The following is a 57,671-nucleotide window of genomic DNA, read 5'->3' on the forward strand; positions in this document are numbered from 1 at the left end:
GGGGCAGTGCACCCGACGCGGCACTGTACTGGTTCTGCCGAATGCTCGACGGCGGCTGTGATCCTTTATATGTGGCTCGGCGCGTGGTGCGTATGGCCAGTGAAGACATCGGCAATGCCGACCCTCGCGCCCTGACAATCAGCCTAGATGCCTGGCAGGTACAGGAACGTCTTGGCAGCCCTGAGGGCGAGTTGGCTGTCGCCCAGGCCATTGTCTATCTATCCTGCGCTGCCAAAAGCAATGCAGTGTATAACGCCTATAACGTGGCGCGCAGCGAGATCGGCGCCGGCGAGAGCGAGGAGGTGCCGCTGCACCTGCGCAACGCCCCCACCAACCTGATGAAAGACATGGATTACGGTGCGGAGTATCGCTACGCCCACGATGAGGAGGGCGGCTATGCCGCGGGGGAGAATTACTTCCCTGAGTCTCTGCGCGATCGCCAGTATTATTTCCCTGTTGATCGGGGCCTGGAAAAGAAAATTCAGGAAAAACTAGACTACCTGCGCGCGCGAGACAAAAGCAGTACAATACGCCGCTACGATTAAGCCACTCCGCCTGATCTCATGAAATACCTGCTGTTTATTGCCCTCGGCGGCGCTGCCGGTGCCGTGTCACGCTATCTGCTTGCAGGCTGGATTCACCAGCTGTGGGAAGGCCGCTGGCCCGTGGGAACGCTGCTGGTCAATATGGCAGGCTCCTTCGCTATCGGGGTTGTATTTGTCCTCGTCGAGCGACAGGTGGTTCACCCGGATTGGCGCGGAGTGCTTATGGTGGGCTTTCTGGGAGCGTTTACGACGTTCTCGACGTTCTCCCTAGAAACCATAGCCATGTTCGAGAACGGACACACGGCGCACGCCCTAGGTTATATGGCTGCCAGCTCCGTTTTGTGCGTTCTGATGGCTGGAATATCGATTCAATTGACGCGGGCGATTGTCTGAACCCGCTGACTGGTTAGTTTAGGAAACACATTATGTTGGATATCAAGGTCGTTCGGCAGGACCCACAAGCGGTTGCCGACGCACTGAAGAAACGCGGATTTGAATTTGACGTGGCCGGGTTTGTTGCCCTGGACGCGCGTCGCAAGCAGGCCGACGTGGAATCCCAGAATCTGTTGGCAGAGCGCAAGGCTGCATCGAAGCAGATTGGTGCGTTAATCGGCCAGGGTATGAGCGTAGATGACGCCAAGGCCCAGGTGAACGAAACACTGGAGAAAATTGCTGCCCAGATCGACGATCTGACCGGCGAAGCCAAGCAGGTACAGGCCGAGCTGGAAGACCTGTTGCTGGCCGTGCCCAATATCCCTGCAGACGAGGTTCCCGAGGGAGCCTCGGAAGACGACAACGTAGAGGTCGCCAGCTGGGGAGAACCTACTGCACTGGCGTTCGAAGCCAAAGATCATGTGGAGCTCGGTGAAGCACTGGGCGAGATGGACTTTGAGACGGCGGGCAAAATCACCGGCTCACGTTTCAACGTGATGTACGGCAATGTCGCCCGCATGCATCGCGCGCTCATTCAGTTCATGCTCAACCTGCACACCGGCGAGCATGGTTATAGCGAGATCTACGTCCCCTACATTGTGAATCGCGATTCCCTGCGTGGCACCGGACAGCTGCCCAAGTTTGAAGAGGACCTGTTCAAGCTAGAGACGGATCAGGGCTATTACCTGATCCCCACGGCCGAGGTGCCTGTGACCAATGTGGGCCGCGATCGTATATTTGACGATGCGGAACTGGGTGAGCAGGGCGTAAAGTTCGCTTGCCACACGCCGTGTTTTCGCAGCGAAGCCGGCAGCTATGGACGTGACACCCGCGGTATCATTCGCCAGCACCAGTTTGAAAAGGTCGAACTCGTGCAGTTTGTACGCCCAACCCAGTCTGACGACGCCCTCGAACAGCTCACCGGTCACGCGGAGAAGGTGCTGCAACGGCTGAACCTGCCGTACCGCAAGGTGATTCTGTGTGGCGGTGACATCGGTTTCTCCGCCCGCAAAACCTACGACCTGGAAGTGTGGCTGCCGGCGCAGAACACCTACCGTGAGATTTCCTCCTGCTCCAACTTCGGTGATTACCAGGCCCGCCGCATGCAGGCGCGCTGGCGCAACCCGGAAACGGGCAAGCCGGAGTTGCTGCACACCCTCAATGGCTCTGGCCTGGCTGTAGGCCGCACACTGGTCGCGATTATGGAGAACTATCAGCGCGACGACGGCAGCATCGAAGTGCCCGAGGCACTGCGACCCTACATGGGTGGCATCGAGGTGCTCATCGCCTGATGCAATACCTACCGGTCTGCTTCCGCCTTAGGGACGCGCCAGTTGTATTAGTGGGCGGCGGCACCGTCGGCACCCGCAAGGCGCGTCTGCTGCTCAGGGCTGGTGCAAATCTGACGGTGGTTGCCCCCGAGGTCAGCGATGAACTCGAGGGCCTGCTCGCAGAGCACGGCGGTATCTGGCAGCGCGCGGAGTACACAGAGACCGATTTGCATCACAAGCGGCTGGTGGTGGCCGCTACGCCCAATCGCGCTGTGAACGAGCAGATTCACGCCGACGCAACGGCTCTGAACCTGCCGGTGAATGTGGTCGATTCGCCGGATTTGTGCACGTTTATCTTTCCCTCCATCGTCGACCGCGATCCGCTTATCATCGCCATTAGTAGTAGCGGCCGCAGCCCGGTGCTGGCGCGTCAACTGCGCCGCAAGATCGAGGCCATGGTGCCCGGCGCCTACGGCGCATTGGCAGAATTTGCAGGTCGCTATCGCGATCGAGTGAAGCAGGCCATCCCTGAGGAGACGCCACGGCGCTTGTTCTGGGAGCAGGTGATGGAGGGCACAGTTGCGGAACAGGTCATGGGCGGCCGTGAAAGCCGCGCCGAGGAGCTCCTGGAAGAGCAACTGGCTAACACTGAAGCTCATTATGTCGGTGAGGTATATCTCATCGGTGCAGGCCCGGGCGATCCGGACCTGATGACATTCAAGGCCGCGCGCCTGTTACAGACGGCCGACGTGGTGCTCTACGACCGCCTGGTATCGGAACCGATTCTGGAAATGGCGCGCCGCGATGCGGAACGCATTTACGTTGGCAAGCGCCGCGATGATCACGCGGTGCCACAAAACGAGATCAACCAATTGCTGGTAGACCTGGCGAAAGAGGGCAAGCGGGTAGTGCGCCTCAAGGGTGGCGACCCCTTTGTATTTGGCCGCGGCGGCGAAGAAATCGAACTTCTGGCCCAGCACCAGATACCTTTCCAGGTCGTGCCCGGCATTACCGCCGGCAACGGCGCGGCCTGCTACTCGGGCATACCGCTAACCCATCGCGACCACGCTCAGTCGGTGCGTTTTGCCACAGGGCATCTCAGGGATGGCAGCATCAATCTGGACTGGGAGCAGTTTCAGTCAGAGACGGAGACGCTGGTGTTCTACATGGGACTGGTGGGTCTGCCGGTCATCTGCGAACAACTTGTGGCCCATGGTCGACGAGCCGATACGCCGATCGCACTGATTGAACGGGCGACGACCAAAGAGCAGCGCGTGCTGACTGGTACCTTGTCGACGATTGTAGAGATCGTTGAGCGTGAAAAGCCTCGAGCTCCTACGCTGATCATTGTAGGCAGTGTGGTCTTGTTGCACGATGATCTTGCCTGGTTTCGCGGGCGTTAGGTTTTCTCTAGAGCTCACCCGACAGAGGTGCGGCTAGATATTGTCGGCGCTATTCGTTTTTATCTATGTGTGCCTGTTTGATGTCACTGCACGATGGTTCCGCTTGGTTCCGTGGTCAATGGGCCTGTTCTGAATAGCCGGCACAGGCACCGCATTAGCCCTTCCGGGACCAATTCATGCCCATCCACGGGACGCCAAAGCGACCCACGGATGTGCTTGTAGCGGTTTCCGAGAAGCTTCAGGCAGGCCCGGGCCGGTCAGCCAGAATAAAACCTACAGACACAAAAAAGGCGAGCCGAAGCCCGCCTTTTCAGTACCGAACAGGAAGCTTACATGTTCGGGTAGTTCGGACCGCCGAAACCTTCTGGGGTCACCCAGGTGATGTTCTGGGAGGGGTCCTTGATGTCACAGGTCTTACAGTGAACACAGTTCTGGCCGTTGATCTGGAAACGCTTGCTGCCATCTTCCTCTTCAACAATCTCGTAAACACCTGCGGGGCAGTAGCGCTGCGCCGGCTCATCCCACTTCGGATAGTTCACATCCATTGGAATGGAAGCGTCCTTCAGGGTGAGGTGGCAGGGCTGATCTTCCTCGTGGTTGGTGTTCGAGAGGAATACCGAGGAGAGACGGTCGAAGCTGATCTTGTTGTCCGGCTTGGGGTACTCGATCTGCTTGGCTTCAGCCGCGGGCTTCATGGTCGCGTAGTCAGGCTTGTCGTCATTCAGGGTGAAGGGCAGTTTGCCGCCGAAGATGTTCTGGTCGAGCCAGACCATGGCGGAGCCAATCAAGAAACCGAACTTGTGCATGAAGCCGGAGAAGTTACGGGTGGTGTACAGCTCTTCGTAGGCCCAGGAGGCTTCGAAGGCCGTTGCAAAGCTGTCCAGGTCAGATTTGCGTTCTTCGCCCTGGCCAATCGCTTCGACTACGGCTTCAGCCGCAACCATACCGCTCTTCATGGCAGTGTGGTTACCCTTGATCTTCACTGAGTTCAGGGTGCCGGCATCACAGCCAATGATCAGGCCGCCTGGAAAGTGCATCTTGGGTAGCGAGTTGTAGCCGCCCTTGGTGATGGCGCGGGCGCCGTAGGTGAGGCGAGTACCGCCTTCGATCACCTTGCTCACGGTGGGGTGGTGCTTCCAGCGCTGGAATTCCTCGAAGGGACTCAGGTGCGGGTTGGAATAGTTCAGATCGGTGATCAGGCCCAGGAATACCTGGTTGTTCTCGGCGTGGTACAGGAAGCCGCCGCCGGTGGCGCTGTTTTCGGACAGGGGCCAGCCCAGGCCGTGTTCTACGGTGCCTTCATCGTGCTTGGCGGGGTCGATTTCCCAGATTTCCTTGATGCCGATGCCGTAATGCTGGGGGTCTTTGCCCGCATCCAGGCCGAACTTCTCGATCAGCTGCTTGCCCAGGTGGCCGCGGCAGCCTTCGGCGAACAGCGTGTATTTGGCGTGCAGTTCCATGCCGGGCATGTAGGAGTCCTTGTGGCTGCCGTCTTCGGCAATGCCCATATCGCCGGTGGCGATACCTTTGACGCTGCCATCTTCGTTGAACAGCACTTCAGAGGCGGCAAAGCCCGGGTAGACCTCAACACCCAGTCCTTCGGCCTGCTCGGCGAGCCAGCGGCAGACATTACCCATGGAGACGATGTAGTTACCGTCGTTGTGGGTGGGCTTGGGAATAAAGAAGTTGGGCAGGGTGATAGCGCCGGTAGCGCTGGTATAGAAGTAGAACTTGTCACCTTTCACCTTGGTGTTGAGTGGGGCACCCAGTTCCTCCCAGTTGGGGAACAACTCGTTCAGGGCGCGGGGCTCTAATACAGCACCAGACAGGGTGTGAGCTCCGACCTCGGAGCCTTTTTCCACGACGCAGACAGTGATTTCCTGCTCTTTATCCTGAGCCAGCTGCATGATGCGACAAGCGGCGGACAGGCCAGCGGGGCCGGCGCCGACGATGACGACATCAAATTCCATCGATTCTCTTTCCACGGTGTGTTCCTCGTAATGTGTGGCGCCTGCCCGGGGAGCTGCCAGCCCCGGGAGATGCTTTCGTGTGTGGCAGCGGGCTTCTTGTAAGTTCGAGCCCGTCTCCTCAAAGGGACGCAAGTATATAATTTTTAGGGATAAATGACTATAAATCAGGGTGATGGCGAGAATCATCAATATGGCACATTTAGTCTACTTTCGTGTCGTTTATCGCCCTTGACCCGAGGGGGCAATATGGGCAAGATACCCCGCCGAAACACCATGTACCGGGCGCTTTTTGATCGCCCTGGCACCGCAAACCCACCCTTAACAATCGTATTGGAGAATCCATGAAGGTTCTTGTCGCCGTTAAACGCGTCGTTGACTACAACGTCAAAGTGCGCGCCAAAGCCGATGGTAGTGATGTTGACCTGAATAACGTCAAGATGGCTATCAACCCCTTCTGTGAAATCGCTGTAGAAGAGGCTGTACGCCTCAAGGAAGCGGGCACAGCAACCGAAGTTGTTGCCGTATCTATCGGCGACAAGTCTTGCCAGGAGCAGATCCGCACCGCACTCGCACTGGGCGCCGATCGCGGCATCCAGGTTGAGACTGAAGGCTCTGTAGAGCCCCTCGTAGTAGCCAAGCTGCTCAAGGGTGTCGTAGATAAAGAAGAGCCCCAGCTGGTCATCCTGGGCAAGCAGTCCATCGATGGTGACAACAACCAGACTGGGCAGATGCTGGGCGCCCTCGCGGGCATGCCCCAGGGTACTTTCGCTTCTGAAGTCGTTCTTGACGGCGACAAAGTGAACGTAACCCGTGAAGTTGACGGCGGTCTGCAAACAGTTGCATTGAACCTGCCTGCCATCGTCACTACTGACCTGCGTCTGAACGAGCCGCGCTACGCTTCTCTGCCTAACATCATGAAGGCNAAGAAGAAGCCGCTGGNCGTCATGNCTCCCGCCGATCTCGGCGTAGCAGTCACTTCCCACCTGGCTCAGGTGAGCGTTGAGCCGCCCGCCGAGCGTCAGGCCGGTATTAAGGTTGAAGATGTTGATCAGCTGATGGATAAACTGAAGAACGAGGCGAAGGTGATCTCATGAGCACTCTGGTAATTGCAGAACACGACAATGGCTCCCTGAAGGGCGCTACTCTGAACGCGGTAACTGCTGCCCAGGCGCTGGGTGGCGACATCGACATCCTGGTAGCAGGTGCTGGTTGTGATGGCGCAGCCCAGGCTGCTGCCGCTGTTGCTGGCGTTTCCAAGGTACTGGTAGCTGACAACGCTGCCTACGAGCACCAGCTGGCAGAGAACGTCAGCCTGCTGATCGCTGAAGTCGGTGCTGGCTACGACAACGTCGTTGCTCCGGCCACCGCCAACGCCAAGAACACCATGCCCCGCGTTGCGGCGCTGCTGGACGTGGCCCAGATCTCCGAAATCATCTCGGTAGAATCTGCTGACACTTTCAAGCGTCCTATCTATGCCGGTAACGTGATCGCTACTGTTAAGAGCAGCGATGCGAAGAAAGTCATCACCGTACGTACCACAGCATTTGACGCTGCTCCCGCCGAAGGCGGTTCTGCGGCTGTTGAAGCTGTAGGCGCAGCTCACGAGGCAGGCATCTCTGCCTTCGTTAGTGAAGAGGTGGCTGTTTCTGATCGTCCCGAACTGACTTCTGCTCCCATCGTTATCTCCGGTGGTCGCGGCATGCAGAACGGCGAAAACTTCAAGCTGCTGGAAGGCATTGCCGACAAATTGGGTGCCGCTATCGGCGCATCTCGCGCAGCGGTTGACGCGGGCTTCGTGCCCAACGACATGCAGGTTGGTCAGACAGGTAAAATTGTCGCTCCTGACCTCTACATCGCCGTGGGCATTTCCGGCGCGATCCAGCACCTTGCTGGTATGAAGGACTCTAAAGTCATTGTTGCTATCAACAAGGACGAAGACGCTCCGATCTTCCAGGTTGCCGACTACGGCCTCGTAGCTGACCTGTTTGACGCGCTGCCTGAGTTCGAAAGTACGCTGTAATTCAGCTACTTTTTGAATCTGCGAAGAACCGGCCCTTGTGGCCGGTTTTTTGTTTCTGGCAGGTCTATCCGGTGCGGTATCGCCAGTCATTCTTCTGAGACCGCTGCGAGGGTATCCATGGCGCGCTTCGGCGCACGCCATCTAAGGCTCCCGACGATCTCAGAAGAATGACTGGCGATCTCGACCCTTGTTCGGTCGCGTACGTTGAGAATCTAACGGAAGTGGTTGGGCGTGTCCTTGATCGTTCCGGCTAGCCAGAGTCGTACCTAGTCCCGCCGCAAGCGATCAGAAATAGCAATCGGCGTCGGGTAGTTGAGCACCACGATATAACTAGACGCAAGCAGGGTGATAATCGTTGTTGCCTGGATCAACAGTGAGGCCTGTACGCTGATCAGTGCAGCGCCGACTGACACGTAGGCAATGAGTAGCGAGAACTCCGAGGCTTGGCCCAACCGAAAGCCCAGGTCCCACGCCAATACGCGCTTTTCGCTGACGCCCTGGAGCAAAAAGCGATAGACCACAGGCTTGAGCCCCAGAACCAGTACAGCCAGCACCAGCGCCGGTATCCACACCGTTTGCAGCATGGCCAAGTCAAAGCGGGCGCCCACCGAGAAGAAGAACAGGATCAGGAAAAAGTCGCGCAGCGGTTTGAGATTGACTGCGATGTACTGCGAGATCGGACTGGTCGCAATAGTGATGCCTGCGATGAAGGCCCCGATTTCCTCGGATAAACCCAAGGCTTTGGCGGCTTCAGCCATGCCCAGACACCAGCCCAGGGCGAGCAGGAAGATGTACTCGTGAAAGCGATCGAAGCGGGCGATGAGTGGGAGTAAGACATAGCGTACGCAGAGCAGGGCGAGGCCGCCCAGTACCGGCAAACCCAGTAGCGATATCGCCAGGGTCTGGCCCATGCTTTCGCCGCCGTCGCCGGCGGCCGCACTGAACAGCACCATTAGCACGATGATGGCCAGCAAATCCTGAATGAGCAGCAGGCCGATCATCAACTCGCCGATGTGGCGATGGTGTAACACCGTGGTCGGCAACAGTTTGATACCGATAATGGTAGAGGAGAACATCATGGCCGCGCCGACGACCAGGGCGTCTGTGGTGGCGTAGCCGAAGGCATAGGCAACGCCAAAGCCCATGGCCAGGAAAATCGCCGAGCTGAACAGCGCCACCACTGTGGACTTTCTGAGCGTGGCCCATAACGCCTGGGGCTGCATATCCAGGCCGAGCAGGAATAGCAGGAAGATAATGCCAATATGGCCGATGTCGGCAAGGAGTTTGGTGTCGGTGACCAATGACAGTCCGTAAGGACCGATGAAGGCGCCCAACGCAATGTAGGCGATGATCAGTGGTTGACGAGTGGCCAGTGCTAGCGAAGCGAAGATTGCCGCGCCGCTAAAAATCAGGAAGAATGAAAAGGTGATTGAGACATCCATTCAGGCAGTGTAATCAAGCCGCCCGTGGATAGGAAATAGTTTTATAAACAGTGGCTTGCTGGCGGAATATGGCGCTGCTCCGCGGGCGGGAGCAGCGCCAGGATGTTCAGGCGCGGCGACGGAACAGCGGATCGGCCTGATTTGCCGAGGCCTGGTAGTACTCGCTGAAATCGGCCAGGCTGGCCAGCGAGGGTTCCAGCAGGCTTTCGTCGTCGAACTGGAAAGCGTCAAAACCGCAGCGGCCGAGGTAGGTCAGCTGGTCGCGGATGAAGTGACCCACCGCACGGATTTCGCCGGTATAGCCACGATCGCGCAGCTCGCGAGCGTAGGAGAAACCGCGGCCGTCCATGAACGTCGGGAAGTTCACCATTACCAGCGGGATCTCATCGATGTGATCGATCAGCGGTGCCAGGATTTCACCTGGCTCCAGGATCACAGCGCGGCTGGCGCGCTCTTCACATTCCAGCCACTGCTCCAGGTCCAGCACTTCGGGGCTGGTGTCTTCGACAATAGCGCCGTTCTTGATCAGCTTAGGCATAAACTTTCTCCTTGAAGGGGGCGATGCCTACACGGCGGTAGGTGTCGAGGAAGTTTTCCTCTTCGGTGCGCAGGTCGACATAGGTGCCGAGGATTTTCTCCATCACATCCGCCATGTCTTCCTGTTTGAAGGACGGGCCGAGGATTTTGCCGATGGAGGCATCCTTGGACTGGCTGCCGCCGAGGCAGACCTGGTAGAACTCTTCGCCTTTTTTGTCGACGCCGAGAATACCGATGTGACCAATGTGGTGGTGGCCGCAGGCGTTCATGCAGCCGCTGATGTTCAGTTCCAGTGGGCCCAGGTCGTAAACATAGTCCATGTCGTCGAAGCGGGCCTGGATGGATTCGGCCACGGGAATCGACTTGGCGTTCGCCAGGGCGCAGTAGTCGCCGCCGGGGCAGCAGATCATGTCGGTGAGGTAGCCAATGTTCGCGGTGGCCAGGCCCGATTTTTGCAGTGTTTGCCAGAGCTCGTAGAGGTCCGCCATGGGCACGTCTGCCAGCACCAGGTTCTGCTGGTGGGTGCTGCGCAGTTCGCCGAAGGAGAAACGGTCGGCCAGATCGGCAACGAGTTCCAGTTGTTGATCGGTAATATCGCCCGGCGCATAGCCTGTGGCTTTGAGGGAGATATTGACGATGCGGTAGCCATCAACGCGGTGAGCGACAGTATTGCGCTTCACCCAGTTAGCGAAGATAGGATCGCTTGCGCCTTGCTCGGCGAGGGCGACTTCCGCTGCTGCAGCGTCGATCTGGGCGTACTCCGGTTCAGTGAAGAAGGAGCTGGCGCGCTCGATCTCGGCGTCAGTCAGCGTGGTGGGGCCATCTTTCAGGTGTGCCCATTCCGCTTCAACCGCCTCACGGAAGGCGTCGATACCCATGGCTTTTACCAGGATCTTGATCCGCGCCTTGTACTTGTTGTCGCGGCGGCCGTGCTGGTTGTATACCCGCAGGATGGCTTCCAGGTAGCTGAGCAGGTGCTGCTTTTCGAGGTAGTCGCAAATCTCTACGCCGATAACCGGGGTACGGCCGAGGCCGCCGCCCACGAGTACTTTATAGCCAACTTCGCCGGCGGCGTTTTTGACCAGTTCAATGCCGATATCGTGAGCACGAACCGCGGCACGATCTTCTTCGGTACCGCAGACAGCGATTTTGAACTTGCGAGGCAGGAAAGCAAATTCCGGGTGCAGGGTAGACCACTGACGGATAATTTCGCAGTAGGGGCGGGGGTCGACGAGCTCGTCGCGAGCGACGCCGGCAAACTGGTCGGTGGTGGTGTTGCGAATACAGTTACCCGAAGTCTGGATGGCATGCATCTGAACCTTGGCCAGCTCCGCGAGCATGTCAGGCACTTCGGCGAGCTCCGGCCAGTTGAACTGAATGTTCTGGCGGGTGCTGATATGCACATAGCCCTTGTCAAAGTCGCGCGACAGGCGGGCTATGGTGCGCAGCTGGGTGCTGTTCATTAGGCCGTAGGGCACGGCCACACGCAGCATCGGAGCAAGACGCTGTACATACAAGCCGTTCTGCAATCGCAGTGGCAGGAATTCCTCTTCGCTGAGGTCGCCGGCCAGGTAACGCTCGGTCTGGCCGCGGTACTGGGCCACCCGTTCGTCGAGAATTTTCTGGTCGTACTGATCGTAAACGTACATCTAGTGTTTCCCGTGTGGATTATCGGACTTTTCGCCGCTTGCAAAAGGACAGCGAGCTTAGCAGATATCGCAGCGTCTTGCCGCTCTGCAAATAGTAAGAATATTCATAAGGTTAGAAAGGTTTAATCAGCTGCTTCCCATACCCTTGGGATTGTCTGAACTGCTGCTATAATGGCTCGCAATCAGGACCAACATAAGGAGCAAAACATGTCCGAAGAGACACCATCAAAAGACGCAGGTGACGGCGCAGCCGACGCGGTTGCAGCCACTGCCGTTATTTCCATCGTGGTACTGTTCATGTACCTGTGGCTGTCAGGAATGCCTTCCTAAGCCATCGATGAATGGGGCGGGTGGTGGTTTAGCCCGCTCCTTTCAGCACTAGCTGCACAATCGCAATCATTACCGCGATGAACAACAACGTAAAAATGATGCCTGCAGCGATAAATGTTCCCGCCCGACCCTGTTGGAAGTCCCGTTCCCGGTTCTTGCTGCTTTGAACGCCTAGCCCGGCGGCAAACACACTCGATACTACCTGCCACGGTTTCAGGGATTCCTTTTCGCCTGACGTATCATCGGGTTGCTCTGTCATCGGCGTTCAGTTCCTCAGTAGCTCAGGTTAGGGCGCAGCCAGCGCTCCATGGTCTCCACTGATTCTCCCTTGCGAGCTGCAATGTTTTCAACCTGGTCTTTGCCAATTTTTCCCACGGCAAAGTAGCGCGCCTCAGGGTGAGCGTAGTAAAAACCGCTGACCGAAGAGGCAGGCGTCATCGCATAGCTTTCGGACAGGCCCACCCCAGTGTTGTTCTCCGCATCCAGAATCTCGAACAGCGTGGCCTTCTCAGTGTGGTCCGGGCAGGCCGGGTAGCCCGGGGCGGGGCGAATGCCCTGGTAGCGCTCGCGGATCAGCTCTTCGTTGCTCAGCTGCTCTTCAGGGGCGTAGCCCCAGAATTCGGTGCGCACCTTGCGGTGCATGTACTCGGCGAAAGACTCCGCCAGACGGTCGGCCAGCGCCTTGAGGAGAATGCTGTTGTAGTCGTCGTGATCGGCTTCATACTGCGCCGCCAGTTCGTCCACGCCGAGACCGGTGGTGACACAGAAGCCGCCCACGTAGTCTTCGACGCCGCTGCCCTCGGGGGCGACATAGTCGGCCAGGCTCAGATTGGGCTTGGCGCCGGGCTTTTCGGTCTGCTGGCGCAGGTGGTGCAGGGTAGTCAGCACTTCGCTGCGCGCTTCATCGCGGTATAGGGTGATGTCGTCCGCACCGTTGCGCTGCGCCGGCCAGAAGCCGATCACTGCACGGGCGGTGAGCAACTTCTCGTCGCCAATACGCTTGAGCATGGCCTGGGCATCGCGGAACAAATCGCTGGCCTGTTCACCGACTATCTCATCTTCCAGAATGGCCGGGAATTTACCGGCCAGTTCCCAGGTGATGAAGAAGGGCGTCCAATCGATGGTGTCGACTAGTTCATCCAGCGGGAAGTCGTCGAATACGCGCACACCCGTAAAAGCAGGTTTCGGTGGCTTGTAGCTGTCCCAATCCAGCTGTGGTGCGCGCGCAATGGCAGCGTCGTAGCTTAGTTGCTTGCTGCGTGGCTCGCGATTGGCAATACGTTCGCGCACCTTCTCATAGTTGGCGCGACGCTCTTCGGTAAAGGCGGCCTTGGCTTCACCCATTAATTGCGTTGCAACCGACACACTGCGCGATGCGTCCGGAACATAGGCGACAATATCGCGGTCGTAGTTCGGCTCGATTTTGACCGCGGTATGGGCGTTGGAGGTAGTGGCACCACCGATCAGCAGCGGCACATTAAAGTCCTGGCGCTGCATTTCAGAGGCGACATGCACCATTTCATCCAGTGAGGGTGTGATCAGGCCGCTCAGGCCAATAATGTCGACGTTTTCGTCGTTGGCCACTCGCAAGATTTCCTCGCAGGGCACCATCACGCCGAGGTCGATAACCTCAAAATTGTTGCACTGCAGAACAACGCCGACAATGTTTTTGCCGATATCGTGGACATCGCCTTTTACCGTCGCCATGAGAATTTTGCCGTTACTGCTGGCGGCACCGTCTTTCTCGTCTTCGATGTAGGGTTGCAGATAGGCAACGGCCTGTTTCATGACGCGGGCGCTTTTTACCACTTGAGGCAGGAACATCTTGCCTTCACCAAAGAGGTCGCCAACCACGTTCATGCCGTCCATAAGCGGCCCTTCGATCACCTGGATCGGGCGGTCGAAAGCCTGGCGCGCGGCTTCGGCATCTTCTTCAATATAGGTGTTAATGCCTTTCACAAGCGCATATTCGAGGCGCTTGGCCACGTCCTGCTCACGCCAGCTGAGGTCTTCGGTGCGGGCGCCGCTGCCACCGCTGTCGCGGTATTGCTCGGCAATGTCCAGCAGGCGCTCAGTGCCATCGTCGCGACGGTTAAGTACCACGTCTTCGACGGCTTCTCGCAAATCTTCGGGCAGTTCATCGTAAACCGCGAGCTGACCCGCGTTGACGATGCCCATGTCCATTCCAGCGCGAATGGCGTGGTAGAGGAACACGGAGTGAATCGCTTCACGTACCGGGTTGTTACCGCGGAACGAGAAAGACACGTTAGAGACGCCGCCGGAAACGAGTGCACCGGGCAGTGATTCCTTGATGTAGCGGGTTGCTTCAATGAAATCGACAGCGTAGTTGTTGTGCTCTTCAATGCCGGTAGCAACCGCGAAAATGTTGGGGTCGAAAATAATGTCCTGGGGCGGAAAGCCTACTTCTTCGACCAGCAGGTCATAGGAGCGTTTACAGATTTCCTTGCGGCGCTCGAGATTGTCGGCCTGACCCTGTTCGTCAAAGGCCATAACTACAACAGCAGCGCCATACTTCAGGCACAGGCGGGCTTGCTCGAGGAACTCATCTTCACCGGCTTTCAGGCTGATAGAGTTCACGACCGCTTTGCCCGCAATACATTGCAGGCCGGCCTCGATGACGTCCCACTTGGAGGAGTCCACCATGATAGGAACCCGGGCGATGTCAGGTTCGGAGGCCACCAGGTTGAGGAAGGTCACCATGGCTTCCTTGGCATCGAGCATGCCTTCATCCATGTTGATGTCGATGATCTGCGCGCCATCTTCCACCTGGGTGCGGGCAACGTCGAGGGCGGTTTCGTAGTCACCTTCCAGAATCAGGCGTTTAAAACGGGCGGAGCCGGTCACGTTGCAGCGTTCACCCACATTAACGAACAAGCTGTCTGCCGTGATGTTAAAGGGTTCCAGGCCAGACAGACGGGCGGCGCGTTCGCGCTGGGGAATGACCCTCGGTGCCCTGCCGTCCACTGCGCGACCAATGGCGTTAATGTGTTCAGGCGTGGTACCGCAGCAGCCGCCAGCAAGGTTCAGGAAACCGCGTTCGGCAAAGTCAGCGAAGTCATCGTGCATGATTTCGGGCGTTTCATCGAACTCGCCGAATGCGTTGGGCAGGCCGGCATTCAGGTGGGCGCTGAAATAGCACTCTGCCGCATTCGCCAGTTCTTCCAGGAAGGGGCGGATCTCCTTGTAGCGACGTCCACAGTTACTGCCAATAATCAGCGGCTTGGCGTGTGCCACCGCATTGTAGAACGCTTCCGAGTTGTGTCCGGACAGTACCCGGCCACTGACGTCAGGGAAGGTCACCGAAATCATAATGGGCAGTTCAATGCCGCTCTGGGCAAACGCATCCTTAACCGCGAATACAGCAGCTTTTGCGTTCAATGTATCGAAAATGGTTTCAATGAGGATAATGTCGACATCACCCTCAATCAGCGCCAGCGCCGCCTCAAAATAGCTCTCGCGCAGTTGCTCGAAGGTAATGCTGCGGGCGCCGGGGTCGTTGACGTCGGGAGAGATAGAAGCGGTTTTGGGGGTAGGGCCGAGCACGCCGGCCACGAAGCGGGGCTTGTCCGGAGTCTCTGTGGTCACCTCGTCAGCGACTTTGCGGGCCACCTGTGCCGCGGCAAGGTTAAGCTCATAGGCAATGCTGCTCAGGTCGTAGTCTTCCTGGCCGACCGATGTGGCGTTGAAATTGTTGGTCTCGATAATGTCAGCACCGGCCTGCAGGTAGGCGCGGTGGATCTTGCCGACCACCTCGGGGCGGGTCATGCACAGAATATCGTTATTGCCCTTCAGATCGGTGTCGTGGTCGGCAAAGCGCTCTCCGCGGTAATCGTGCTCCTCGAGGCCTTCGCCCTGGATCATGGTGCCCATGGCACCGTCAATCACCAGAATGCGCTGCTGGAGTGCCTTGAGGAGGGTTTCTTTGCGGGTACAGCTCATGATCAACCTGACAATTGTCAAAAAAGGGCGCATCCTAGCAGGTCTTGATAGCTATATCAAAATAATTTGATATAGATTGAGAGCTTGAATGTTAGCCTCCGGGCCCCAATTCACATAACATACCCGACTGAATTACTCTGGATTGTTGTAAATGATCACCATTACCGAAGCCGCTCAGGATTATCTCGCTGAATTGCTCTCCAAGCAGGAAGACGCCCTCGGCGTTCGCGTGTTTATCAATCAGCCGGGCACCCCCCGCGCTGAGACCTGTATTGCCTACTGCCGCGATGGCGACGTCAAGGAAGAAGATGAAGAGCGCAAGTACGACAAGTTCACAGCTTACTTCGAGGGTCGCTCGCTGCCGTTCCTGGAAGACGCTCTGGTGGATTACAACAAGGATCGTATGGGCGGCCAGCTCACGATCAAGGCACCCAATGCCAAGATGCCGCGTGTCAACGAGGATAGCCCGCTGGAAGATCGCATTAACTATGTGCTCTACAACGAGGTAAACCCCGCACTTGCAGCCCACGGTGGCGAAGTGAGCCTGGTCGAAATTACCGATGATATGTTCGCGGTGTTGCAGTTTGGCGGCGGTTGCCAGGGGTGTTCTGCGGTGGACCAGACGCTTAAGGGTGGCGTTGAGAAAACGCTGCTCGAGCAACTGCCGGAGCTGTCGGGGGTTCGCGATACGACGGATCACTCTGATCGCTCTCAGGCCTATTACTGATTTAGACGATCGAGGGATTCTGGAGCCGGGCAATGTCCCGGCTTTTTTGTGGCTTAGTTCTCGAAGAGCCGGTTCGGGAGTGCCACACACTGCCAATTGATGCCCGACCCAGGCTCAGGGATAGCTCAGGTGGTTTCAAGATCGTCGGGCGGCATGGATGCCGGACGCCGAAGCGACCCCATGGACGGGCTCGTAGCGGTCTTGAAACCACCTGAGTTATCTTTGTGCCGGCGTGTTGAGCAGCGCAGACAAAAAAGCCGGGACAATGCCCGGCTTCTTTGCAGAAAGATCAGACCGTCAGCCAGCCTGTCGCTCCTTAAGAGCATCCTTAACCGTATCGCGCAGCTTGCGCAGAGTCGCTTCGGTAGTCTCCCAGTCAATACAGCCATCGGTCACAGAAACACCGTACTGCAGGTCGTCGAGGTTGTCGGGGATAGACTGGTTGCCCGCATTGATGTTGGATTCAATCATCAGGCCCAGAATGGAGTCGTTGCCTTCCACCACCTGGTTGCCCACATTCTCAATCACCAGCGGCTGCAACTCAGGCTGCTTGTTGGAGTTGGCGTGTGAGCAGTCGACCATGATGTTGGTGGCCAGGTTGGCTTTTTCCAGTGCCTCTTCGCACAGGCGAATATGGACTGAATCGTAGTTCGGGCCGGCGCTACCACCGCGCAGTACGATATGGCCGTAGGCATTGCCCTTGGTGGTGAACACTGATACCTGTCCCTGGCGGTTAATACCCAGGAAGCGGTGCGGCTTGGAAACCGAGTTCAGTGCGTTGGTGGCTACCGTCAAGCCGCCATCGGTGCCGTTTTTGAAGCCCACAGCAGAGGAGAGGCCGGAGGCCATTTCGCGGTGGGTCTGGGATTCTGTGGTGCGGGCGCCAATGGCGCTCCAACTTATCAGGTCCTGCAGGTACTGGGGTGAAATCGGGTCCAGTGCCTCGGTGGAGGTCGGTAGGCCCAGCTCAAGTATGTCCAGCAACAGCTTGCGGCCAATGTGCAGGCCTTCCTCGATTTTAAACGAGTCGTCCAGATGCGGGTCGTTAATGAGACCTTTCCAGCCCACCGTGGTGCGGGGCTTTTCGAAATACACACGCATAACGATGTACAGGGTATCGTCGAGTTCGTCTGCCAGCGCCTTGAGACGGCGGGCATAGTCCATAGCGGCTTCGGTGTCGTGGATAGAGCAGGGGCCCACAACCACAAACAGGCGGTGGTCCTTGCGGTCGAGAATATCCCAGATGACCTGGCGGCTGTCGGCCACGGTCTGGCGCACTGCGTCAGACATAGGCAGTGCTTCCCACAGTTGCTCCGGTGTGATCAGAACGCCCTGCGAGTCGACGTTAATATTGTGTACTTCGTTGTTGCTCATGGATGTTACCTGATAGAGTAAAACGCTTTCCCTGCCGCAAAAAATAGCGCCACGGCGGCGCGCCATTCTATAGTAGCGAGGCAGGTTTGGATAGGCGCTCTTCAAGGGCGAGCAGGAGGCAACGTTGCCGCAGCAGGCACATCCCGGCACTTACGATTTAACCGTTCTTGCGCCCATACTGGAGCGGGGCGGCGTCATTCTCACCCCTAACCTGCGACTTGGCCGTCGTATTATCGCCGCATGGAACGCGCATCAGGTACAGAGCGGCCTGCAGAGCTGGCCACAGGCACGGGTCTACTCTCTGGAATCCTATCTGGATCGTCGCTGGCGCGCTGCGGTGGCAGGCGGGGAAGTGGCCCCACGCAGATTGTTGTCGGCGATACAACTCAGGCAAATCTGGCAGCGGGTCATTGATAGGGACCAGGCTGGCCACGGCGACTACCACTTGCTGCAAACTGAAGGCGCTGTGGCCCTGGCCCAACAGGCAAGAGAGAATTTGCTGCGGACGAGGGTGAATGTGAAGGACAGCGCGGTCCGCTCCCAGTTTCGTCTGGATCCCGACTGCAGCTGCTATCTGCGGTGGCTGGATGCCTTTGACGGCGAGCTGCAGCAGATGTGTGCAGGGACGCTATCCGACGCTTTGATAGACGTGTTATCGGCGCCAACCATTGCGGCGCAAGACGATATCACGCTGCTGGATTTCGACGATGTGACGCGCCTGTACCGGGACGTTCTGGAGCGGCTGAGCTTTCGCTGCGAGGAAGCGCACAGTGATGCAGCGCCGGTGATGCCCCGGGTTTTTGCCTATCCAGATCGTCGCAGTGAACTCGATGCGGTCGCGGAGCGGGCGCTGGCCCAGTATCGCGCAGCCCCGGATATGACCCTGGGTATTGTGCTGTCGGATATGCAGGGCGACAGGGCGGCAATGGAGTATGCGCTGCGCCGTGCGTTTGACTGTCTCGGCGATAACTACACTTCGCTGCCGGTTAATTTTTCCACGGGTATCCCGCTCGATCGTGCGCCAGTGGTCAGAGATGCGCTCGGCTTGCTCGATATCAATCGCGGCGAACTCCCTTACGACGACCTCCTGATGCTGGTCCGTTCCCGCTTTATCGCTCCCAGTGATATGCGCGGGGAGAACCTTGTGAGCCTGTTGCGCCGTATTGCCGACGATGGCGCTGCGGCCATTGACCTCGGGCGCTTGCGCTACCTTGCCCAGCAGGTCCAGGTGGAGGAAGAGCGGGGCACGGCCTTCGGAGAGGCACTGCGTCGCACAGATAAGCTGCGCCTGCGCCACCTGCGCCAGTTACCCTCTGCGTGGGTGCAGAGCTTTTCAGACGTTCTTGCCTGCTGGCAATGGCCCGGCAGCGGTCCGCTGGATTCACTTGAGTATCAGCAGGTAGAGCACTGGTATCGGCTGCTGGAAGAATTTGCGGGCTTTGACGATGTCTGCGGCGAGCTTTCTCTCACCGCGGCACTAAGCCTGTTGCGCGATTGTTGTCGCAACCAGATCTCACAACCCCAGACCGCAGATAGCGTGATCCAGGTATTGGGGCCACTGGAGGCGGCGGGTCTGCAATTCGACACCTTATGTCTGTGTGGGTTTCAAGGCACTCGCTGGCCGGCACCGGCGCGACCAAACCCCTTTGTACCGGTCGCCCTGCAGCGCCAGCACCAGATGCCACACTCGAGTGCCGAACGCGAATGGCAGTACGCGGCTGACCTGATGCGCCTGTATCGCGCCACCTGTCGCGAGATGGTGATTTCTTACGCGGAGGAAATTGACGGGGTGCCGGAGTTGCCCAGTGCGTTGCTGGAGCCGTTCACCACTGAATCACTGCCGCCCACCAATCCCGTAGACTCCGACTGGACAGCTCGCCAGAATGCGGCCATTCGAGAGTCCGTCGATGACCATAACGGACCGGCGCCGCAGGCAGCGGAATTGACCCAGCTCTCCGGCGGGAGCAGCATCTTGCAGAACCAGGCCGCATGTCCATTTCGCGCTTTCGCCCGCAATCGCTTGCGCCTCGAACCCCTGGCCGAGCCGGTAATGGGTTTATCAGCCGCTGATCGCGGTACCTTGCTACATAACGCGTTGTTCATTTTGTGGGGAGAAATAAATGATAGCACCACGCTCGCGGGCATGGATAAAACGGCGCGCGAGCTGGCGGCCGAACGCGCCAGTGCTGCCGCAGTCACCGAGGTGCCACAGGCCACCCGGGAAGTCGCCGGGCTGCACTGTCTCGATCTCGAGAAGCAGCGATTGGCAGGGCTGTTGCAGGAGTGGCTCGACATAGAGTCGCAGCGAGCGCCGTTTACCGTCAGCGAAAGAGAATCCTCCATAGCACTCGAACTCGCGGGTATTCCGCTGAATTTACGCGTGGATCGAATCGACACACTGGAGGGCGGTGGGCAGTTGGTGCTGGATTATAAATCCGGTCGTAACGGTCTGGCCGACTGGCTGGGTGAGCGTATTGCGCAGCCCCAGTTGCCCCTTTATGGACTCGCCACCGGCGTCAATGCCGTGAGTTTTGCGCAGATCAGGGCCCGAGACTGCAAATTCACCGGTATCGGCGAGATTGACGGTGTGCCGGGCATAAAGAGTGATGTTGGCACCGCGATAAAACGCTGGCAGCCTGAGATCGAGGATTGGCCGGCGCTCGTCGCGCATTGGCGGGAGCAATTGTCGGCGCTGGCGGAAGCCTTTGTTGCGGGAGAGGCGGCCGTCGATCCCACGCCAACGGCGTGTAACTTCTGTGGACTTCAATCGCTGTGCCGTATCTCAGTGCAGGAGGCCTCGTTATGAGCATTGTCGATGCCACTGAGCGCCACGAGGCATTGGACGTCACCCAAAGCTTTTGCGTGTCGGCACCAGCCGGTTCAGGTAAAACAGAACTGTTGATACAACGTTTTCTGGCGCTGCTGGGTCGTGTACAACGCCCTGAACAGGTATTGGCCATTACGTTTACGCGTAAGGCGGCCGCGGAAATGCGTGAGCGTGTGGTACAGGCTATGGCCGACGCACTCCACGGCGTTCCCTGTCAGGGAGATCACGAGCAGGCGACCCGGGCGCTGGCATTGGCTGCCCTGGCACGCAGTGACGAACTCGGCTGGCACCTCACGCGCGACAATTCACGACTGAATATCAAGACCATCGACTCGTTCTGTGCAGGCTTGACGCGCCAGCTGCCGATTCTGAGCCAGTTCGGCGGTTCGGCCCAGGCGGTGGATGATGCAGTGCCTCTGTATCGCGAGGCGGTATCCGAGCTGTTTTTGCTGCTGGAGAGCGCAAGGCCGGAAGCGGAAGACCTGCGCCGGTTGCTGCTGCACTTCGACAATAACTGGGAGCGCCTTGCGGATCTGCTGATGGCCATGCTCGCCAAGCGCGATCAGTGGCATGAACACATGGGCGTGCGGGCCTCACCGGCCGAATCTGAACAACGTTTGCACTCACTGGTGGCAGCATTGGTCGACGAAAAGCTCGCGGAGCTGGCGGCGGTATTGGCACCGTTTGAAGATGAGCTGTTCGACTTGTTCTGCTACGCGCAGGGCAATCTGGGGGAGCCGGTACCGGATAACTTCCCCACGCCTGTGAGTGACAACCTGGCGCAATGGCGTGCCCTGGTGCAATTGTTGCTTACCCAGGACGGCAAGTACCGACGCTCTGTGAACGTCCGCAATGGCTTCCCTGCCGGCAAGGGTGAGGCCCAGGAGCACAAGGACCATCTCAAGCACCTGCTGGGTCGTATGGGAGAGGTTGCCGAATTGTTATCCGCCCTGAGGGCGGTGACGACGCTCCCTGATATGGGAGGGCATGCCGCTTCCTGGCAACTGGTAGTTCACCTGGCCCATGTGCTGCCTCTGGTCGCAGCGTGCCTGCTGCTGGTGTTCGAGCGGCGCGGCGAGGTGGACCATACCCAGGTGGCGCTGTCGGCACTGGATGCACTGGGAGACGACGAGCAGCCCACCGAGCTGGCGCTGCGGCTCGACTACAGTATTGAGCACATTCTTGTCGATGAATTTCAGGACACCGCCATCAACCAGTATCGCCTGCTGGGGCGGCTGACCCGTGGCTGGGGCGAGCACAATCGCCTGAATGTGCAGGCCCCGCGGACCATTTTTATTGTCGGCGATGGCATGCAGTCGATTTACGGATTCCGCAATGCCAATGTGGGCCTGTTCCTGCGCGCTCGACAATCCGGTTTCAATGGTGTGATCCCGGTGGCCATCGACCTGAAAAGCAATTTTCGGTCGAGCGCTTCGGTGGTCGACTGGGTGAATGCAACCTTCGAGGAAGCCTTCCCGCCAGAGGACGATGTGCGTCGCTCACGAGTGAGCTATACGCCTGCGGTAGCGGTGAAACCGCCGTCGTGTGAGCCTGCAGTAGAGCTGCACGGTTTTCGCGGCGAGAGCGCCGCAGTGCAGGAGGCGCGGTATCTTGTTGATCAGATCGTGGCCGGTCTCGACGACGAGCAGTTTGAGTCAATCGCATTGCTGGCGCGTTCGAGGGGGCAGTTGGCGGCCATTATCGAAGAATTGCGACTGCGTAACGTGGGTTTTGCCGCCGAAGATATGGATCCCCTGGCGGGTTCCCCGGCCATTGTTGACCTGCTCACCCTGTGCCGTGCGCTGGCCAACCCGGCTGATCGGGTCGCCTGGTATGGCGTGTTACGTGCGCCCTGGGCAGGCCTCGATCTGCAGGATTTGCATTGCCTGGCCAGCGCAGCTGCAGATGCACGCTGGCAGAATCTACCTGCGTTACTGCGCGCCAGACAATGGCCTGAAGCCTTCTCCGAGCGAGGACAGACTGTGCTCGAGCGCCTCGCCGCTTGCTTCGACTGGGCGTGGCACAAGCGTGACCGGCTTGCGCTGCGGATTTGGCTAGAGCAGCTGTGGTTGCGGCTCGGCGGACCACAGTCCCTCGCCAATCCGGCCTACCTGGAAGATGCGCAGCGCTTTTTCGAGCTCTTGCAGGAGTGCGGCGAGGTCTGTGGCCGTCTGGACATCGCCTGGTTGGAGCAGCGCATCGCGAGGCTCTACGCCTCCGGCGAAGGCGGCAGTGCAACATTAAAAGTGATGACACTGCACAAATCCAAGGGGCTGGAATTTGATTGGGTCATCATTCCGGCGCTGGGGCGGGGCACACGGGGTGATAGTCGCGATATCCTGCTTTGGGATGACTATATCAGTCCCACGGGAGAACGCGGCTTCCTGTTGGCCGCCGATGACCACGGCGATACCAAAGCCCCGAGCCTGTACAACTTCCTGAAATCTCAACGCAGCGAAAAATCGAGGCTGGAATCCACGCGCTTGCTCTATGTTGGTGCCACTCGCGCCGTGAAGAAATTGACGCTGACGTCGGCTTTGAAAGAATCTGCACAGGCCTCGCCGGGAGAGTCCGCAGAGATCAAGCCACCCTCTGAAGGATCGTTGCTGAGTTGTATATGGCCCACCTTTGCCAGTCAGATGCAGATTCATGAAGCGGTAGAGGAGGCCGCCTTAGGCCCTATGATCTCGGTAGCATTGCAGCGTGTCACTACGTTGCCTGTACCGTCCACGCCGCCTCTGGCAGAGCGAGAAGACGGCCCCAATATTCCGGAACCCGCCTTTAACCGCGTTGATCGCCATGTGGGGACAGTGATTCACGAGCAGCTGGAATATCTCAGTGCCGCACAGGACCTGCCTGAACAGCTCGGATCAGAAAATATAGAGCGAATGGCCCTGCGCCTGCGTGAACTCGGGGTAGGCGGACAACTGCTGGAGGATGCGCTGCACAGAGCGACACAGGCCGTTAACACGACGCTTGCAGACAGTGATACTGGCCGATGGGTACTGAGCTCTGCCCACAATGACGCGGCCAGTGAATTGGAGGTGGTCGTTGTAGATGCTGAGGGTATAACGGCAGAACTGGTGATCGACCGGACCTTTGTCGACAGCCGTAGCGGCGTACGCTGGATTATCGATTACAAAAGCAGTGTGCCGTCCGCCGAGGAAAGCCTCGATGCCTTCCTCGAACACGAGGCAGAGCGCTACCGCCCACAGTTGTTGCGCTACCGCCAGTGTTTCAGTGAACTAGCTGCTGAACAGGTCAAATGTGCACTGTATTTCACTGGCCTCGGGCGGCTGCAATTGGTTGAGGTTGAAGCGGTTAGCTGAACTGGCTGATCACGTCGTCCGCGAAGCGCTTAATGCTGTCCACCTTGTGTTCCAGTGCTTCGCTGTTACCGTGATAAAACGGCCAGGGCATGGTCATGATATGAGTGACGCCGGCATCTTCAAGGCGCCGGTAGCCATCGGCATCCCAGGCATCGTTAGGGGTCGCCATCACCTCGAAAGCTTCATTGCCGCGGCCGAACTCACTGCGCCATTGTTGAATTTTTGCAATCGACTCGATGATGTCTTCGCTGCTCTGTAAGTCGGTCACCCAGCCATCACCAAGACGGGCAGCACGCTTCATAGCGGGATTGGAGATGCCGCCTATCCACAGCGGAATGCGCTCAGTCGGCGCGGGGTTCATTTCCATCGGTGCAAACTGGTAGTGCTGACCTTCGTAGCTGACCATCTCGCCGCTCCAGAGTAAGCGCATAATCTCGATCATCTCATCAGCGCGCTTGCCGCGGGTGGTAAAATCCTGCCCCATTAACTCAAATTCATCCCGCGACCATCCGACGCCAAAGGCGGGTGTGATTCGATTATTGGAAATAATCGCCGCCGTGCTGATGGCTTTGGCCACCAGGTAGGGGTTGCGCATCGGTAGCACAAACACATTGTTGGTAAAGCGCAAGTTCTCGGTAATGGCAGCGAGAGCACCAATCATTACCCAGGGGTCAGGCCAGTCGGTAAAGGGTGCCCAGCGCCTGCTACCGTCCTCGGTATAGGGGTAGGGAGTGTTGATCGTTTCCGGGTTCACCACGTGATCGGAGAATGACATGGCGTGCCAGCCATGGGTGTCTGCGACAGGCGCAAGAGAAGTGAGGTGAGAGACGGAACTAAATGAGGTCGAAAGTACAAACTTCACTGGCGGAATGCCCCTATCGCTGAGTTATTATCTTGCGCTCACTTTAGCCGCTGTGAAGGTTGCTGTCCCTTGAGTCATTCAACTTGTCGCCGATTCGACCACATTGTCATACTGAGCGGAGCGGGGCTGTCCGCCGAGTCCGGTGTGGCGACCTTTCGCGACCCCGAGGGCATCTGGCAGCAATACGACCCTATGGATTTGGCGACGCCCGAGGCCTTTGCCCGCAACCCGTCGCTGGTGTACGAGTTTTATAACGCGCGGCGCAAGCAACTCGACGACGTTGCCCCCAACGCTGCACATTGTGCCCTGGCGCGACTTTGCCGTGAATATCAGGGGCGGGTTTTTCTGGTGACCCAGAATGTCGATGATTTATTGGAGCAGGCCGGATGCTCTGAGGTTTGCCACATGCACGGCGAGCTGCAGGTTGCGCTGTGCACCCATTGCGGTGAGCGTTCCATTGCAGCGACGGCTTTCGACGGCGACAGCCAGTGCGTTCACTGTAGCGAGGCGGGTGGGTTGCGTCCGGATATCGTCTGGTTCGGTGAAACGCCGTATCACATGGCGGCCATTGAGCGTGAGTTGAGCACGGCAGATTTGTTTGTGGCGATCGGGACCTCCGGTACGGTATACCCTGCAGCAGGTTTTGTGCAGGAGGCGCGCTGGTGTGGCGCCCATACGCTGGAAATTAATCTGGAGTCCAGTGAACGAGCCGATGTGTTCGATGAGCACCGGTTTGGGCCCGCGACGGAGCAAGTCACCCAGTGGGTAGAGGAAATACTCGCCGGTCAGTGACCGGCGAAGCAGGGGTGAGCGTGTGTTATTTCGCCTCTATATCGGCGCTAACCATGTCCAGTGAAAGAGCAACCGCTTCGCGGTAGATCACTACGATAGTCTGGCCCAGCTCTACGCCGGACATTTTTTCCGGTTCCACATCTTCAATGAGATGAGCGCGGCCATTGGCATCGAGCAGCGTGACCGTCCCCAGCAGTCGGTTCATGCCTTCTATGGTGCAAACCGCGCGGATTAGACGGGCGCCGCCGGCCACCGGCTCGCCATCAACCACACCTTCGCCGCCATCTTCAATCACAACCCAGGGGTTGGCCATTTCTTCTTCCGTGGGCTCGCGAATTTCACCTTCAAGGGCGGCCAGATAGGCCAAACGCAGCTTGTCGCCAACGGTGACATCCTCCAGGCTGACCAGTTCTTCTCTGGCGTGCACAGTAAAGCTGTTACCGAGGGGGCCCTTGAGCGTCACCAGACGGTGCTCGAGATCGATTTCGGTGATCACGGCCTCGACTTCTACCGCGGTGGCCCGCACGTTGGCTTCCTGTGCAGTTGATTCTGCTTCCTGGGCGATGGCTGGGAGACAAAACGCCGCGAGAGCGATAACAAGCCCGCGCGAGGCGCGGCTGAGGATATTATTCATTTATGCGTTCCTTGTATGAGAGGTATCAAGAGTGCGTACAACGCGTGTCGGCGGCACACTGTTACAACATAGCCGCGCTACGCGGATCAGGCAACTGACTCAGCCTGCCAGATTCTGAACTTGCGGTTCTCGGCAAGAATGGCGGTATTCCGAAAATGCGCGTTGAGTAGCCGGGCGTAAGGAAGATGACGATTGGCCACCAGCACCAGAACGCCGTTTTCACTCAGTCTTTCCCGAGACTGCATTAATAGCCTGCGTCCCGCAAAGTCGTCGACACTGTGGCCCAGGTGGAAGGGGGGATTGCAGAGGATTAAGTCGAATTTTGTCTCGCTGTTTAACAACCCGTCGCCATGGAGAAAGTGTGCGGTCTCCCCGGGGTACAGGGCTTGCCAGTTGGCGCGAGCAGAAGCCACTGCCATGGCAGATTCATCAAAGAAGTGTACCTCGCTTGCAAGGCCCAACTGTTTTGCGCAAAGGCCCAGCACGCCATTGCCACAGGCGAGGTCGGCCACGCGATGCGCAGGATTGAGTGCGGGCAGGTTTTCAATCAGAAAGCGGGAGCCGATATCCAGGCTCGAGGCACTGAACACATTTGGTGAGCCCGTGAGTTCACAATCCAGAGGAGGGCAGTAGTAGCTTGGGTTGAGTGGCGGCTCAATGGTGCTGCCTGCCTCGCGTATGGCGGTAAAAACTCGCGCCTTACGGGCTCCCCGATGGCGCTCGACATGGCCAAAATAGCGGGCAATGGTGGCGGCGGTGGCGGGAGAAAGATGCTTATCCATGCCAGCGCAGATGAGTTCAGCGCCCACCGGCATAACATCGTGTAAGGTGGCCAGTTGGTGCTCGAAGTAGGCGCTTTGCTTTGGAACCCGTAGCACTACCGGCCCCTCTGCACAGCTGGGTGCTTGAGTGCTCCAGATAACGGCGACCGGAGAGCAGCTATTGGCCTGCAGATTGGCGGCGGTCGCCAGGGCCGCCAGCGCTGAGTCAGTCCAGAGTTGCTGCGGTTGCAGGGCCACGCACAGCGCGCCATGTTCGTCATTGACGACCAGGGACGGTGCCGCGCCGCGTTCGAGGGCGGCATCCATGAGTAACAAATCGGCGCCGCACCAGGCCTGTAGTTGTTCGCCGGCGCGTTGCGGGTAGCGATGGAGCTGCCAGCTGCCATGGGCGGTTTCCAGGCGACTGGCGGCGGCCATGTTAATCAACCACCACTGACATACAAGGTGAGCTTTTGACCGGGCTGCAGGTAGGCGTTCGGGTCGAGGGAGTTCCAGGCAATGATATCGTGCACCGACACCTTGAACTTACCGGCTATCCTGTACAGCGAATCGCCGCGGCGAACGCGGTAGCCACGCTTGGTAGGCGAAATGCGTGAGCGGTCGGCCATGGCCAGGCTGGTGGCCCAATCGCTGCCCTGGGGAATCATGAGTGTGTCGCCGGCGCGAATCATGCTACCACGTATATCGTTGACCTGGCGTAGCAGCTCCACCTCGGTGTCGAATTTCCGGGCGATGCGGATCAGGTTGTCGCCGTTCTGGATGCGGTAGTGTTCCCAGCGCACCCGGTCAGCGTCGGTTAGCTGGGCAATGCCGCTGTGGAAGGCATCAGCGGTGCCGGTGGGAAGAAGCAGTTCCTGGGCAGTTTCCGGTGATGTGGCCCATCGCAGTTGACCGGGGTTCAGGGCCTGGATCATGCTCAAATCGACGCCTGCCAGTGATGCCGCCCGTGCCAATTCTATCTGTCCGCCAGTGTTGCCCACGTCGAAAGCCGGTGAGTTTGGCACGGGGGGGATCTGCACGTCAAAGGCTTCGGGGAAGGCAATGATCTGGCTCAGGGCTAGAAGCCGGGGCACGTAATGACGTGTCTCCCGGGGCAATTTCAATGACCAGTAATCCGTGCCCAGGCCCTGCTTGGTATTGGCCCGTTGTGCGCGACCGACGCGTCCCTTACCGGCGTTATAGGCGGCAAGGGCGAGCATCCAATCCTCGTCGAACTCCTTGTGCAGAGATTCGAGGTAGTCCAGGGCGATCCGCGTGGATTCGCGCAGATCGCGACGACCGTCGTACCACCAGTCGCTGTGCACGCCCAGCCAACGGCCAGTGGCAGGCATGATTTGCCAAAGTCCGGCGGCTCGCTCCGAGGACACTGCAAAAGGATTGAGAGTGCTTTCCACCAGCGGCAACAACGCCAGTTCGATGGGAATATCGCGCTTTTCCACTTCTTCGACAATGTAATACAGGTACAGAGAGGCGCGCTCAGATACGACAGGCAGATAGCTGGGTTGCCGCAGGTAGTGGTCGCGAGCATGGCCTACCTGTTCGTTGTGAATCTTTTGCCAGGTCATCTGGCGGCGGATTCGCTCCCACAGATCGGCCGGTGGTTTGTGGGGAGTGGCCTCGGTGTCGCCAGCGAACATTTCTGTGGGGCTGGGTTCGGTATAGGTTTCCCGCTCACCGGAATGCGTCGTATCGGTGGGGTTGTGTTGGCATGCCGCCAGTGCAGCGGACATCGAAAAGGCCGCAATAAGTCTTCGTAACATTATGAAATATAGATCAAATTAGTTTTTATTTTCTGGGTCCAAAAAGCCCCGCTACAAGCGAATTGTGGCCCGTCTGGGACGTATGATGCCAGTGAATAATTGTCAAAAGTTGTCCTTCCAGCCCCGTACTGCGGCAAACACTTCTGCCCCTGTAGTGCCGGACAGCTTGCCATGGCGACGCATGGCGTCGACCAACTCGGGGGCTTCGCAGCGCATGAAGGGGTTGGTGGCCGTCTCCAGCGCCAGGGTCGAGGGGACGGTGGGCAGCCCCGCCGAGCGAGTCGACTTCGCCGTGGTAATTCGCTCGGCGAGGGCCTGATTGTCGGGTTCTACAGTGCTGGCAAAGTCAAGGTTGGCCAGGGTGTACTCGTGGGCACAGAATACCTGGGTATCTGCCGGTAATTTGGCCAGTTGCTGGAGAGAGGCGTGCATCATGCCGGGCGTCCCCTCAAATACCCGCCCGCAGCCGCCGGCGAACAGGGTGTCGCCGCAGAACAATTGGGCGTTGTCTGCGCTGTGGTAAGCAATATGATCGAGGGTGTGCCCCGGCACTTCAAGCACATCGAAATAGGTGCCGAGTACGTCGACGCGGTCGCCCGCCCGCACGACCACATCTAGCTCATCAATGGCGGGATTGTCCGGCCCATAGACAGTCGGTGCAAAGGCCTCGCGCAGCGCGCCAAGGCCGCCCACATGGTCGAAATGGTGGTGGGTGATTAAAATGCCTGTCAGGTTCAGGCCTTCCTCTTCGAGCCGGGCAAGGACGGGGGCCGGGTCGCCGGGGTCGACTACAAATGCATCGCCCGTCGAATCTGCGCTTATCAGCCAGATATAGTTGTCGTCAAAAGCGGGAATAGGTCTAACTGTGAGCATGGGAAATCGTTTCAATAGCGGGTAAATGCAGTAAAATGGCGCTCTATGTAGCGGTGGTGCAGAGCGCGCCCGTGGATTGAGTAATGAGCCGGCAGTTTAGCGAGATTTTTGACGAACTGGAATCCTGGTATGGCATGGAGGCGGGGCGGGTCGTGCTGGACAAAATTCGCGCCCATCTCGCCACCTATCTGGATACCGCCTTCGGCTACCACATACTGCAGATTGGGCCGGTACGCGAGCACTCCCTGATAGAACAGGGGCGCATCCATCACCACATTTATGCAGGCCCCCGTGGTGGCAGCGCGGTCGGTTTGCTTTGCGAGGGCGATGAATTACCACTGGCCAGTGACAGTGTCGATGTGATTGTCGCGCACCATAGTCTTGAGTTCAGCACCAATCCTCACCAGGTGCTCAGGGAATTGCAACGCGTGCTGACCCCTCAGGGCCATCTGTTCATCGTCGGCTTCAATCCCTTCAGTTTGCGTGGTCTGGGATTACTGCTGAAGCGCTTTGGACGGTATTCGCCCTGGCGCCGGCACCACCCGGTTTCACGCGATCGCCTTTGCGATTGGTTACGCCTGGTAGGCTGTGATCCCGGCAGCTGTAGTTTTCTGCATGCAGTGCCGGGCATAGGCGGGCGTCGAGTGCGCAACCTGCTTGAGCGGCTGGATAACGCCTGCGGGCGCTATAATCTGCCACTGGGCGGCCTGTATGTGGTGCACGCCATCAAACAGCAGCCCGGAGTTACTGGCAGCCGTCTCGATCTGCGCAAGCACGGCGGTAAACTCATCGGGCTTGCTGTGCCCAAACCTGCCGCAACGCCCAGCCCGGCGCCTGCCGGGCCCGCAAGAGGACACTCAGGCGCTATTCGCAGGCGTCCGAACGGAGACATTATTCATTGAAAGACGTCGAGATTTTCACCGACGGGGCCTGCCGGGGAAATCCCGGACCAGGTGGTTGGGGCGCGCTGTTGCGCTATCAGGGCAACGAGAAGTCACTCTATGGTGGCGAGCAGGAGACAACCAATAACCGCATGGAGTTGCGCGCGGCCATCGAAGGGCTGATGGCCCTGAAGGAGCCTTGCAGTGTCGTTCTGACCACCGATTCGGTGTATGTCAAAAATGGCATTACTCAATGGCTGGACGGCTGGAAGCGTAAAGGCTGGAAGACCGCGGGCAAGAAGCCGGTTAAAAATATCGACCTCTGGCAGGCGCTGGACGAGCAGAATCAGCGCCATCAGGTCGATTGGCGCTGGGTCAAGGGACACAGCGGCCACCGCGAAAACGAAATGGCAGATCAACTCGCCAATCGAGGCATCGATGAGTTGGTAACCCCCTAACGGAATACAAGCAGACTATGCGTCAAATCGTACTGGATACAGAAACCACCGGCCTGGAAGTCACTCAGGGTCACCGCATTATCGAAATAGGCTGTGTCGAACTCGACAACCGACGCCTGACCGGCAATCACTATCACGTGTATATCAACCCGCAGCGTGAGGTTGATCAGGGCGCGATTGAGGTTCACGGCATCACCAATGAGTTTCTGGCGGACAAACCCTTGTTTGCGCGGGTGGCACAGGAATTTTTTGACTTCGTAAAGGGCGCGGAACTGGTTATCCATAACGCCCCCTTCGATGTTGGCTTTCTGGATGCCGAGCTCAAGCGACTCGACAAAGGCTATCCGCCGCTGAGCGAGTGCTGCAGTATTGTCGACAGCCTGATTCTCGCCCGGGCCAAGCACCCCGGCCAACGTAACAACCTGGATGCCTTATGCTCACGCTACGGCGTCGATAATTCCAGCCGCGACCTTCATGGCGCATTGCTCGACGCGGAAATTCTCGCTGACGTCTACCTGACGATGACCGGTGGGCAGACCTCGTTGACGCTGTCTGACACAGACCGTGATTCGGCGGGCTCTGTGGGTGGCGAGCGTATTCAGCGTCTCTCTGTCGAGCGTAGACCGCTGAAGGTGATCGAACCTTCAGCGGAAGAATTGGCAGCACATGAAGCGCAGTTGGAAGCCATTGCCGCCGGGAACGGCGGCAAGGTGTTATGGCGGGAACAGGGTTAGCTGGCTAAGCCCTAGGCGCTAGACAAAGGCGCTTACGCACGCCAGACCGACACCGCCAAGCACCACGGTGTAGGGAATGGCCATGATGACCATACGGCCATAGGAAAGTCGGATAAGCGGCGCTAGTGCTGAGGTCAGCAGGAACAGGAAGGCCGCCTGGCCGTTCGGTGTGGCCACACTGGGCAGGTTGGTACCCGTGTTAATGGCAATCGCCAGTTGATCAAATTCCGCCCGGGTAATAGTGCCCGCATCGAAGGCATTCTTCACTTCGTTAATGTATACCGTCGCGACAAACACGTTGTCGCTGATCATCGACAGCACGCCATTGGCGACAAAGAACATGGCGGGACGAATTTCGGCATCCATTGCCAGCACTGTGTTAATCACCGGCGAGAACAAATGCTGATCGTGGATAACGGCTACAATGGCGAAGAATACGACCAGCAGTGCGGTGAAAGGCAGGGCTTCTTCAAAGGCGTGGCCAATCTGGTGCTCCTCGACAACCCCATTGAATGCTGTCAGCAGTACGATCACCATCAGACCGATCAGACCAACCGCCGCCCAGTGCATGGCCAGCGCTGCTACGAGCAGTGCAGCGACAAGTGCCTGGATCAACAGGCGTGCGCGGGCGCGACTGTTGCGCTGCGACGATTCCTTGCGTTCAAACTCCACTAGCACCTCACGTACACGCGGGGGCAGTTTGGCGCCGTAGCCAAATTTGCCGGACAGTTCAAGCAGTACACAAGTGACAAGACCGCAGGCGAGTACCGGCATGGTTACAGGCGCCATAACTTTCACAAAGGTGATGAAGTCCCAGCCAGCCACTGTGGCGATAAGCAGGTTCTGCGGTTCGCCAACGAGGGTGCACACGCCACCGAGGGCAGTGCCCACGGCGCCGTGCATGAGCAGGCTGCGCAGGAAAGCGCGGAAATCTTCCAGATCCTCGCGATTGCTCTCTTCGACGGAGTCGTCTTGCGTGTGGTCATGATTATCGCTGCCGAAACCCTTGCCGGAAGCCACCTTGTGGTAGACCGAGAAGAAGCCAACCCCCACGCTGATTAACACAGCGGTTACAGTCAGGGCATCGAGAAACGCTGACAGTACGGCGGCCACCAGTGAAAAAAGCAGTGACAGCAAAACCTTGGACTCCACCTTGAGCAGAATCTTGGTAAACACGAACAGGAGCATTTCTTTCATGAAGTAGATGCCAGCCACCATGAACATCAGCAGCAGAATCACCTCAAAGTTCGCCAGCGTCTCCTGGTAGACCATATCGGGCGATGTCATCCCCAGAACAACCGCCTGGATGGCTAGTAGCCCGCCTGGCTGCAGCGGGTAGCAGCGCAGGGCCAGCGCCAGGGTGAAAATAAACTCGCCAATCAGGACCCAGCCAGTCACAAAGGGACCCAGAGTGTGCAGGAGAATCGGGTTGATAAGCAAAAAGGCGACGATCGTCTGCTTGTACCAGACAGGCGACGGACCAAGGAAGTTCTTCCAGAGAGAAGCTGCTGTAGATTCGTTCATTGAGCTGACTTATTAAAATACACGAAGGCGGCATAATACGGGAAATCTTCGCATTGTGCGCGCTCTTGGTGGCAAAAAGTCACCGGCAATCGTCCTCTTGCCGACACCCCGCGCGGGGCATACTATAGCCGGTCCTTTCTGATCAATAATTCACAATATGTTTCGACCCGAAAACGCGCCTCCTGAAGGCGACCTGCCCGAGCTGCACGTGGTATTCCAAAGCGGCAAGCTGGTCACAGACATGCGCTCGACAGAGCTCTGCCTTCTCGAGGGGCAGCTGACTCGTATCTTGGGCTGGCAAGTTCGCCGCCGGCAGTTTATCGGTCTGTGGGGCGAGAAACCGGTGTTTGCTGTCGAAATCGACGAGCGCGACGAACTCGATCCGTTGCAATTCGCCTCCGGGTCACTTTACCAACTGCTGGGCAGGGTGGATGAGCAACTGTTCGCTGCGGCAGGCCGGGCAGCACAGCTGCTGGACTGGGAGCGCGACCACCAGTTTTGCGGACGGTGCGGAGGCGCTATGCACACCGACCTGGCCGAGCGCGCGATGCGTTGCCCTCCCTGTGGCACGACCCTCTATCCACGGATTGCGCCCTGCATTATTACCCTGGTCACGCGAGGTGACGAACTGCTACTGGCGCGGAATGCCAATTTCCCCGGGCCGATGTACAGCACGCTCGCGGGTTTCATTGAAGCAGGGGAGAGCGCAGAAGAAACGCTGCGCCGCGAAGTGCGTGAAGAGGTGGGCGTTGAGGTTGACCAGTTACAGTATTTTCAGTCTCAGGCCTGGCCTTTCCCCAACCAGTTAATGCTCGGCTTTTATGCGGAGTACGCCAGCGGTGAGATTACCCCTGACCGCACTGAAATCGCCGATGCGCAGTGGTTTCACTACACCGATCTGCCTGCTATTCCACCTGCCAGCTCAGTCGCTGGGCAGCTTATTCGGCACTACGTTGCCTCTCGTCACCCTTAACGTCTGGAGTACATTTTGGAGTTTCTGTTCGAATTTGGTTTGTTTCTCGCACAAGCGGTCACGCTCGTTGCCGCCATTCTTATTCTGGTCGCAGGAATGGTCAGTATTGGCCAGCGCCAGCGTTCTGAGCTACAGGAAGGGCATATTGAAATTCGCAACCTGAACGAAAAATACAAGCTCATTGGCTCAGCCATTCGAGAGACCGTCGAGCCTGAAGATGCGTTTAAGGACCAACGTAAGGAAGAGAAAAAGGCTGAAAAGAAAAAAGCCAAGCAGGAAAAAAAGAACCGCAAGAAGGAAGAGAGCCCCGAGCAGGACCGCAAGCGTCTGTATGTGTTGGATTTTGACGGTGATATCAAGGCCAGTGCCACCGACAATTTGCGCGAGGAAATTTCTGCCATTCTCACCGAGATCCGTACAGGTGATGAGGTGCTGGTCAAAGTTGAAAGCCCGGGAGGACTTGTTCACGGTTATGGTCTGGCGGCCAGCCAGTTACAGCGCTTCCGTGAAGCAGACGTACCGCTGACGATTGCGGTCGACAAGGTGGCGGCCAGTGGCGGTTACATGATGGCCTGTGTCGCCAACCACATTGTGGCTGCACCATTTGCCGTGATTGGCTCTATTGGTGTGCTGGCACAATTGCCGAACTTTCATCGCCTATTGAAGAAGCACGACATTGATTTTGAGCTTTTTACCGCCGGTGAATACAAACGCACACTGACTATGTTTGGCGAGAACACGGACAAGGGGCGCGAGAAGTTTACTCAGGAACTGGAAGACACACACGGCTTGTTCAAACAGTTTGTTTCTGACAATCGACCGCAATTGAATATTGACGCTGTTGCCACCGGCGAAGTCTGGTATGGGCAGCAGGCGGTAGATAAAGGCCTGGTAGACGCCATCATGACCTCCGATAGTTTCCTGCAGCAACACCTGGCTGACTGGGATGTCTATGAAGTGCGTTTCGTACACAAAAAAAACTGGCAGGAAAAACTCGGGCTGGCTGCAGAAGGGGCCATGGAACGCAGTTTTCTCAAGGTTTTGCAGCGCAGCCAACGCCCGCCGGTATAGGATGCTTTATTCGCGCTCTTTGCAGGCAGAGCGCTCGACGATTGCGCGATTGACCATCGCTGACTGATCCTCGTCGTCGGCCAGCACTGCGCCGCTGACATTGTTCTGCAGATTGGCGCAGGGGTCTTCCTCATACAGTGTGAGCATCGCCAGTACTGCAATAACGATAAGCACCAGGGCGAATCCCAAAATTTTCGGCAGCGTTTTAGGCATGACAATTGCTCATTCGTTACATGATATAGGGTTCTGGCTCATCCAGGCGCAGCGCACGAACTGCCTGATGATGGCTCAAATAGACCTTGCCTGACAGCTGGTCGAGGAAAGCAATTGCCTGTAACGCATCCATCACAGGCCCTTTAACCTCGCTGAGGTTAAGCGTCATACCGAGTTCCATCAGGCGGTGATCAACCGACTCGAGCATCTCCAGGGCACTCATATCAATCTCATTGACCGCTGTGCACTGTAAAACCACATGCTGCAGTTCGGGGCGTTGCGCTACCAGGCCGTATATATATTCTTCGAGGTATCCTGAGTTGGCAAAATACAGGCTTTCATCGATGCGAATAGAGACCAGATTGGGGTAGGTAATGACCTGGTGCCGTTCAACATTGCGGTAGTGTTCCGTACCCGCAACAGCGCCCACAACCGCCACGTGGGGCTGAGAAGTCTTGTGCAGGTGGAGCAGCACTGAGGCGGCAATGCCGCAAATCACGCCCAGTTCAACCCCTGTCAACAGGGTTACCAAAATTGTGACAACAGCCGCGAGAAAATCTGAGCGTGAATAGCGCCATGCTTTGGGAATAATCGAGAAATCAATAAGCGCAAGCACGGCGACGATAATGATCGCAGCCAGGGTAGCTTTGGGTAGGAAAAACAGTAGCGGTGTTAGGAATAGGCTACTGAGGGCAATACCTGCAGCTGCAATAACACTCGCCAGTTGGGTGCGGGCGCCGGCATCGTAATTGACGATGGAGCGTGAGAACCCACCGGTGACCGGAAAACCACCGCTTATGCTCGACGCCACATTGGCGCCTCCCAGTGCAATCAACTCCTGATTGGCATCGATACGCTGGCGTCGTTTGGCAGCAAGCGTGCGGCCGACCGAGACTGACTCGACAAAGCCAATAAGTGATATTAACAACGCGGATACAGCGAGTTCACGCCATAGTTCGAGGCTGAAAGGTGGCGCTGAAAACGCCGGCAGGCCTGCGGGAATAGCGCCCACAAGGCTCACGCCTTGCACTTCAAAGTCTAGCCAGTAGCTGCAAGCCACAGTGGCGAAGATCGCTGCAACAGGTGCGGCGCGCGCCAGAATAGCGGCCAGTGACAGGGGCAGCCCAATCCGTAGGAGGAGGGGTTGAAGATGGCCCCGTGCCCACCACAGAAACGCCAGCGCGCCTGTACCTGTGGCGAGCGCATAGCCATTCAGGGTGTTGAAGTTCGTCAATATTCCAGAAAACAGCGCTGGAAGATCGCTGCCCTGGGCGTCTATGCCAAGCAGGTGGCGCACCTGGCTGACCGCGATGATGATGGCAGACGCCGTAATAAAACCTGATACCACAGGGTGCGATAAAAAATTCGCCAGAAAACCAAACCGCAACAATCCCATGGCGATGAGCATCAGGCCCGACAGTGCCGCCAGCGAAATGGCCGCGCTGGCATAGTCCACTTCCCCGCTGGCAGTTACGTGGGACAGTGCCGATGCGGTCATTAACGAGATCACCGCTACGGGGCCGACCGATAGCGCTCTACTGGTGCCGAGCAGGGCGTAGACCATTAGCGGTAGTATAGAGGCATACAGGCCCATTTCCGGTGGAAGGCCTGCCAATAGCGCATAAGCCAGTGACTGAGGGATGAGCATTATAGCAACGAGAAGGCCCGCCAGCAGGTCGGCGGTGCCATCTGCACGAGTGTAGCCGACCAGCCACGCGCTAGGGGGAAACTGGTCCGACCATTTAGTCAACCGCGTCACCCTTTCGCGCCTGCTGCAGGTGTTTCACAACGGGCTTCGTTGTCGACCAATTGCATTAACTCTTCGAATCTTGGCTGCTCGCAAAGGGCATCGAACCAGGGCAGGTTGAAGTAGTGCCCCGCCGACCCCTTGTCCATGGCTTCTTCAACCTTGCCTAATGCATCGAGCTGCATATCGGAGAGCGTATAGACCAGGGCCGCTGCGCGGGCGTCGCCGGCAGAATAGGCCTCGCGCAGTGTTGAGCGTGCAAGCGTAACCGCACGATCAACCTGCCCGAGATGGGCGAAGGCGAGGGCGCCCGCCTGGGGTGCCAAGAGGGGATTTCCAGCTTCCATATCGCTGGCCACTTGCTCATAAAGTGCTTGAGCTTTGTCGGTGTTGCCCAACAGTTCTTCCGCTTCTCCCAGTTGCAGCACGCGCGATGGCATGCCTGGGTCGAGGGCGACAGCCTCGGTCAATGCGCGTTGAGCAGCTTGGTAGTCTCCGTTGAGCAATTGTGCGATTCCCAGCAAGGCCCACTTTCGCGGCGCGGCAGCGAGCCCCAGGCTTCGCTCCATCGTGTCGACCGCGAGGTCGAGCTGCCCGTTAGAGATCTGGTAGTCGGCCAGTGCATCCAGAGCAACGGTGCTACCCGGGTAGCGCTCCTGCAATACAATCAGCGCGTTCTGCGCGTCATAAATGTCTCCTGCTTGATAGGCGTTGCTCGACTGGCGTGTGAGAAAGTGCGGTGACGGCTGAATGATGGACGCTGCAGCAAAGTAGGGCATCGCCTCATCGTAACGACCACTGCCGTTGAGGATTTCGCCCTGCATATAGCTGGCACGACCCGGATCGGTCCCGCGTTCGATCAACGCAATCTTGTATTGATCCGCTCGCCCGAGCTCCTTGCGGCTAATGGCCAGCAAAAAGCGTTGATAATCGAGCTGTTCCGGATCGTCTAGCGCGGAGTCGGCTGCGTCAAGGCGCTGCTCGAGACGCTCCAGTAGAGGTGATGAGGCGGTCTCTCGATAGAACTGTAATGCCACATCGGAGTAGGTTCGATAAAGCGGTGTAAAACCGGGCGCCAGCTCAAACAGCGCATGTAGCTGTGATTCGGCCGCAGAGGTTGGGTAGTGTTGGGTCTTCAAACTGCGGCGCAGATCCAGGTACTTGCGATAAGTGGTCTCGTCGATCGCCCCAAGTGGTTGGGGCTGCGTTTCCTCCGGAAAGAGGTAAGGCCACTCGTCGAGGGCCTGGTTGCGAGCGGATATTGTGGAGGTGTCCGCGAGCTCGATCTGACGATAGGCCACGCTTTCGGCGCGGTTGCCATTGAAGCGGGCGATCTGCAGTTGGCAGGGGTTGCTGCTGCAATCCAGTCGACTGGTTACCAATGCATCGGCATTGAGCTGCTCGATGATCTCAGCTTCGTCGAGGCCTGATCCGAGATCGGAACCTTCGTAGCTGACCAGTGCAATACCATCCGCCGCCTCAACAGCTTCCTGCAGTGTTTGGTGCACTGCCTGCGCGACGTACATATGATCCTCAACGTGCCGGTTGGAGCGAACAACATCCGTCGAAGCGATCGCGATATACGGTACTTTCGAAGGCTCTCGCATGTACACCAGAGTGGTCGTAAGTGCGATCAGCAAGATCGCCGACACGGCGANCCACCGCCGATTGCGAGTGCCTTCCTGCGCGGGCGCCAGCTGCTCAGGCAGTGGTGTTTCCTGCTGGTAGTACTCGTACCAGGCAAACCGGAAGCGTTCCGCTGCCTGGGCTGCGGTGGGTCTCTGGGAAGCCTTGCCGTTAATCAGCGCGGCGAGTAATTCCCCCATGTCCGGGCTGAGGTTGTGCCTGTGCTCGACGAGCATGGACTCTGCCAGTCGGCCCAGGGCGAGGACATCCTCGGCTGAATCGCTCTTTTCGCTGGCGATGCCGAAATCGTTGACTTTGGCGGTGCCAGCAGGGCTGATCAGCACGTTCTCTGCTTTGAGGTCGCAGTGGGTCACGCCTGCCTCATGTGAAGCGGCGAGACCTGCCGATATCTCTGCCAGCCAGCGCAGCCGCTCGCCAAGGTCGACCCGGTGCTCGCGCAGGTGCAAGAACAGGTTGCGGCCTTCCACATATTCCATGACCAGCGACAGGCGGCCCTCGTCTTCGATGAGATCGTAAATCTGCACGACATTGGGATGGTTGAGCTGGGCAAGCAGCAGCGCTTCGCGCTTCAGGTGCTCACCCCAGTTGCCTTCGGGCAGGTCTGCCCGGAGGTATTTAACCGCGACACTGCGCTGCAGGCGCAAATCCTGGGCAAGATAGACCTCGCCCATACCTCCGCGGCCCAATGCGCGGATGATTTCATACTTTCCGGCGAGAACAGATCCGGCTTCGGTGGGCACGCGGTTTAACCAGCGGATGCTTCTGCGCTGGGCAGGGAGTAGGTCAGGCTTTCGCCTTTGAAGATCTTGAAGCGCGGACTGCCGAATCGCATGCGTCCTTTGCCGCGTTCGATAAGTTGATCGGAATCGAGACTGTGTTCAAGATTCTCCGAGATCTGTTTGCGCGCGCGAAAAATCATGATGTTAATGTGGGGCATATCCATACCCAGGTCTTTCTTAAGCTGTTCGTTGTCAATCCAGCCCTGGGTTTTCTGGTCATAGCCGTTGCCTGCATCGGCAGCGCGAATTCTGGCCAGGTGCATGAGCAGATAGTGGTGGCTGCGCTCGCCAAGATTGACCTTGTCGCTGCCGCAGTTGAGCTGCAAGCCGGTGTTTTCCTCGTCCTGGCTCAGGTCAAATACAAACTCGATATCTTCGAGCTTCTGCTCGGGTGACACCGAAATTTCGGTGGCATTTTCGGTTTCAGCCAGAAATACCTGCCATTCGTGGCCATCGTAGCGCAATGTGTCCCCGTGATGAATGACCCGCTCGTTGCCCTGGATATTGTCCTGCTCCATCGGCTGCAACAGCCAGCAGCGACGGTGATAAGAGTAAATGAGTACCGCCTGGGGATTGTCCGGCGAAGGCAGGAATACAAAGGGCTCGAGCGGCAGATCCTGGGTGTCCTCGGTCATTCCCAGTAGGCCGGAGTTCGGCTCTGTGTCATCGATAAATTCCAGCGGGGGCATGTCCGGCGCACCGATATGGATTTTGTCGCCGATGCGCACGGGCACACTTTGATTGGGGTGAAGCCGAGTCGCACCCAGCCAGGTGCCATTCTTGGACAAGTCGCGCACGTTCCAACGTTCGCCGTCCCACTCCATGGACAAGTGGATTCGCGATGCAATAGGGTTGCTCATCACCGTATCGGATCGTTCCGCACAGCGTCCGATGGTGTGATGTGTACGAAGGAAGAAGCTTCGTTTGTTGTCTTTATCGCGCAATTGCGCCATGGGAGCACGCCTTGATTAATTATTAGCCAATCTTCCGTGATCTGGCTGTAAACGGTAGGAAGGTCCCCGATAACTCCGACGAAAATAGTCGAATTCCATGCCCAGTGCAACCTAAGGCAAGCTTACCGTGTAATTGTGCGTAATCGTAATTAAAGATGCCTTTAATCACAATGCCCACGTGCATGGGAATGCACACCACGCGGAAATTAGCGGCCAGGGATGGCCGCTTTTTTTTGGCTCGCTTTTTTGCTTAGGCGCTGCTTCGCGCCGAGGTTCAGTTCAGTTGGGCCGGTTCAAAAAGTGAGTAATAGGGCGCGTGGCAATGCAGCGCAAGGAAATTTCTGGGGGATAGGAGTGATAACGGGCGCCACCCTATCTCGTTGAAATTTTAACAACAGCTTATAAGCTGTTGTTAAATAAAGCTTATCAGGCGGCCCTTACCCAGTTGTTGCGACCGGGAGGCACGATTTGGCTATAGGCAACATCGAACAAGCCATGTACGCGGCCCTCAAATTCGCTGCCGAGCGCATCGAGTAGCTCATTGATGTAGTAGTGATTGGCACCGGGCGCGGCGATATAAATATTACCGAAGAAATTGCACGGCACGACCCGCTCGGTGAGCCACTTGGCCAACTCGGCCGCTGAAAAACGCACGCCACTAGTGGGGTGACCAATGGTGCTGGGCGAGCCATGCGCGGAAATGAACAAGTCCTCTCCCTGGGCCAGTATGTCCGCGAAATCACTCTCGGGCGCATAGGGCATAGCCAGCCCGAATATGGCGCGTGGATAGCGGCGGAACATGTGCTGAACTTCGGAATAATCGCGTATGTCGAGACTGAGAATCACGGCAAACCCCATACTGTTTTTGTTAGACATCGCCGTTCTATGACGACGATGCCAGCATCTCGTTTTGGGGTCGTTACAGCAATTACGCCAGCTTACAGGGCTTTGACCAGGTGCCCCCCATCGACGGGGAGTATGGCGCCATTGATGAATGTGCTGGCATCACTGGCCAGTAGTAGCAGCGGCCCCGTCAGTTCGTCGAGATCGCCCATGCGGCCGGCAGGGGTGTCCTTGAGGTATGCCTGGCCTTCCTCTGAGTACAGGTAATCACTGTTCAGTTCGGTGGCAAAGTAGCCGGGGGCGAGGGCGTTCACCCGAATCTGCTTGCCGGCGAGTTCCAGTGCAAGGGCCTTGGTCATTTGCACCACGGCAGCTTTAGACATGGCGTAGATACTCTCCCCAAAACTGACCCGCAGCCCAAGGATGGAGGCAATATTCACGATACTGCAGGGGCGCCCGGCCGCGACCGCCGAGCGGGCAACGCCCTGGGCCACACGCCAGGCACCTTTCAGATTGACGTTCATCACGTGATCGAAATCCTCTTCGGAAGCCTTGAGGCTATAGCGCGACGCGGCGACGCCGGCATTGTTGACGAGTATGTCGATTGTCCCGACGGATGCCTCAATGTGTTGCAGCGCGCCGCTGACACTGTCCGGATCGGTGACATCCATGCTGACCGCGATGGCGCGACCGCCACCTGCGGCAATATCGTCCACCAGGGCTTCGAGCTTCTCCTGGCGCCGGGCAGCGAGCACAACCTGGGCACCCGCCGCGGCGAGTACGCGGCCGAAATGAGCCCCCAGACCGCTGGATGCACCGGTGACCAGGGCAACTTTGCCCTCTAGGGACAATATCGCGTCCACGTTCTGGGTCATCAGGACTGCTCCGTATAGCGTTTAATAATCATCTTGCCGAGGGCCATCTGGTGAACCTGGTCGGGGCCGTCTGCCTGGCGGCACCAGCGCGCGTAGTTGAAGCCCTCTGCCATACAGTAGTCTTCAGTGAGGCCACCGGCGCCGTGCATCTGCATGCAGCGATCAATCACCTGCTGCATCATAATAGGCACACTGGTCTTGCTGGCGGCAATCAGGTCTATCGCTCCCTTGGGGCCCACCTCATCCATTTTCGCGCAGGTTTTCAATACCAGCAGGCGCGCCATTTCAATTTCTGAATAGCACTTTGAAATGTCCTCGCGCACCGATTGGTGGCGATCCAGCGTACGGCCAAAGGTGGTGCGGCTGACGCTGCGCGCACAGGCCATCTCAAGCGAACGCTGGGCAATGCCGATAAGGCGCATACAGTGATGAATCCGGCCTGGCCCCAGGCGACCCTGGGCGATTTCAAACCCGCGACCTTCGCCGAGCAGAATATTCTCTGTAGGTACCCGCACATTGTCGAAACGCAGTTCGGCGTGACCTATCGGCGCGTCGTCATAACCAAGCGTGGTCAGCGGGCGAACAATTTCCAGCCCCGGGGTGCCCTTGGGTACTAGCACCTGGCTTTGTTGCTTGTGACGATTTTCATTGTCCGGGTCAGATTTACCCATAACGATAAAGATCTTGGTGCGCTCATACATAGCATTGGTGATAAACCACTTGCGGCCGTTGAGCACCCATTCGTCGCCGTCGCGCTCAATCCGCAACTCCACGTTGGTGGCGTCCGAGGAGGCAACCTGCGGCTCGGTCATGGCGTAGGACGAGCGGATCTCGCCATTCAGCAGCGGCGTCAACCATTGGGCCTGCTGTGCTTCAGTGCCGTACTTCATGAATACTTCCATGTTGCCGGTATCTGGCGCATTACAGTTAAACACCTCAGGGCTCCACAGCACCCGCCCCATCATTTCTGCCAACGGGGCATAATCGAGGTTGCTCATGCCATCGTGATCGACAAATTGGGACAGCGAGGGGGGCACGAACAAATTCCACAGCCCGGCCTCGCGAGCGGCGGCCTTGAGCTCGTCCATGAGGGGCAGTGCTGCCCAGCGGTTGTCTGCACTGTTTAACTGGGCGTGATAGGCCGCTTCATTGGGGTAAATATGCTCGTCCATGAAAGATTGCAGTTGCGCCTGCAGCGCCAGTGACTGATCGCTGAACTGAAACATGATCTCTCGCCTTTTCTCGTGTATGGGTATGCAGCGATGGTATGGTTGGCGCCATCGTTCGACAAATTAATTTCAACAATGCTTGGCCATTGATAAAAATGATACCTACGTGCAGGAGGAGTCTGGATGTTTAACAGTGTCGAGGAAATTGCCGACGGACAACTGATCGTGAGCCAGGGGGAGGGCGTCGCACTCGTGGAACTCAATCGCCCGGACAGCTTCAACGCGCTCAGTGTCAGCCTGCTCAATGCGTTGGTCGCTGCCTTGAGTACCCTTAGCGAAGACCCAACTGTGTCTGCCATTGTGCTGACTGGCAGGGGCAAGGCCTTTAGCGTCGGCGTCGATCTGAAAGAACTGGCCAGCGGCAACGGCTTGATGGAAAGCGGCGAACTCGGCCCCGGTGGCAGTGTGATGCGCGCCTTCAATGCCTGCCAGAAACCGATTATTGGAGCGGTGAATGGCTTTGCCGTTACAGGAGGTTTCGAAATAGCGCTCGCTTGTGACTTCCTTTACGCGGCGGAATCCGCCCGATTCGCTGACACCCACGCCCGCGTAGGGCTCATTCCAGGGTGGGGGCTGTCGCAGAAATTACCCCGTCTGGTGGGTATAAACCGCGCCAGGGAGATTAGCTTTACCGGCAATTACTTCGGCGCAGCGGATGCTGAGGCCTGGGGGCTGGTCAACCGCGTCTGTTCAGACAATGACCTGCTTGCCGAGGCCCTGGATACCGCCCATCAGATTGCCACGGCACTGCCTGAGGCGTTGTTTGCGATTAAAGCGATGATGAGTGAAGGTTGGGAGGATACGCTGGGGCAGGCGCTGGTGATGGAGGGCGAGCGGTCCAATGCGTACAACAGCAGTATCGATGTTTCGGGAATGGCGGAGCGCCTGTCGACCCTCAAGGCGCGGGCCCGGAAATAACGCCCCCCGTGCAGCGGCCGGTATTGCCGGCCGCGGTCATGATTTCAGTAAAACGGTTCTCCGCACACAACCTGTCGAACCAGGGCAGATCGAAGAAATGACCGGACATGCCCCCAGAGACCGCACTGTCGACTTCTACGAGGGCTGCCAGGGACTGACCGGCAAGCGTATACACCAGCGCGTTTGAAAAACTGATCATCGGATTGCCCTGGAAGTCAGAGGTCTGATTCTTGATCAGCTTGAGGGCGCGCTCAAACTCACCCATATGCGCAGCCGCTTGCGCTGCTGCTTCATCGAACACCAATGAATCTCCGGCGCTATGCCGCCCCAGGAGTTCGGTGTAAAGCTCGCGCGCGCGCTCTGTGTTGCCCAACAGCGATTCCACATCGGCCAGGCTGAGAATGAGCACGGCGTCCTGGCTATCAGCAGCATAGGCTTGAGCAAAGTGCATTCTTGCGGTCGGGTAATCCTCGGTGTACAGATAAGCATTCCCCAGGTTGCTGCGCACCACAGGATTATCACTGAGCGCCAGGCTGCGCTCCCAGAGGTTTACTGCGCGCTCTAGCGACCACTGTTCGAAGGCAATCAGCGCGAGCAAGTTCAGGGCCTTGGCACTATTCGGGTAGCGTTCGAGGGACTGCTCAAGAGACTCGCTGGCAGCTGTCGCATCGCCCCCAAAATACTGGCTGCGTGCCAGCGCGTAGTAATGCTCGCTGGTGGGTTGCAACCTTAAAGCACGGGCATAGCTCTGGGCAGCCGCGGGGAAGTCCTTGTCTTTGCTTAAGATACGTCCCTGCAGATAGTGCGCAATCGCCGGATCTGGGTTGTTGGCAATGATCTGATCGCGAACCCGTTGCATTTCGGCGATATCACCGCGCCCGGTGTAGAGCTCAAACCAGGCGGTATCGAGCAGTGCCGGATCCGCCACCCGCCGGCTACCCTCACCCAGCTGTTGCTCCAGCGCGTCAAGGTACTGGGGGGCGGCCATCGTCTGGAATGCTTGGTAGCCGATGTCTGCCAATAACTTGTAGGCGGGCGCATAGCCCGGGGCGCGCTCAATTACTGTCTGCAGGTTGGCGAAGAGGTCTACGCTGTTACTGCCACCTTGTTCGTGGATACGATAGATATCCAGATAAGCGCGATAGTCCTCTTCACTGATCTGGCTGGCGATACTCGCCACCTCAACGCCCGTTTCGGGGAACAGCAGCGGCCATTGCGCCATGGTTTGCTCGACCGCGTCCAGTGCCGAGTCCAATGGTACTGTTGCGTTAAACTGACGGCTCACGCTGGCATCCGGCGCTTCCAGGCGTGCCATAGACAGTTCACAGGTGTGCTGACCGCAATCCAGGCTCGATACCAGCAGGCTGTCTGCTCCCAGGGTCTCCAACAGTTCGACGGGCGTATTTACCGCCAGTTCTTCCTGACGAAACTGCACCAGGGCCAGCCCCGTGCTATCGATGACGCTTTGTTTGACGGATTGGTTAAGGGCGGTGCGCAACCAGCGTGCTTCGCGATCATCGGCACCGGCGGCGGTCACAGTAGTGGGCACAACAGCGACGTTGGTTACGTTCGCAGAGGCCAGGACATACCAGTATGCGAATCCCGCTATAGCCATGACTAAAATGGCTCCGAACAGGTGGCGGCTGCTGTGCGACTGGCGTGTCAGTGCATCCGGCAGCGGTGTCTCCTGTTGGGTGGAGGCGTAATAGGCGAGTTGGAATTCATGCGCAGCCTCAGCGGCGCCCAGGTCGGGCTGCTCCGCAAGCATACGCTGCAGGAGTTCGCGGATGCTGGGGCTTAGCTCGTGTTTCTTGTCGCCGAGTACCGCCTCGGCGAGATTGCCCAGGGCGGACACATCCGCCTGTGGGTCGGCGGTCTCGCTGGCAATACCAAAGTCGCTGACCTTGGCGATCTTGCCAGGACCGATCAGCACGTTTTCCATTTTCAGGTCGCGATGGCAGATGCCGGCTTCGTGAAGAGCGGCAATGCCAGAGGAGATCTGTGCCAGCCAATGTAGGCGCTGGCTGACATCGGTGCGATGCTCGCGCAGGTAGATGAAGAGGTTGCGACCGTCGATGTACTCCATGACCATGGCGGGCACACCGCCTTCGTCGAGGATATCATGAATCTGGACGATGTTGGGATGGCTCAATTGCGCCAGCAGGCGGGCCTCATCGCGCATCTGATCGCGCCAGTCGCCATCAGGTAAGTCACCGCGCAGATATTTGATGGCCACCTTGCGATCGAGGCTGGTGTCGTCAGCGAGATAGACCTCACCCATGCCGCCGCGGCCGAGTGTAGACTCGATTCTGTAGCGCTGAGCGACCAGTCCGATTCTGTCACTCAGCATGGGAAACTTACCATGCAATCACTTCCTGTGAGGCTTTTTGTATTTATTCGCAATGTGCCCGAGACGCCAAGAGAATAACCGGAATTCGCATCGAGAGAAAGTCGAGTAATAGACCACCAACTACGGACTCTGGCAGCACACGCGCACCGCGCTTGCCCAGTGCTGCCTGTTCGTACACAATGAGAACATGACGCGCCGGAGCCGGTATCCCCGCCCCGCGTTCACTCCCTTTCGAAGATTGCGCTGGTGACATGCCGGCACGGAACGTACTTTTGCCGAAAAACGCTGCAGCCGCCGCAACTCCTGACGCCCAGCCTCGCCTGGAAGAGTGGCTGCCGCTGATTCGGGAGCGGACCGGTACGGCCATGCGCGCCACCGGCGCTTTTGCCGGCGGTCTGGCCAAGATCTATGTGGCCATGCGGCCGCTCGCCACGCTCATCAATCGCCACGCTGATGTGACCGAGGCGGAACTGCACGACGCCATTGATGCGCTGTTTCTGGCCCTGCGAACCCATCCCCTGACAAAACAAATTCGCGATGTCACCCGGCGACTGCGCGAAGACAACATACTTCCTAATGAGGAAAGCACCGAAAACCTGATCCGGTTTCTGATTGATCAGGTCACGGCACGCAGTGTCATACCCATTCCCGAACAGGTCACTGAAGAATTCTGGAGTTTCTTCAACGACCTCATGGCAGAACCCGAGCTGCAGGGTCTGGGCGAGGTGAGTCTCGATGTGGCGCGCATCGTGATCAGCGCCTATGAGCCGCTCATCGTGGATGTGCTCAATCAGCTCAAGGCGATGCGCAGCAGTAATAATCGCCAGCTGCGCGAGCTCTACGACCAGACCGGCGTACTGCGCTCTGATCTCGATGTGTTTCGTCGGCAGGTGGGGGCGCTGGCCTATATCCGCGAGTTTTTTGATACCGATCCTGACGACTTCAAGGCTCAGGCAGGCGTCGTCGCGCAAATGGTGCGCGAGTTCGGCCCCTTCTTCATTAAAATGGCACAGGTGGCGGCCTCTGGTTCGGATTTCCTTCCTGAGGAAATCAGCGAAGCATTAGAGGTTTTTCAGGAGGACGTTGAGCCCATGGCGCCCTGGGAGGTCGAGCAGGCTTTCAAGGAATGCTTTGGCGAGGAGCCCTCGAAACGCTACTACGATTTCGATGCCAGTAAACCGCTCAAATCCGGTTCCATTGCCTCTGTGTACGTGGCGCAAAAGCCGGTAACCAACCGCCGCGGCCGGCAGGAATTACAAACGGTTGTTGTCAAAGTGGGGCGCCATAATCTCGAGCGCGAATTTCTGATCGGCAAAACCGTGATCAAGCTGGCCATTCTCAGTAGCCAGTACTGGGCTCCGCACTCCAAGCTGTCGCCGTTTCTTAACTCCTGGCTCGACCAGGTCGATATTTTTGTAGAGGGCTTCCGCGCTGAACTCGATTTCGAGGCGGAGGCGGCGGTGCAGACCCGTTTCCAGGAGCGCGCCCGGCACACCGGGGGCTGGCACGTGCCGCAGGTATACGCCACGACCCGGCGTATTATTGAAATGGAATACATCGAAACCGGTGCCAGTCTTGGCACCGCGTTCAAACAGTTGGGGCGGCGCAAATCGTTGCGTTCGCGGCGCAAGGTGGGCAGGGCGTTTCTGCATACCCTGTTATCGCACATGCTGGTGTACCAGGAATTCCACGGCGACCTGCACCCGGGCAATCTGCTGGTGGATGAGCGCTCGCAGCTCTACTTTATCGACTGGGGCAACAGCGTCGACATCAGCCATATCTGGCGCCCTACGGTAAATTACCTGCAGGCCATTTTTGCCGCCGACCCACACGCCATCACCACGGCAATGATTGAGCTCGGTATGGATTCTGCAGTCCTCGAATCCCAGCGCGCGGAGATTCTGACCCTCGTTGAGCAGGCGCTGATCGAGGCAGATGTCACGCCACTGGGGCTGGATTTCGCCCTGACGATTTATCGCGAAGGCACAGACGGGCTGGTAAAACGCCTGGAACTGGCGATGGGGCTGGCTGCCGTCATGGGGCGGCAGGGTATTGTGATTAACAGCGATTACCTGCATTTGAGCCGGTCGGTAACGGCGATGCTCGGCTCTTATCTGGGCATTTACAAGGGCGTTTCGCGCTGGGCAATCAGTCAGGATATCGCCCGCGTTATGCTGGAGTTTCCTGCACTTGAAAGCTATCGGCAGGCTCGGGGTTATCGCCGCCGCCTGCTGCGGCAGGTCGCAGCGGACCTGCCGGTGGGGCGCAGAAAAGCTATTTAACCGATGACACCGGCTTCTTTAAGGCTGGCAATAGCTGTGTCGTTGTATCCTGCAGCGGCGAGAATCTCTTCAGAGTGCTGGCCCAGGGTAGGTGGGTGTTTATGCAGGCTCGCAGGCGTCTCGGACAGGTGTCCCGGATAGCGGATATAGCGCATGGTGCCGTTGTCGGGATGCTCTGCGTCAAACAGGGTGCGATTGTGCAGCGCCTGGGGATCTTCCGCGAATTCTCGAATGGTTTTTACCTTGCCAAAGGGCACCCCATTTTCGTCGAAGCGGCGCAGTAATTCATCCGTCGGCCATTTGGCAATTTCGACTTCGATAGCATCCAGCCATGGGCCGAAATCCGTAATCCTCTCGCCGACATTGCGCATACCCTCACGTTCCAGCAAAAATTCGCATTCGAGTGCTTTGCACAGTCCCTCGAAGTGATTGTCTTGTAGCGCCATACCCACTACGTGCCCATCCTGGGTGGCAAAGCTGCGCAACACCGCCAGCGGTTCGGCATCTGGCATATCGGAAGGTTGGAATGTGTCGACCGGCAACATATCCGGGAGCGAATTGGCGGCGTAAGCATCGATCATCGGCACATCCACGCGCTGCCCGCGACCGGTGCCGCCCTCGCGATCCCTGGCATACAGGGCGGCCATCACCACACCTGCAGCGGTCGTCGCCGTCGTCTTGTCGACGATAGCGGATTGGATAAGCTGCGGCTTGCCGCCAAACGGCGCACCCTGGATATGCATCATACCCACCAGCCCCTGGGCAATGGGATCATAGGCAGGGCGTTCAGAGTAGGGACCTGTGGGCCCGAATCCGGTGATAGCGGCGTAGATCAGGCGCGGATTGAGTGATTTCAGGTCGTCGTAGCCAATACCGAGACGATCGGCAACACCCGCGCGAAAGTTTTCGACGAGGATATCTGCGTCGGCAGCCAGGCGTTTGAGGATGTCGACGCCTTCGGGCGACTGCAGGTTCAGTGCCAGGCTGCGCTTATTGCGGTTCATCTGGCAGTAAAAGCCGGTCAATCCGTTCTTTTGGGGAGGCACCATCCAGCGTGCCACTTCGCCGTGAACGGGTTCGATTTTGATCACGTCAGCACCGAGGTCGCCGAGCATCTGGCTGCACAGCGGACCGGTAATCATGCTGGTGATATCGAGTACGGTAAGCCCGGCCAGTGGGCCGGTGGGAGTCTCATTCAGTTTAATGTCCATGCTGCATCTCGTTGTTATTTTCAGTCCATTGTAGCCGCCACATCGCCGAGCAACACTACCATCTCTGCCAAAAACATCGCTCAATTGATGCCAGCTGTACAAAAAACAGCCTGTCACCTGCGGTCAATTATTTCCAGCGGTGCGGTCATTGAGAGTCGCTGGACCATTGACCATGATGGCGCTCCCAATTCACATTCAACTGGAAGCGAGATGAGCAACACCGCCTATATTTACGATGCCGTCAGAACGCCCCGCAGCAAGGGCAAAGCTGGTGGCAGCCTGAATGAAGTCAAACCTGTCGACCTCGGTGCAGGGCTCCTGCGCGAGCTGCAACAACGCCACGACCTCGACACGTCCTATGTCGACGACGTCATCATGGGGTGTGTCGCCCCGGTGGGGGAGCAGGGCTCTGATATTGCCAAAATGATTGTGCAGAACGCCGACTGGGACGAATCCGTTGCCGGCGTGCAAGTGGATCGCTTCTGCGCGTCTGGCCTGGAGGCTGTCAATAGCGCCGCTGCCAAGGTCGCTTCGGGCTGGCACCAGATGATTGTTGCCGGCGGTGTTGAATGCATGTCGCGGGTACCCATGGGTAGCAATGGCGGCGCCATGGGCGGCGATCCCGCCTTCAGCACCAAGACCCGATTTGTCCCCCAGGGCATCGGTGCCGACACCATAGCCACGCTGGGTGGCTGGGGCCGGGAAGACGTTGATGCCTACGCCATGGAATCGCAGAAGCGTGCGGCGCACGCCCGGGATAACGGCTACTTTGATCGCTCCGTGGTTCCGGTGAAAGACGCCAATGGTCAGGTCATTCTCGCCAAGGACGACTTCATCAAGCCTGACACCACCATGGAGGGCCTGGCAGGCCTTCGCCCGTCTTTTGAAATGATCGGCGGCATGGGCTTTGACGACATGGTCATCGAGAAATACAGCCAGCTTGATCGTATCGACCACGTTCACACCCCGGGCAATTCCTCAGGCATTGTCGACGGTGCGTCCGCCGTATTGATTGGCTCGGAGCAGGCGGGCAAGGATCTCGGGCTTACGCCCAGGGGCAAAATTGTCGCCGCCACCGTCCTGTCGACCGACCCAATCATCATGCTGACCGGACCCGGACCTGCGGCACAGAAGTGCCTCAAAATAGCGGGCCTCAATAAATCGGACATCGATTTGTGGGAAATCAACGAAGCGTTTGCATCCGTAGCGATGCGCTATATGCAAGACCTGGATATCAGCCACGATGTCACCAATGTTTGTGGCGGCGCCATCGCCATGGGACATCCACTGGGTGCAACGGGCGCGATACTGGTCAGCACCATGCTCGACGAGTTGGAGCGGCGCAATCTCAAGCGCGCCATGCTGTCACTTTGTGTCGGTGGCGGTATGGGTATTTCCACCATTATTGAACGCGTCTAGAGCTGGCTGAGGAGTTAGGAAACATTATGAGCGGATTTATTTACGAAAAAGACGCAGACGGCATCGTTACAGTCACCATGGACATGAACGGCCCCGTCAACTCAATGAACGAAGAGTATCGGCAGCTCATGGGGGATACGATTACCCGGCTGCAGGCAGAAGAGGGCCTGACCGGTGTGGTTCTGGCCTCGGCCAAAAAGGTGTTCTTCGCCGGCGGCAATTTGTACGACTTGCTGGCCGCCCAGGAAGAGGACATCCCTCAGTTCATGCAGGAACTGGACCTCACCAAAGGCCAGCTGCGGTCACTGGAGAAGCTGCCCGTGCCAGTCGTCGCGGCCATTAACGGCGCTGCTCTGGGTGGCGGTTTTGAAATCTGCCTGGCCTGTAATCATCGCATCGCCTGGGATAATCGGGCCGTGCAGTTAGGTCTGCCCGAAGTCAGCCTCGGCCTGCTCCCCGGCGGTGGCGGCGTGGTTCGCATGGTTAATTTGCTCGGCTTACAGGCCGCACTGCCATACCTACTGGAGGGAACCCGTGTCAGCCCCGAAAAAGCTCTGGCGGCAGGCATGATTCATGAAACGGTAGCGTCAGTCGATGAACTGGTACCCCGCGCCAAGGCGTGGATACTGGAAAATAAAGACAATGAGGCTGCAGCGGTACAGCCCTGGGATGTTAAAGGCCACAAGATCCCCGGTGGCAATGCGGCACACCCTGCCAATGCGCAGATGATTACCGCCGCGCCAGCCATGCTTTTCCAGAAAACCCGCGGCTTACTGCCGGCACCGATTAAAATTCTCGATTGTGCGGTAGAGGCAGCGCGTCTCAACCTCGATACCGCCCTGGTGGTCGAATCCCGCGGTCTGGCAGAGCTGGCCATCACTCCTGAGGCCAAGAACCAGATCAGTACCTTCTTCTTCGGTATGAACAAGGTCAATGGAGGCGCCAGCAGACCGCAAGATATCGAACCTCAAAAGACGACTAAAGTTGGCGTACTGGGCGCAGGTATGATGGGGCAGGGCATCGCCTACGTGTCTGCCATGGCCGGAATCGAGGTGGTGCTCAAGGACATTAGTCAGGAAGCTGCAGACCAGGGTAAAGCCTACAGCGAGACGCTGCTGGCCAAACGGGTCGCCAAGGGACGCATGGATCAGGCAAAGGCCGACGCCATTCTCGCATTGATCAAGCCAACCGCAGAGGATGCGGATTTGCAGGGCTGCGATCTCGTGATTGAGGCGGTGTTCGAAAACATGGAGCTCAAACACAAGATCACCAAAGATCTGCAGGGATATCTGGCCGAGGACGGCATCTGGGGCTCCAACACCTCCACGCTACCCATTACCCAGTTGGCAGAGGTCGCCACCAAGCCTGAGAACTTCATAGGCATTCACTTTTTCTCACCCGTAGACAAGATGCCACTGGTCGAAATCATCTGTGGCGAGCAAACCGGAGATGTCGCCCTGGCCAAGGCGTTTGACTACTGCAAACAGATTCGCAAAACACCGATTGTGGTGAACGACTCACTGGGCTTCTTCACCTCCCGAACTTTCGGCACCTATCTCGACGAGGGTATGCAGCTGCTGGTCGACGGGGTGCATCCCATCCAGGTGGATAATCTTGGCAAGGCGATTGGTATGCCTGTGGGCCCCTTGCAGGTTCATGATGAAGTCAGCCTGGAACTCACTAAAAAAGCAGGGCAGACCCACGCGGATCTGGGCGTTCTCGATCAATGGGGTGACGGAAGTGTGGGCCGCGCAGTCATTGCCACTATGGTCGATGAGCACGGACGAGGCGGGCGCCACCACGGCGGTGGTTTTTACGAGTACGCCGCGGACGGCAGTCGCTCGCTGTGGCCAACGCTGCTCGACCTTTACCACAAGCCGGAAACTGATCTTCCGGCCCAGGATATCAAGGATCGCCTGCTGTTCCGCCAGGTCATTGAGTCGCTCAAGTGTCTGGAAGGCGGCGTGTTGCGCAGTGTGGCCGATGGCAACATCGGCTCAATCATGGGTATTGGCGCACCGGTCTGGACCGGCGGCTTTATCCAATTCGTGAACACCTACGGTTTGCAGCGCTTCATCGACCGCTGCGCCGAGCTGGAAGCGGCCTACGGCGAACGCTTTAAAGCACCCGCCATTGTCTCGGACAAGCTGGCCGCAGGTGAAATTTTCGAATAGATCGCTGCGGGGCTTCGTCCCCGACACGCTACTTTGATATGGTAGGCGCGCAGACCTTCGGCGCCGGTTCAACAGTGAACTGGTTGCCGTCAGGACTCGCGCCTATTGTCTATCTAGCCTGGAAGAAAATATGTCTGTACGCCCCCGCCGATCCATGCTGTATATGCCCGGTTCCAACCCGCGCGCTCTGGATAAGGCTCGCCAGTTGCCAGTCGACTGCCTAATTCTCGACCTCGAAGATTCAGTAGCTCCTGAAGCGAAGCAAGTCGCTCGCGAACAGGTTGTTGCGGCCCTGGAAGAGGGTGGCTACGGCTATCGTGAAGTTATTGTTCGTACCAATGCCATGGATTCGCCCTGGGCAGCTGATGACCTCGCCGCGATTGCTGCCTGTGGTGCGCCACCGCAAGGTCTGTTATTTCCCAAGCTATCTACCGCTGCAGATGTCGAACAGGCCGTTGTGGCCGCAGACCGCGCCGGTTGTGATGACAATATCGACATCTGGCTAATGGCTGAAACGCCTGCCTGTATACTGAATATAAGTGAAGTCGCTGCAGCGCACCCGCGGTTGGCGGGTATTGTGCTGGGCACCTCTGATCTGGCCAAGGACACCAGGGTCAGGCACACACCGGACCGTCTGGGATTCATTGCCGCGCTGAATCTATGTGTTTATGCTGCCAGAGCGAATGGCCTGGATGTGATCGACGGCGTTGCGCTAGACCTCGACAACGATGAGGCACTCCAGCTCGCCTGTCAGCAGGGACGAGACCTCGGCTTTGATGGCAAGAGTTTGATTCACCCCAAACAACTGGCCGCAGCGAACACGGCTTTCGCACCCAGCGATGCTGAAGTCGCTGCCGCTCGCGAAATTATCGCAGGCTTTGAGGCGGCGCAGGCCGAGGGGAAAGGCGTCGTCGTGGTAAACGGCCGCCTGGTTGAGGCACTGCACGTCGAAGAGGCGCAACGCTGCCTGGCACTGGCGGCAGCCATATCAGGCCAGGTAGCCTGAGATGGAAGCCTCATTCTGGGAGGACCGCTGGACTAACAGCAAAATTGGTTTTCAAGAAGACGAAACCAACCGGCAGCTGGCGCAATACTGGGAATCACTGGGCGTTGCCGCAGGGGAAGCTGTGTTCGTGCCCCTGGCGGGAAAAACCCTGGACATTGTCTGGCCGATGCGCAGTCATCCCGTGCTCGCCAACGAATTGAGTGCTACGGCCGCTACAGCGTTTTTTACCGAACACGCGATTGTCTACACGCAATCGACTGAGGGACAGTTATGCGCTTATAGCGCGACGGGTTTGCGTTATCTCCAGCGTGACTACTTCGATGTGCCCGATGAGGACATCGCTGCTTGTGCGGCAGTGTTTGACCGCGCAGCGCTGGTGGCTTTGCCCACGCCGATACGCGAGCGCTACGCTGAGAAAATGAGTCATGCCCTGGCGAGTGGTGCGAAAATGATGTTGATTACACTGGAGTACGACCAGCGGCTGTTTGCCGCCCCGCCGTTTGCCATTTCAAAAACCTGGGATATCAATCCCCGGTGGAGCGCGGCCGCACTGTATCGCCACACGGGAGAGGCCGTTCAATCGACGCTGGACGACTACCACCTTCTCGGTCTGAGTGTTAACCGGCGACCTGCGAACCACTGGCGCATAGCGCTGTCTGCGGATAATGTGTTCGACGAGGATTACTATACTGCTGTTGGATTCCCTGGCCCCGGCGTGACTATTCGCCTCGGGCTCAATTACGCGCTCCACTGAGGAATGACGGATATGACAATAAGAACCCTGCTGAGCGCAGTCGTCGTGTGGAGTCTCAGTGCTTGTGGAAGCGATCCCGTCATCGATCCTGCAGAATGTGTGAGCGGGCTGACTGGAGAAGAACAGAGCACCGGCTGGCGCATGCTATTCGATGGTTCGTCGCTTGACCAATGGCGGAGTTACAAAGAGGATTCCGTCAATTCGGGTTGGGCGATCGAGAACGGCTGTCTGGCCAGAGTCGGCTGGGGTGGCGATCTTATGAGCCGCGAGCAGTTCGCCAATTTTGAGCTGAAACTTGAGTGGGCCATCAGCCCGGGCGGCAATAGCGGCATCTTTATCCGCGCCGATGAAAGTGGTCGCACCATGCACCACACCGGCTATGAGATGCAGGTGCTCGACAACGCACTGCACAAAGACGCCAGCATCCCCAGTCATCGCGCAGGTGCCTACTACGACATGATTGTGCCTGATCACGATACCTCCAAACCGGCGGGCTATTGGAATGAGGTACACATTATCGCCGACGGTGCAAACGTCGAATTCTGGCTCAATGGCCGCATCACTGCGCAGTTCGAACAGGGCAGTCCGGAATGGAAGGCCCTTTACGAAAAGAGCAAATTCACCTCTCGGCCCAAGTACGGCACCTTGTTCAAGGGCCATATCGGCTTCCAGGACCACTACGACAAGGTGTGGTACCGGAATATCCGCATCAAGGAGTTGCCCTGATCCTAGCGGCGCAGACTGCTTGGGGACTGACCGTAGTGCTGGCGAAAGCTGCGGCTTAAGTGGCTGTGATCGGCAAACCCGGTTTCAGCCGCGATCGCCCCAATCGGGATGTCTGTCTCAAGCAACAGTTGCCTGGCGTGTTCCAGGCGGACTTCAATAATGTATTGGTGTGGTGTCTTGCCCAAGTGCTGCCGAAAACGACGCTCGAGTGCGCTGACGGAAAGATTACTGGCATTGGCGAGATCGGCTACGGACAGGCTCTCGGCGAAGTGGGCCTGGATGTAGCGTATGGGCACATCCAGTTCGCGATAGGAGATGGCAGTGCGCTCACTCGGGTTCAGATGACGGCTCATGCCAAAACTGGCAATGATTGCGCCCGTGGCGTTGAACACCGGCCACTTCGATGTGAGAAACCACTCCAGCGATTCAGCCGCAGACCCGATCATCTCCAGGCGATCGTTCACCCTACCACCGGCAAGTACGCGCCGGTCATCCTCGGTATAGCGCTGTGCGAGGTCGGGAGGCGCGAGATCAAAGTCGGTCTTACCCAGCAGCTCTCCGGGGTGCCCCATACCAAAACGCGCGGTGAACAGGGTATTGCCGTAAACAAACTCGCCCTGGGTGTTCTTCATCCAGGCATGGGTGTCCGGAATCAACTCCAGCACCCCGAGTTGTGTCTGTAACTGGTCAAGGGAGTCGAAAACAAGATTTGTCATATTAGGTCTGGCACGCCGAATTCATTCTAATGATAACGGAAATTTTCCAAGCAATGTGGACCATGGAACGGCACACTGCAGGGGCGACTATCAATAATCTTTGGGAGTAAAGGCGATGACCCGGGTCAGAATGGGCATGGTCGGTGGCGGCGAAGGGGCCTTTATCGGTGAAGTGCACCGGATGGCGGCGGCGTTGGACGGCAAGATTGACCTCGTCTGCGGCGCGTTCAGCAGCAATCCGGACAGGGCGCTGCGCTCAGGTCTGGCACTGGGGTTAGGCGAACAACGCTGTTATCCCAACTTCGAGACGATGCTGACAGCAGAGGCGGCCCTGCCCGCGACGGAGCGTATGCAGTTTGTGGCCATTGTCACGCCTAATCATCTGCATTTTCCGATTGCCCAAGCCGCATTGGAAGCGGGCTTTCACGTTCTCTCGGACAAACCTGCCACCTTTGACCTCGCTCAGGCACTAGCGCTCAGAGACATCGTCGCTGCCACCGGACAACTGTACGGACTGACCCACACCTATAACGGTTACCCACTGGTCAAGGAAGCGCGCGAGCGCACAGCGCGCGGCGAACTCGGCGTGGTGCGTAAGGTCGTTGTTGAATATCCGCAGGGATGGCTCGCCGACCGCGAGGAAGACGCCGACAACAAGCAGGCCGCATG

General features: G+C 57.9%; 47 protein-coding genes (2 of these 47 cut by a window edge). 24 read left to right on the forward strand and 23 right to left on the reverse strand.

From position 1 onward, the window contains the following. The 4 genes in view from A3709_RS20260 to cysG are tightly spaced (at most 32 nt apart) and all read left to right on the forward strand, a layout consistent with a single transcriptional unit that may run on beyond the window. Positions 1–545 carry the end of a replication-associated recombination protein A gene (locus A3709_RS20260; protein WP_066058998.1) on the forward strand. 772 nt of this gene lie to the left of the window's left edge, so the window shows 545 of its 1,317 coding nt (coding positions 773–1,317); its start codon lies beyond the left edge, outside the window; it ends in the stop codon at positions 543–545. Between the two features lie 18 nt (positions 546–563). After that, a complete protein-coding gene (gene crcB / locus A3709_RS20265) occupies positions 564–938 on the forward strand; it encodes a fluoride efflux transporter CrcB (protein ID WP_066059000.1) in 375 nt (124 codons plus the stop codon). Between the two features lie 32 nt (positions 939–970). Then, positions 971–2,269, forward strand: coding sequence for a serine--tRNA ligase (gene serS / locus A3709_RS20270; protein ID WP_066059003.1), 1,299 nt, complete (start codon positions 971–973; stop codon positions 2,267–2,269). After that, positions 2,269–3,651, forward strand: a complete 1,383-nt coding sequence (cysG, locus tag A3709_RS20275) for a siroheme synthase CysG (RefSeq protein WP_066059006.1) — start codon at positions 2,269–2,271, stop codon at positions 3,649–3,651. The genes serS and cysG overlap by 1 nt, the downstream gene beginning before the upstream one ends. A gap of 329 nt (positions 3,652–3,980) precedes the next feature. Here cysG and A3709_RS20280 read toward each other — a convergent pair whose 3' ends face one another. Next, entirely contained in the window at positions 3,981–5,636 is a 1,656-nt protein-coding gene (locus tag A3709_RS20280) for an electron transfer flavoprotein-ubiquinone oxidoreductase (protein ID WP_066059009.1), read from the reverse strand. 326 nt (positions 5,637–5,962) lie between these two features. Between A3709_RS20280 and A3709_RS20285 the strand changes: the two genes are divergently transcribed. Then, positions 5,963–6,715, forward strand: coding sequence for an electron transfer flavoprotein subunit beta/FixA family protein (locus tag A3709_RS20285; RefSeq protein ID WP_066059011.1), 753 nt, complete (start codon positions 5,963–5,965; stop codon positions 6,713–6,715). After that, the gene (locus tag A3709_RS20290) at positions 6,712–7,641 is read left to right on the forward strand and encodes an electron transfer flavoprotein subunit alpha/FixB family protein (protein ID WP_066059015.1); all 930 of its coding nucleotides are present in this window, start codon (positions 6,712–6,714) and stop codon (positions 7,639–7,641) included. The genes A3709_RS20285 and A3709_RS20290 overlap by 4 nt, the downstream gene beginning before the upstream one ends. A gap of 266 nt (positions 7,642–7,907) precedes the next feature. Here A3709_RS20290 and A3709_RS20295 read toward each other — a convergent pair whose 3' ends face one another. From A3709_RS20295 to A3709_RS20305, 3 genes are all read right to left on the reverse strand, one after another. Beyond that, positions 7,908–9,083 (reverse strand): cation:proton antiporter, encoded by a 1,176-nt coding sequence (locus A3709_RS20295; RefSeq protein ID WP_066059018.1) that lies wholly within the window; start codon positions 9,081–9,083, stop codon positions 7,908–7,910. A 106-nt stretch (positions 9,084–9,189) separates the two neighbouring features. Continuing rightward, complete coding sequence (locus A3709_RS20300) at positions 9,190–9,621, reverse strand: DUF934 domain-containing protein (RefSeq protein WP_066059021.1); 432 nt, start codon at positions 9,619–9,621, stop codon at positions 9,190–9,192. Continuing rightward, positions 9,614–11,269, reverse strand: a complete 1,656-nt coding sequence (locus tag A3709_RS20305) for a nitrite/sulfite reductase (RefSeq protein WP_066059024.1) — start codon at positions 11,267–11,269, stop codon at positions 9,614–9,616. Before A3709_RS20305 ends, A3709_RS20300 begins: the two co-directional genes overlap by 8 nt. Before the next feature lie 207 nt (positions 11,270–11,476). Here A3709_RS20305 and A3709_RS24200 point away from each other — a divergent pair, with 207 nt between their 5' ends. Continuing rightward, on the forward strand, positions 11,477–11,599 hold the full coding sequence (locus A3709_RS24200; protein WP_189520390.1) for a methionine synthase: 123 nt from the start codon (positions 11,477–11,479) through the stop codon (positions 11,597–11,599). A gap of 28 nt (positions 11,600–11,627) precedes the next feature. Here A3709_RS24200 and A3709_RS20310 read toward each other — a convergent pair whose 3' ends face one another. Together A3709_RS20310 and metH are read right to left on the reverse strand one after the other, a co-directional pair. Then, positions 11,628–11,858, reverse strand: a complete 231-nt coding sequence (locus A3709_RS20310; RefSeq protein ID WP_066059027.1) for a DUF2970 domain-containing protein — start codon at positions 11,856–11,858, stop codon at positions 11,628–11,630. A gap of 14 nt (positions 11,859–11,872) precedes the next feature. Beyond that, positions 11,873–15,559 (reverse strand): methionine synthase, encoded by a 3,687-nt coding sequence (gene metH / locus A3709_RS20315; protein WP_066059030.1) that lies wholly within the window; start codon positions 15,557–15,559, stop codon positions 11,873–11,875. A gap of 151 nt (positions 15,560–15,710) precedes the next feature. On the opposite strand from metH, the gene nfuA reads away from it, so the two are divergent. Further along, the gene (gene nfuA, locus A3709_RS20320; protein WP_066059033.1) at positions 15,711–16,286 is read left to right on the forward strand and encodes a Fe-S biogenesis protein NfuA; all 576 of its coding nucleotides are present in this window, start codon (positions 15,711–15,713) and stop codon (positions 16,284–16,286) included. 297 nt (positions 16,287–16,583) lie between these two features. Here nfuA and A3709_RS20325 read toward each other — a convergent pair whose 3' ends face one another. Then, on the reverse strand, positions 16,584–17,660 hold the full coding sequence (locus A3709_RS20325; protein WP_066059036.1) for a 3-deoxy-7-phosphoheptulonate synthase: 1,077 nt from the start codon (positions 17,658–17,660) through the stop codon (positions 16,584–16,586). 124 nt (positions 17,661–17,784) lie between these two features. Here A3709_RS20325 and A3709_RS20330 point away from each other — a divergent pair, with 124 nt between their 5' ends. Both A3709_RS20330 and A3709_RS20335 read left to right on the forward strand, forming a co-directional pair. Further along, positions 17,785–20,466, forward strand: coding sequence for a PD-(D/E)XK nuclease family protein (locus A3709_RS20330; RefSeq protein ID WP_066059038.1), 2,682 nt, complete (start codon positions 17,785–17,787; stop codon positions 20,464–20,466). Beyond that, on the forward strand, positions 20,463–23,816 hold the full coding sequence (locus tag A3709_RS20335; protein ID WP_066059041.1) for an exodeoxyribonuclease V subunit beta: 3,354 nt from the start codon (positions 20,463–20,465) through the stop codon (positions 23,814–23,816). The genes A3709_RS20330 and A3709_RS20335 overlap by 4 nt, the downstream gene beginning before the upstream one ends. Here the strand turns inward: A3709_RS20335 and A3709_RS20340 are convergent. After that, a complete protein-coding gene (locus A3709_RS20340; RefSeq protein WP_066059044.1) occupies positions 23,809–24,678 on the reverse strand; it encodes an LLM class F420-dependent oxidoreductase in 870 nt (289 codons plus the stop codon). The genes A3709_RS20335 and A3709_RS20340 overlap by 8 nt on opposite strands. Positions 24,679–24,747: 69 nt before the next feature. Here A3709_RS20340 and A3709_RS20345 point away from each other — a divergent pair, with 69 nt between their 5' ends. Continuing rightward, positions 24,748–25,470: an NAD-dependent deacylase gene (locus A3709_RS20345; RefSeq protein WP_082850259.1), complete on the forward strand. Its 723-nt coding sequence runs from the start codon at positions 24,748–24,750 to the stop codon at positions 25,468–25,470. A gap of 25 nt (positions 25,471–25,495) precedes the next feature. Here the strand turns inward: A3709_RS20345 and A3709_RS20350 are convergent, their stop codons facing one another. The 4 genes from A3709_RS20350 to gloB all read right to left on the reverse strand — a co-directional run bounded on the left by A3709_RS20350 (position 25,496) and on the right by gloB (position 29,519). Beyond that, entirely contained in the window at positions 25,496–26,104 is a 609-nt protein-coding gene (locus A3709_RS20350; RefSeq protein ID WP_066059047.1) for a hypothetical protein, read from the reverse strand. An 86-nt stretch (positions 26,105–26,190) separates the two neighbouring features. Then, a complete protein-coding gene (locus A3709_RS20355) occupies positions 26,191–27,303 on the reverse strand; it encodes a class I SAM-dependent methyltransferase (protein WP_066059345.1) in 1,113 nt (370 codons plus the stop codon). A 5-nt stretch (positions 27,304–27,308) separates the two neighbouring features. Continuing rightward, positions 27,309–28,616, reverse strand: a complete 1,308-nt coding sequence (locus A3709_RS20360; RefSeq protein ID WP_229801887.1) for a LysM peptidoglycan-binding domain-containing protein — start codon at positions 28,614–28,616, stop codon at positions 27,309–27,311. Between the two features lie 132 nt (positions 28,617–28,748). Beyond that, complete coding sequence (gene gloB, locus A3709_RS20365; protein ID WP_066059053.1) at positions 28,749–29,519, reverse strand: hydroxyacylglutathione hydrolase; 771 nt, start codon at positions 29,517–29,519, stop codon at positions 28,749–28,751. 83 nt (positions 29,520–29,602) lie between these two features. Here gloB and A3709_RS20370 point away from each other — a divergent pair, with 83 nt between their 5' ends. The 3 genes from A3709_RS20370 to dnaQ are packed head-to-tail and all read left to right on the forward strand — an operon-like array spanning position 29,603 to position 31,592. Beyond that, positions 29,603–30,421: a class I SAM-dependent methyltransferase gene (locus tag A3709_RS20370; protein WP_066059057.1), complete on the forward strand. Its 819-nt coding sequence runs from the start codon at positions 29,603–29,605 to the stop codon at positions 30,419–30,421. Continuing rightward, on the forward strand, positions 30,418–30,858 hold the full coding sequence (gene rnhA, locus A3709_RS20375; protein WP_066059060.1) for a ribonuclease HI: 441 nt from the start codon (positions 30,418–30,420) through the stop codon (positions 30,856–30,858). The genes A3709_RS20370 and rnhA overlap by 4 nt, the downstream gene beginning before the upstream one ends. A gap of 17 nt (positions 30,859–30,875) precedes the next feature. Further along, positions 30,876–31,592 (forward strand): DNA polymerase III subunit epsilon, encoded by a 717-nt coding sequence (dnaQ, locus tag A3709_RS20380; protein ID WP_066059064.1) that lies wholly within the window; start codon positions 30,876–30,878, stop codon positions 31,590–31,592. An 18-nt stretch (positions 31,593–31,610) separates the two neighbouring features. Here dnaQ and nhaB read toward each other — a convergent pair whose 3' ends face one another. After that, positions 31,611–33,116, reverse strand: a complete 1,506-nt coding sequence (gene nhaB, locus A3709_RS20385; protein WP_066059068.1) for a sodium/proton antiporter NhaB — start codon at positions 33,114–33,116, stop codon at positions 31,611–31,613. 157 nt (positions 33,117–33,273) lie between these two features. Here nhaB and nudC point away from each other — a divergent pair, with 157 nt between their 5' ends. Beyond that, complete coding sequence (gene nudC / locus A3709_RS20390) at positions 33,274–34,089, forward strand: NAD(+) diphosphatase (RefSeq protein WP_066059071.1); 816 nt, start codon at positions 33,274–33,276, stop codon at positions 34,087–34,089. A 15-nt stretch (positions 34,090–34,104) separates the two neighbouring features. Next, positions 34,105–35,160: a protease SohB gene (gene sohB / locus A3709_RS20395; RefSeq protein ID WP_066059075.1), complete on the forward strand. Its 1,056-nt coding sequence runs from the start codon at positions 34,105–34,107 to the stop codon at positions 35,158–35,160. 6 nt (positions 35,161–35,166) lie between these two features. On the opposite strand, the gene A3709_RS20400 is transcribed toward sohB, so the two are convergent. The 7 genes from A3709_RS20400 to A3709_RS20430 all read right to left on the reverse strand — a co-directional run bounded on the left by A3709_RS20400 (position 35,167) and on the right by A3709_RS20430 (position 43,443). Next, the gene (locus A3709_RS20400; protein ID WP_066059078.1) at positions 35,167–35,373 is read right to left on the reverse strand and encodes a hypothetical protein; all 207 of its coding nucleotides are present in this window, start codon (positions 35,371–35,373) and stop codon (positions 35,167–35,169) included. Positions 35,374–35,389: 16 nt separating this feature from the next. Next, complete coding sequence (locus A3709_RS20405; RefSeq protein ID WP_369795168.1) at positions 35,390–37,132, reverse strand: SulP family inorganic anion transporter; 1,743 nt, start codon at positions 37,130–37,132, stop codon at positions 35,390–35,392. After that, a complete protein-coding gene (locus A3709_RS20410; RefSeq protein WP_156507878.1) occupies positions 37,129–39,507 on the reverse strand; it encodes a serine/threonine-protein kinase in 2,379 nt (792 codons plus the stop codon). Before A3709_RS20410 ends, A3709_RS20405 begins: the two co-directional genes overlap by 4 nt. A gap of 5 nt (positions 39,508–39,512) precedes the next feature. After that, on the reverse strand, positions 39,513–40,499 hold the full coding sequence (locus A3709_RS20415) for an FHA domain-containing protein (RefSeq protein ID WP_066059084.1): 987 nt from the start codon (positions 40,497–40,499) through the stop codon (positions 39,513–39,515). Positions 40,500–40,925: 426 nt separating this feature from the next. Continuing rightward, positions 40,926–41,375, reverse strand: a complete 450-nt coding sequence (locus A3709_RS20420) for a hypothetical protein (protein ID WP_066059087.1) — start codon at positions 41,373–41,375, stop codon at positions 40,926–40,928. A gap of 62 nt (positions 41,376–41,437) precedes the next feature. Further along, complete coding sequence (locus A3709_RS20425) at positions 41,438–42,217, reverse strand: glucose 1-dehydrogenase (RefSeq protein ID WP_066059089.1); 780 nt, start codon at positions 42,215–42,217, stop codon at positions 41,438–41,440. Beyond that, complete coding sequence (locus tag A3709_RS20430; protein ID WP_066059092.1) at positions 42,217–43,443, reverse strand: acyl-CoA dehydrogenase family protein; 1,227 nt, start codon at positions 43,441–43,443, stop codon at positions 42,217–42,219. Before A3709_RS20430 ends, A3709_RS20425 begins: the two co-directional genes overlap by 1 nt. A gap of 126 nt (positions 43,444–43,569) precedes the next feature. On the opposite strand from A3709_RS20430, the gene A3709_RS20435 reads away from it, so the two are divergent. Continuing rightward, the gene (locus A3709_RS20435) at positions 43,570–44,364 is read left to right on the forward strand and encodes an enoyl-CoA hydratase (RefSeq protein ID WP_066059095.1); all 795 of its coding nucleotides are present in this window, start codon (positions 43,570–43,572) and stop codon (positions 44,362–44,364) included. Here A3709_RS20435 and A3709_RS20440 read toward each other — a convergent pair. After that, complete coding sequence (locus tag A3709_RS20440) at positions 44,342–46,714, reverse strand: serine/threonine-protein kinase (RefSeq protein WP_066059098.1); 2,373 nt, start codon at positions 46,712–46,714, stop codon at positions 44,342–44,344. The two genes, A3709_RS20435 and A3709_RS20440, sit on opposite strands and share 23 nt — an antisense overlap. Positions 46,715–46,986: 272 nt before the next feature. Here A3709_RS20440 and A3709_RS20445 point away from each other — a divergent pair, with 272 nt between their 5' ends. After that, positions 46,987–48,996, forward strand: coding sequence for an AarF/UbiB family protein (locus A3709_RS20445; RefSeq protein WP_066059101.1), 2,010 nt, complete (start codon positions 46,987–46,989; stop codon positions 48,994–48,996). Here the strand turns inward: A3709_RS20445 and A3709_RS20450 are convergent. Then, positions 48,993–50,207 carry a CaiB/BaiF CoA-transferase family protein gene (locus A3709_RS20450; RefSeq protein ID WP_066059104.1) on the reverse strand — a complete coding sequence of 405 codons (1,215 nt, stop codon included), beginning with the start codon at positions 50,205–50,207 and terminating at the stop codon, positions 48,993–48,995. The two genes, A3709_RS20445 and A3709_RS20450, sit on opposite strands and share 4 nt — an antisense overlap. A gap of 210 nt (positions 50,208–50,417) precedes the next feature. Between A3709_RS20450 and A3709_RS20455 the strand changes: the two genes are divergently transcribed. From A3709_RS20455 to A3709_RS20475, 5 genes are all read left to right on the forward strand, one after another. Beyond that, complete coding sequence (locus tag A3709_RS20455; protein WP_066059107.1) at positions 50,418–51,626, forward strand: acetyl-CoA C-acetyltransferase; 1,209 nt, start codon at positions 50,418–50,420, stop codon at positions 51,624–51,626. 26 nt (positions 51,627–51,652) lie between these two features. Next, complete coding sequence (locus tag A3709_RS20460) at positions 51,653–53,800, forward strand: 3-hydroxyacyl-CoA dehydrogenase NAD-binding domain-containing protein (protein WP_066059110.1); 2,148 nt, start codon at positions 51,653–51,655, stop codon at positions 53,798–53,800. A 130-nt stretch (positions 53,801–53,930) separates the two neighbouring features. Continuing rightward, complete coding sequence (locus A3709_RS20465; RefSeq protein WP_066059113.1) at positions 53,931–54,806, forward strand: CoA ester lyase; 876 nt, start codon at positions 53,931–53,933, stop codon at positions 54,804–54,806. A gap of 1 nt (position 54,807) precedes the next feature. Next, on the forward strand, positions 54,808–55,560 hold the full coding sequence (locus A3709_RS20470) for a TonB-dependent receptor (protein ID WP_066059116.1): 753 nt from the start codon (positions 54,808–54,810) through the stop codon (positions 55,558–55,560). Between the two features lie 12 nt (positions 55,561–55,572). Beyond that, positions 55,573–56,286 carry a DUF1080 domain-containing protein gene (locus tag A3709_RS20475; RefSeq protein WP_197484320.1) on the forward strand — a complete coding sequence of 238 codons (714 nt, stop codon included), beginning with the start codon at positions 55,573–55,575 and terminating at the stop codon, positions 56,284–56,286. A gap of 2 nt (positions 56,287–56,288) precedes the next feature. Here A3709_RS20475 and A3709_RS20480 read toward each other — a convergent pair whose 3' ends face one another. Then, positions 56,289–57,002, reverse strand: coding sequence for a helix-turn-helix domain-containing protein (locus A3709_RS20480; protein ID WP_066059122.1), 714 nt, complete (start codon positions 57,000–57,002; stop codon positions 56,289–56,291). 115 nt (positions 57,003–57,117) lie between these two features. Between A3709_RS20480 and A3709_RS20485 the strand changes: the two genes are divergently transcribed. Next, positions 57,118–57,671, forward strand: partial view of a Gfo/Idh/MocA family protein gene (locus tag A3709_RS20485; protein ID WP_066059127.1) — the start only. Its footprint extends 604 nt past the window's final position; the window shows 554 of its 1,158 coding nt (coding positions 1–554); the start codon lies at positions 57,118–57,120; its stop codon lies off the right edge, out of view.

The organism is Halioglobus sp. HI00S01, assembly GCF_001635445.1.
Lineage (GTDB): Bacteria > Pseudomonadota > Gammaproteobacteria > Pseudomonadales > Halieaceae > Halioglobus > Halioglobus japonicus.

Excerpts from the sequence above, each read along its gene's own strand:
- A3709_RS20355 (WP_066059345.1), bottom strand. The coding sequence starts at position 27,303 with ATGGCCGCCGCCAGTCGCCTGGAAACCGCCCATGGCAGCTGGCAGCTC.
- serS (WP_066059003.1), top strand. The coding sequence starts at position 971 with ATGTTGGATATCAAGGTCGTTCGGCAGGACCCACAAGCGGTTGCCGAC.
- gloB (WP_066059053.1), bottom strand. The coding sequence starts at position 29,519 with ATGCTCACAGTTAGACCTATTCCCGCTTTTGACGACAACTATATCTGG.
- A3709_RS20450 (WP_066059104.1), bottom strand. The coding sequence starts at position 50,207 with ATGGACATTAAACTGAATGAGACTCCCACCGGCCCACTGGCCGGGCTT.
- A3709_RS20430 (WP_066059092.1), bottom strand. The coding sequence starts at position 43,443 with ATGTTTCAGTTCAGCGATCAGTCACTGGCGCTGCAGGCGCAACTGCAA.
- A3709_RS20475 (WP_197484320.1), top strand. The coding sequence starts at position 55,573 with ATGACAATAAGAACCCTGCTGAGCGCAGTCGTCGTGTGGAGTCTCAGT.
- A3709_RS20420 (WP_066059087.1), bottom strand. The coding sequence starts at position 41,375 with ATGTCTAACAAAAACAGTATGGGGTTTGCCGTGATTCTCAGTCTCGAC.
- A3709_RS20400 (WP_066059078.1), bottom strand. The coding sequence starts at position 35,373 with ATGCCTAAAACGCTGCCGAAAATTTTGGGATTCGCCCTGGTGCTTATC.
- A3709_RS20310 (WP_066059027.1), bottom strand. The coding sequence starts at position 11,858 with ATGACAGAGCAACCCGATGATACGTCAGGCGAAAAGGAATCCCTGAAA.
- nhaB (WP_066059068.1), bottom strand. The coding sequence starts at position 33,116 with ATGAACGAATCTACAGCAGCTTCTCTCTGGAAGAACTTCCTTGGTCCG.
- dnaQ (WP_066059064.1), top strand. The coding sequence starts at position 30,876 with ATGCGTCAAATCGTACTGGATACAGAAACCACCGGCCTGGAAGTCACT.
- metH (WP_066059030.1), bottom strand. The coding sequence starts at position 15,559 with ATGAGCTGTACCCGCAAAGAAACCCTCCTCAAGGCACTCCAGCAGCGC.
- A3709_RS20415 (WP_066059084.1), bottom strand. The coding sequence starts at position 40,499 with ATGGCGCAATTGCGCGATAAAGACAACAAACGAAGCTTCTTCCTTCGT.
- A3709_RS20290 (WP_066059015.1), top strand. The coding sequence starts at position 6,712 with ATGAGCACTCTGGTAATTGCAGAACACGACAATGGCTCCCTGAAGGGC.
- A3709_RS20370 (WP_066059057.1), top strand. The coding sequence starts at position 29,603 with ATGAGCCGGCAGTTTAGCGAGATTTTTGACGAACTGGAATCCTGGTAT.
- A3709_RS20460 (WP_066059110.1), top strand. The coding sequence starts at position 51,653 with ATGAGCGGATTTATTTACGAAAAAGACGCAGACGGCATCGTTACAGTC.
- crcB (WP_066059000.1), top strand. The coding sequence starts at position 564 with ATGAAATACCTGCTGTTTATTGCCCTCGGCGGCGCTGCCGGTGCCGTG.
- nfuA (WP_066059033.1), top strand. The coding sequence starts at position 15,711 with ATGATCACCATTACCGAAGCCGCTCAGGATTATCTCGCTGAATTGCTC.
- A3709_RS20480 (WP_066059122.1), bottom strand. The coding sequence starts at position 57,002 with ATGACAAATCTTGTTTTCGACTCCCTTGACCAGTTACAGACACAACTC.
- A3709_RS24200 (WP_189520390.1), top strand. The coding sequence starts at position 11,477 with ATGTCCGAAGAGACACCATCAAAAGACGCAGGTGACGGCGCAGCCGAC.
- nudC (WP_066059071.1), top strand. The coding sequence starts at position 33,274 with ATGTTTCGACCCGAAAACGCGCCTCCTGAAGGCGACCTGCCCGAGCTG.
- A3709_RS20305 (WP_066059024.1), bottom strand. The coding sequence starts at position 11,269 with ATGTACGTTTACGATCAGTACGACCAGAAAATTCTCGACGAACGGGTG.
- A3709_RS20455 (WP_066059107.1), top strand. The coding sequence starts at position 50,418 with ATGAGCAACACCGCCTATATTTACGATGCCGTCAGAACGCCCCGCAGC.
- A3709_RS20335 (WP_066059041.1), top strand. The coding sequence starts at position 20,463 with ATGAGCATTGTCGATGCCACTGAGCGCCACGAGGCATTGGACGTCACC.
- A3709_RS20435 (WP_066059095.1), top strand. The coding sequence starts at position 43,570 with ATGTTTAACAGTGTCGAGGAAATTGCCGACGGACAACTGATCGTGAGC.
- A3709_RS20470 (WP_066059116.1), top strand. The coding sequence starts at position 54,808 with ATGGAAGCCTCATTCTGGGAGGACCGCTGGACTAACAGCAAAATTGGT.
- A3709_RS20360 (WP_229801887.1), bottom strand. The coding sequence starts at position 28,616 with ATGTCCGCTGCACTGGCGGCATGCCAACACAACCCCACCGATACGACG.
- A3709_RS20350 (WP_066059047.1), bottom strand. The coding sequence starts at position 26,104 with ATGAATAATATCCTCAGCCGCGCCTCGCGCGGGCTTGTTATCGCTCTC.
- A3709_RS20295 (WP_066059018.1), bottom strand. The coding sequence starts at position 9,083 with ATGGATGTCTCAATCACCTTTTCATTCTTCCTGATTTTTAGCGGCGCG.
- A3709_RS20425 (WP_066059089.1), bottom strand. The coding sequence starts at position 42,217 with ATGACCCAGAACGTGGACGCGATATTGTCCCTAGAGGGCAAAGTTGCC.
- A3709_RS20465 (WP_066059113.1), top strand. The coding sequence starts at position 53,931 with ATGTCTGTACGCCCCCGCCGATCCATGCTGTATATGCCCGGTTCCAAC.
- A3709_RS20300 (WP_066059021.1), bottom strand. The coding sequence starts at position 9,621 with ATGCCTAAGCTGATCAAGAACGGCGCTATTGTCGAAGACACCAGCCCC.
- A3709_RS20440 (WP_066059098.1), bottom strand. The coding sequence starts at position 46,714 with ATGCTGAGTGACAGAATCGGACTGGTCGCTCAGCGCTACAGAATCGAG.
- cysG (WP_066059006.1), top strand. The coding sequence starts at position 2,269 with ATGCAATACCTACCGGTCTGCTTCCGCCTTAGGGACGCGCCAGTTGTA.
- A3709_RS20325 (WP_066059036.1), bottom strand. The coding sequence starts at position 17,660 with ATGAGCAACAACGAAGTACACAATATTAACGTCGACTCGCAGGGCGTT.